Source organism: Candidatus Omnitrophota bacterium, assembly GCA_028717245.1.
GTDB lineage: Bacteria > Omnitrophota > Gorgyraeia > Gygaellales > Profunditerraquicolaceae > JAGUYA01.
This window is the reverse complement of record JAQUOD010000006.1, coordinates 51,846-96,260: the sequence shown is the minus strand read 5'-3', so window position 1 is coordinate 96,260 and position 44,415 is coordinate 51,846. Positions and strand designations below refer to the sequence as shown.

Below are 44,415 nucleotides of genomic sequence, written 5' to 3'. Positions count from 1 at the left end.
AGGCGTATCCTCCTTTGCTGGGCTTAACAGCCCGGTTAGGTTAATAATTTGCGTTATCAACCTAAGAGGATATGCCTTTTTTATTTGTATGGCAATATCAAAAGTGCGAAAGATATTTTACTTTATGGTAAAAATTCATATGCTCTCTAACGGCTGCCTTGGGTTATTATTTTAGCGTTTCGCTTCCGCGTGCTGAAAATCTTTGCTGACGCACTGCGGTTTACGTCTCGCTGTCGCTCGAGCCTTACCCGGGTAAGAGTAGGTTGCTCGGCTTTCGCTCGACGTAATCCCTTGTGCACTCCTGCCAAAGATTTTCTAATGCACGCTCCAGCAAAACACTAAAATTTATCAATTCTAGCTATCCGCTAAATGATGCATCTGGCAGTTTTCGAGCTAACGTAAGGGTTTAGTGGGTGGCAAGGCTGTTTTCGAACAGCATGTAGTTTGTGCGAACGGCCAGGGTTCACCTGCTAATACAAAGTCAGTGAGAGTGAGCACAAACTCCAAGCGACAAATTCCTCGATGGGGAATTTGGAGCGGTGCTGGAGAAAATAGCCTTGACAGGACCCACTACCTTGTTAAGCGAGAAAACTGACAGGTTCATTTGTCTATATTGCCAGGGATACTCTCTCCTCGCCAAGCAGGGATTCGATATCCCCGATTAATTGCTCTGAAGGCAAAACGTAGAGCCCTTCGCCGACCACTAAATGTATCCTGGATTTAGCGGGAGTATCTAAGTGCAGATAAATAGGGACCCTTCCGGAATGTTGGGCTAGTAATTCTTTTAAGGACTCAAAAAGATTTTCTCTTATACCTGAAAGATTAATATTTACGCTGCTGATTAATTTATAGACTTCATCCATAGGGAATAGGTCGTTAGCAATAATTTTCGGCGTATCTTCCTTCAGGTTAAGCCTGCCCCTGACCATCACCACGGTATTCGGCTGAATATATTTGGCTGACTTCATAAAGGCAGCCGGAAAAACCAGCACTTCTACCGCCCCATCCAAGTCTTCCAGTTTTAAAATCGCCATCTTCTCCTGCTTTGCCCGGGTAACTGTCTGTTTTATCTTGGCAATCAGGCCTACTATTTTTATCTCACGGCCGTCCTCATACTGAGAAAGATTATTGGTAGAAGAAGAGGTAAAACGTTTCAACTGCTGGGCATAGCGCGCCAGAGGATGCCCGGTGACATAAAAACCTAACATATCTTTTTCAAAAGCAAGCAACTGCGGTTCGGGCCACTCTTTTACCGAAGGCAGATTATTCAAGGTATTTTTAAAACCATTCTCAGAGAACCCGCCTTCAAAAAAAGACATCTGGCCCTTTGCCTTTTCCTTATGCATCCTGGAGGTAAACTCAAGCGTAGTATCCAGCGCCACAAACATCTGGGCGCGGGCCAGCCTGAATCCGTCCAGCGCCCCGCATTTGATTAAACTCTCCAGCACCTTACGGTTAACCAGCCTGGAATCAATACGCTGGCACATATCTTCTAATGACTCAAATTGCCCGTCTTTCTGCCTGGCCTGAACCAGAGACTCTACGGCCCCGCCACCTACATTCTTTACTGCCAAAAGCCCAAAACGGATAGTTTTATCGTCTACTACTTTAAATAAAGCCTCACTCTCATTGATATCAGGGGGCAAAACCTTAATCCCCATATGCGTGGCTTCGTTGACATACTCCACGATTTTATCGGTGTTATCCCTTTCTGAAGTCAGGAGCGCGCACATAAACTCAACCGGAAAATTCGCTTTAAGATAAGCGGTGCGGTAAGAGATCATGGCATAGGCAGCCGAATGTGATTTATTAAATCCATACCCGGAAAAATATTCTATCAAGTCGAATATCCGGTTAGACACGGATTCGCTAATCTCGTTCTTCGCGCAGCCTAAAACAAAATTTTTCCTCTGCTGCTCCATTACCTCCGGTATCTTTTTGGCTATTGCCCTGCGCAAAAGGTCAGCCTGCGCCAGGCTAAAACCCGCCAGCTCCGAGACAATCTGCATAATCTGTTCCTGATAAACGATAATACCGTGGGTTTCTTTTAAGATTTTCTCAAGTTTGGGGTGCTGGTATTTTATCGGGACGCGGTTGTGCCGGCGCTGCATGAAATCATCCAACATCCCAGACCCCATTGGCCCGGGCCGGTATAAGGCTAAAAGCGCGATTAAATCCTCAAAACGCTCCGGCTCTAATTTTTTCAATAGCTCCCGCATACCGGAACTCTCCACCTGGAATACTCCCATAGTATGGCCAGAGGCTAAAAGTTTATAGGTATTGGAGTCGTCCAAAGGCATATTTTCAATATCAATAGTTTTGCCTCTGGTTTTTTGAATGATCTTTACGGTCTCATCAATAACGGTCAATGTCCGAAGGCCCAGGAAATCTACTTTTAATAAGCCGATCTTTTCTAAGACCGACATACTATAACCGCTGGTTATCTGGTCATCCTGCGTTTTAAAGAGAGGCGTATATTCCTCAAGCGGCTTATCGGCAATCACTACCCCTGCGGCATGGGTAGAGGCGTGGCGGTTCAATCCCTCAAGCGATAAGGCAGTATCAATTAATTTGGTTATCTGGGGGTCATTCTTATATAGGTTCTTTAGCTCTGCCTCGCTTTCTAAGGCATCCTTTAAGGTAAGGCTGGGGTCAGGCGGGATTAATTTGGCAATGCGGTCAACATCAGCATAGGCAATACCCATTACCCTGCCCACATCCCTGACTACCGCGCGCGCCTGCATTGTCCCGAAGGTAATAATCTGGGCGACATTGTGCTGGCCGTATTTTTTGGTTACATAATCAATAACCTCATTCCTTCTTTCATAACAGAAATCTATGTCGATATCCGGCAGCCCCAGCCTTTCAGGGTTTAAGAAACGTTCAAAGAGTAAGCCGTATTTCAAAGGGTTGATATCAGTAATGCCTAAAAGATAACTCACCAGGCTCCCCGCAGCCGAACCCCGGCCAGGGCCTACGGGGATATGGCTGTCTTTGGCGTAACGTATGAAATCCCAAACAATCAGGAAGTAACTGATAAATCCCCTGCTCTTGATAATCTTTAGTTCGTGCTCCAGCCTCTCTTTTATAGCGGAATCTGCCTGCGGGAACCTCACCCTTAAACCCTCTTCGCAGAGTTCCTTTAAAAATTCCTCTTTAGTTTTTCCCTCGGGTGGTTCATAACGGGGCAGGTGTATTTTGGAAAAATCCAGCTCCAGGTTACAACGGCCGGCTACCTCCAGGGTATTGGCAATGGCCTGCGGCGTATCCTTAAACATCTCCTTCATCTCCTGGGGAGACTTAAAATAAAATTCATCGGTCTGAAAACGCATCCTGTTGGGGTCATCGAGCGTAGTCTGGGTCTGGATGCAAAGCAGGGCCTCGTGGCTCCTAGCGTGTTCCTTGCGCAGATAGTGCACGTCGTTGGTGGCGATAAGAGGGATATTTAACTCCTTGGATATCTTAATTAATCCCTCATTCACTATCTTTTGCTCCGGGATAAGATTCTCCTGTATCTCAAGATAGAAGTTATCTTTGCCTAATATATTGGAAAATTCATCCGCGGCTTTTAAGGCGTCATTAAAGCGGCGCTGCTGCAATAGGGTAGGTATTTCGCCTTTTAAGCAGGCACTCAGGCCAATAAGGCCTTTTTTATACTTAGAGAGTGTCTCTTTATCAATACGCGGGCGATAATAAAATCCTTCCAGATACCCGAGTGAGACTAATTTTATCAGGTTCTGGTATCCGGTTTCGTCTTTAACCAGAAGTATAAGGTGATACGACGCTTCATCCATCCCGCCGGCACCTTTGTCCAGGCGGCTTCCCGGAGCAATATAAACCTCGCAGCCGATAATAGGCTTAATCCCGGCTTTGCGGGCCTCTAAATAAAAATCAATTACCCCGAACATATTCCCGTGGTCGGTAATGGCAAGGGAATCCATTTTATAGAGTTTTGCCTGTTCTAAGAGTTCGCGTATACGGCAGGCGCCGTCAAGAAGGCTGTATTGGGTGTGTAAATGGAGGTGGATAAATTCACTTCGAGGCATTTGAGTTCGTTGAGTTATTGAGTTCGTTGAGTTATTGAGTTCTCAAACCCTATGAACTCAATGGACTCTATAAACTCAATAACTATTTTATTCCCACTCAATGGTCGCGGGAGGCTTGGATGAGATATCGTAAACTACGCGGTTTACGCCCTTAACTTCATTGATAATGCGGTTGGAAATCTTTTCTAAGACCTCGTAGGGGAGTTTGACCCAGTCCGCGGTCATACCGTCAAAACTGGACACGCAGCGCAGCGCTACCACATTCTCATAGGTCCGCTCATCGCCCATCACCCCGACACTTTTTATAGGCAGGAGTATGGCAAAAGACTGCCAGAGCTGCTCGTAGAGGTTGGCGTTTTTGACTTCTTCGACTACGCGCCGGTCTACTTCGCGTAAAAGATTAAGGCGCGCAGGAGTCACCTCGCCTATGATCCTTATGGCTAAACCCGGGCCGGGAAAAGGCTGACGGTAAATTATTGCATTAGGCATACCCAACTCCATGGCGATACGGCGCACCTCGTCTTTAAATAAATCCCGTAGCGGCTCGATGAGCTTGAGTTTCATCCGGCTGGGCAGGCCCCCTACATTATGATGTGTTTTGATTTTACTCGAAGGCGCTCCGGTAACTGAGATAGACTCAATCACGTCAGGATACAACGTCCCCTGGCCCAGAAACTTTGACCCCTTTACCTTGGCAGCTTCTTCTTCAAAGACCTTAACAAACTCATCGCCGATAATCTTTCTCTTTTCTTCAGGGTCAGTGATGCCTTCTAAGCGTTTTAAGAAACGCTTGCCCCTGTCCACATAACCCAGGTTCAAATGATAAATAGTGCGGAATATCTTTTTTACCTGCTGCGGCTCGTCTTTTCTTAATAGGCCGTTATCTATAAAGATACACCTTAACCTTCTGCCTATGGCTTTATGGATTAATAACGCCGCTACCGAAGAATCCACTCCGCCGCTTAAACCCAGGACTACCTTGTCCTTGCCTATTGTCTTTTTGATGTTATCTATGGACTCACGGACAAATGACTGCATTGTCCAACGGCCGAGGCAACCGCAAACCTTAAAGAGAAAATTCCCCAAAATCTGGCTGCCTCTGTCGGTATGAGTTACTTCGGGATGGAACTGCACTGCGAATACCTTCATCCTGCGGTTACCCATAGCGGCAATAGGGGCATTACCGGTATGCGCAACGGCATGGAATCCAGGGGGCAATTTCGAGACATAATCGCCGTGGCTGGCCCAACAGGTCAGATTTCCGGGAAGGCCGCTGAATAAATCGCGGTTATCATCAATGAATAATTCTGTCTTACCGTATTCGCGCTCTTTGGTATGTTTGACTTTGCCGCCTAAAACCTCTGTGATAACCTGCATACCGTAGCAGATGCCTAAAATCGGCACGCCTAATTTAAAAATACCTTTATCCGGATAGCGGCCCTTCTTCTCTACCACTGACAAGGGGCTGCCGGAAAGAATTAAACCCTTTGGTGCTATCGCGGCTATCTCTTTGGCGCTGGTATTATAAGGTATGATTTTAGAAAATACCTTATTCTCCCGCACGCGCCGCGCAATCAACTGGGTATATTGCGAACCAAAATCCAAAATTAAAATTACTTGTCTGCCCATTTTATTATTCCACCTCTAACATTCAAACATTTAAACATCACTTTCCCATCCCCACCCGCTGGCCGACCTGAAAGATTTTTCCTTCGGTCTGTATTGAAGGGGCGATAATAATCTCTACATCGTGCATCTCTTTTAAGTCAGAAGCACCCAATGAACCCATGGAGGTCTTCAGCGCCCCTATCAGGTTTTGCGAGCCATCGTCTACCTTAGCCGGCCCAAAGAGGATATCTTTTAACGAGCCGGTTGTGCCCACGTGGATACGCGTTCCGCGCGGCAGGTTTACGTGCGAGGTAGCCATGCCCCAGTGGTAACCTTTACCCGGGGCTTCTTTTGCCCGCGCGAAGCTGGAACCAATCATCACCGCATCCGCTCCGCAGGCGAATGCCTTGCATATATCGCCGCCGCGGTTCATCCCGCCGTCGGTAATTATAGGTATATATTTGCCCTTGCTTTTAAAATAAAAATCCCGCGCCGCGGCAGCATCTACCGTAGCAGTTACCTGCGGCACGCCGATCCCCAGGACCCCCCGGGTAGTACAGGCAGCGCCCGGCCCGATCCCGATTAACAAACCTGCCGCGCCCGTTTCCATAAGCGCTAGCGTCGTCTCGTAGGTCACGCAATTTCCGATAATCACCGGGATCTTTGTGGATTTACAGAATTTAAATAAGTCCAGGCTGCTATATTCTTTAGCGATATGTTTTGTGGTAGTAACAGTGGACTGTACGACAAACATATCCGCGCCGGCGCTAACGGCAATTTTCGCAAACTTTTCCGCATGGGCAGGTATACAACTCACTACTGCCGTGCCCTTATTGCTTTTAATCTCTCTTATCCTCTTAGAGATAAGCTTTTCTTTAGCAGGGATATTATAGAATGACTGGATTAATTCGGTAGCTTTATCAGGTGTAGCCCTGGCAATTTTTTTCAAGACCTCATCCGGATTTTCATAGCGCGTCTGCACGCCGTCGAGATTTAATACGGCGATGCCGCCTAATTTAGACATCTCAATGGCAAAACGCACATCCACAACCCCGTCCATGGCTGCGGCTAATATGGGCACCTTGAATTCTCTGCCTGCAATCTTAAAAGCAGTATCTACCTCCTGGGGGTTTACGGTCTGTGCCCCGGGCACAAGCGCGATTTCGTCAAAACCGTAGCACCTGCGGCTGCGCCTGCCTATGCCTATCCACTCTGCCATAGCTTTACTCCTTGATATAAGTTATTATTTTCCAAATAGTTATAATCTGACATGTCTTTTTTGCGGGTAATTTAAGAAACGATAGAAACAAATTTTATACCAACATTCACTCCTTGTCAATAATTATTTTCGCACCAGGTGCCCGATTAGCTTTGCACCTGGTGCGGAACTGAGATTGTACCTGTCCCTTCTGAAAATAAAAGGGGCGAAGTTTTACCTTCGCCCCTTACTTACAGCTTATAGCTGATTTAATACATCCCTCCGCCCATTCCGCCCATTCCGCCACCCGGTGGCATAGGCATAGGAGCTTCTTTCTCGGGTTTTTCAGTAACTACTGCTTCGGTCATCAATAATAATGCGGCCACGCTGGCAGCATTTTGTAAGGCAGAACGCGTAACCTTGGTAGGATCGATGACGCCTGCGTCTATCATATCCACATAAGCATCCTGGCTGACATCGTAACCGATATTGGTCTTTTCCTGTTTTATGCGCTGCACCACTACAGAACCCTCTAACCCGGCATTGTCTGCCAACTGCCTAATGGGCTCTTCCAATGACCGCTTGATAATATCCACGCCTATTTTCTCATCGCCTTCAAGTTTGAGTTTATCTAACGCCGGGAGGGTACGTAACAACGCTACCCCGCCGCCGGGGACTATACCTTCCTCGACTGCTGCGCGTGTGGCATGCAAGGCATCTTCTACGCGCGCCTTCTTTTCTTTCATTTCAGTCTCGGTAGCGGCACCTACATTAATCACCGCTACTCCGCCGGCAAGTTTTGCCAGGCGTTCTTGAAGCTTCTCTTTATCATAATCCGAATCCGTATCCTCGATCTGTTTCTTGATCTGGGCAATCCTACCGTTAATCGCCTGGGTCTTACCTGCACCTTCTACTAAAGTAGTATTTTCCTTATCTACCTTGACCCGCTTTGCCCGGCCTAAATCCTCAATATCTACGTTCTCCAGTTTTATTCCTAAATCTTCGGTGAGGGCTTTGCCGTTAGTAAGGACCGCTATGTCTTCAAGCATGGCCTTACGCCTGTCGCCATAACCCGGGGCCTTCACTGCACAAGCAACAAAGGTACCGCGGATCTTATTCACGACTAAGGTAGCCAATGCCTCGCCTTCAACTTCTTCGGCAATAATCAAAAGGGGTTTTCCTACGCGCGCTATTTTTTCTAAAAGCGGCAGTATGTCTTTTATCGAAGAAATCTTTTTCTCGTAGATGAGTATATACGGCTCCTCCAAAATAACTTCCATCCTCTCGGCATCAGTCACAAAATAAGGAGAAAGATACCCCTGGTCAAACTGCATCCCTTCGACAACCTCTAAAGTAGTAGCAGTTGACTTGGCCTCCTCAACAGTGATAACCCCGTCTTTACCTACCTTATCCATTGCTTCGGCAATCAAATCACCGATAGCAGTATCGCAGTTTGCGGCGATAGAAGCAACCTGCGCTACTTCTTTCTTATCCTTAATGGGGGTGGAGAGTTTCCTTAATTCATCGGTAACTTTTTCTACTGCCTTTTCAATCCCCCGTTTTAAGGCCATGGGGTTTGCTCCGGCAGTCACGTTCTTTAGGCCTTCGCGATAAATCGCCTCGGCTAAAATCGTAGCTGTAGTGGTGCCGTCACCGGCAACATCAGATGTTTTTTCCGCAACTTCCTTGACCATCTGCGCGCCCATATTTTCAAAAGGGTCTTCCAGGTCAATCTCTTTGGCTACGGTCACCCCATCTTTAGTAATAGTGGGTGAGCCGAATTTTTTGTCTATAACCACATTACGGCCTTTAGGCCCTAAGGTTACCTTGACTGCCCGGGCCAGCTGCTCTACGCCGCTTAGAATTTTCCTGCGGCCTTCGTCCTGAAATAATAATTGCTTTGCCATTTTATGAACCTCCTTTTAAATAAGTGTATCAAAGTGTCAATGTGTCAGAGTGTCAAAGAAAAAACTTTGATACTTTGACACCTGATACCCTGACACCCCCTTCATTTCATTATAGCTAAGATGTCTTCCTCGCGCATAATCAGCAATTCTTCGCCTTCTTTAGTGGTAATTTCGTTACCGGAATATTTTCCGTATAACACCTTATCCCCGACTTTTACTTCTAACGCGTGCATAGTGCCGTTTTCTAAAATTTTGCCTTTACCTACAGCTACTACCTTGCCCTCCTGGGGCTTTTCTTTGGCAGTATCAGGCAAAACTATGCCGCCCTTTGTCTTTGCCTCTGCCTCTAAAGGCTTTACCACTACGCGGTCTCCCAATGGTTGAATGTTCATCTCTTACACCTCCTTATTTTGAGTTAATTGAGTTTTTTGAGTTACTTGAGTTCTTTGAGTTATCAAACTCAATAAACCCTACAAACTCTATGAACTCAATGAACTCAATTAGCACTCTTTTCTACAGAGTGCTAATTATAAAAGAAAAAAATATTTTGTCAAGAATTTTTTTTATTATTTGTTGTAAGATTTATCATAGATACCACTTTAGCGGCTGTCTTGTCTTGCTTTCTCGCAGCACCGCTTTAATTTTACCCTCATACAAAGCAGCGGGTCCTCACCGCGTGGTGAGCCTCTCGTCAAATTTTCCTCGAGGCATCCCCCGCGTCACCCGCTGGACATTATAAATAACGCTCGCATAAACTATATGCTGTTCAAAAACAAACCAAGCCGCCCGCTAAAAAATAACTTAGCGATTTACAACAAATAAGTAACGGGTGGTAGTGAGGGAAAACGAACTATTTATTGAGCAGACGGTTGATTTTATCTACCAGCGTCTTGAGTTCATCCTTTGGCCGCAGCCTGATATGGCCCTGGCCTTTACCGGCAATCCTCTCCTCCAGTTCCCTCTCTATTCTAAAGAGGGGCCCGGCTATCCTATGGGATAATTCCATCGCCATCAGCCAAATTAAAAGAAAAATAACAGGCAGGGATATAAGGATAATAAAATTTATCTTTCTTAAAACCGGTATAAGGTTGTAAGCGATGATCTCCGGGATTCCGATATGCCAGGCCAGGAGATTGAATATCAGGTAATACAAGACTGCGGATACGATAGCCGTAGGTATTACGGCGGAGGCAAAAATTAAAACCAAGAGCCTCTTTTGAAAAGAAGTGCCCATATACTTCTTTTTCCTTCTAATTTTCTCCATCTTTATACCCCACTTTTATTTCGTCGTAATCCGCCTCTGCGGTACTGACGGTGTTATCCGTGTCTGTCATAATGGCTATCGCCCCTACGCTACCTGGTTCCCTGCCGAAGGCCTTCTTAAAATCTGCGTAAATATTTCTTTTTTCAAAAACCCATTTCCCTAAATTTTCTTCTCCGGATTCCGCCACAATGATTTTTATATTTCTATAATAGGGGCTGCTCATTAGTGTCCCCTTAGGGAGGCTTTTATCCCAGACGTATTCCAGGCTCTTGGTGTTGGTAAAGAAAAAACTGGGGAAGATTACATAGAATCTGGCAGCGTAATCATCTTTCTCTATCCATTGGCTGGTTGCGGGCTCGCCACTGGCCTTATCGGGAAATTTGATCACCTTCCATTTCCAGCTGGCTATAGGATATTTTTTAGGGTGGAAACTGATTTCATAAAAAATACCTGAGGCGGAATTATTACTGTAAGCGGTTAAATATCCCCCTCTCTTCTCTACTCTCACGGAATATAAGACCCTGCCCTTGAATATCTTCTCATCCCATTCGGCCAGGGCATCCTTTTTATCAAAAGAAAACCACTTATCTGTCCGCGCCGCAAAAGCAGGAGAAATTAAAAATGCGGATATCCCTAAAACAGCTATGACCGATAGCGTAAACCTTATCTTCCTTTTCATCATGGCTCTATTTTACTCCTAAATTATGCCTTGTGCAATAAAATTTAATCCCTTAAGCGTCAAATCCCTGTCTATTTTATCTATCCTTTTACAATACCCGCTGATTAAATTGATATCGCCGCCTGTGCCGATTACCTTGGCTTTGCGGCCGATTTTTTTTCTAATCCTGGCTACCAGCTCATCAGTGAGGCTAGCAAAGCCATAAACTAAGCCGCTACGTATGCTGTTTTTGGTGTCGCGGCCGATAAATTCCTTCGGGGCCCTTAAGCTGATTTTAGGCAATAGCGCGGTCCGCTCGGCGAGGGCGTCCAGAGATATCTTCAAACCGGGCAAAATCATCCCGCCTAAATATTCTTTTTTTCCGGAAATAATATCAAAGGTAACAGCTGTGCCGAAATCCACCACAACTAAAGGCGCGCCATAAAGTATAACGCCTGCATAGGCATTGACTAAACGGTCCTGGCCTACCTGCTTGGGATTGCGGTAAAGATTCTCTATAGGGACTTTTACATCCTTACCTATAATATATGGCCGTTTACCCATCAGCTTCTTCAGGCCCTGCGCTAAAATACCAGTCATACGCGGGACAACACTACAGATGATACTGGCCCGGATATCTATTCTACCCAGCAGTTTTCTTATTTTTTCCAAACCATAATCCTGCGTCGGGATAGTAAATCTTTTCAGGATTCTATCCCCTCTGAATATACCGCAGGTTATATTGGTATTACCTATATCAATGGCTAATAACATATATTTAAGAATTATTTTAGCTATAAGCCGTAAGCTCTAAGTCTTAAGCTTAAAGCTTACCGCTTAAAGCTTACAACTGCCTTTAGCTCCCTTATTTTATCTCTAATAACCGCTGCCTTCTCAAACTGCAGGTTCCTTGCTGCCAGTTCCATCTCATATTGTAACTGCGAAATATATTTATTCAACTCATATTCGTCTTTTGCTTCACCGGTTAAATTCGCCACGAATTCTTCAGCCTCTTCCAAGCCCTCAATCCCCTGCCTGATCGCCTTCTGGATGGAACGCGGGGTAATCTTGTTTTTAACATTAAACTCCAACTGTATTTTTCTCCTGCGGTTGCTCTCCGCAATTGCTTTTTTTATCGAACCGGTCATGGTATCCGCATACATGACTACCGTCCCGTTAATATTACGCGCGGCGCGGCCGGCCACCTGAATCAAAGAAGTAGCTGAGCGCAGAAATCCTTCTTTATCGGCATCCAGAATAGCAACCAGCGACACCTCAGGCAAATCCAGCCCTTCCCTAAGCAGGTTTATGCCCACCAAACAATCAAACTCCTGCCGCCTTAAATCCCGCAGTATCTTTGAACGCTCAATAGTCTCTATCTCAGAATGCATATATTTTACCCTTAACCCCTTTTCCTGTAAATAAGCAGTTAAATCCTCGGCCATCCTTTTAGTCAGGGTAGTCACCAATACCCGCTCATTCCTGCCGGAGCGTTTTTTGATTTCTACGATCAAGTCTTCGATTTGCCCGTCGCTGGGCCTGACTAAAATCTCAGGGTCAACCAGGCCCGTAGGTCGGATAATCTGCTCAATAACCTCATCCTGGCTCTTTTTTATTTCATATTCATTAGGCGTAGCGGAGACAAATATCTCCTGTTTTACCAGGCCCTCAAATTCATCAAATTTCATGGGACGATTATCCAGGCAGGAAGGCAGCCGAAAGCCATATTCTACCAGGACTTCTTTTCTTGCCCGGTCGCCCTCATACATACCCCTTATCTGCGGAATTGTTACATGGGATTCATCTATTATAACCAGGAAATCATCCGGGAAATAATCAATTAAACAATATGGCCGGCAGCCCGCAGGCCGGCCGGAGAAATGGCGCGAATAGTTTTCTATGCCGTGGCAATAGCCGATTTCCTTAAGCATCTCCATATCGTATTTGGTGCGCGATTCTAAGCGCTGTGCTTCCAATAATTTATTCTTTTTTCTTAAAAATTCAAGCTGAACCTGTAATTCGGACTCTATGGATTTAAGCGCAGTATCAATTTTATCTTCGGAAACGATAAAGTGCTTAGCCGGATATATTGCTATTTTATCCAACGTGCTTAATATTTCACCGGATATTGGATTGACCTCGGAAATCTTCTCTATCCGATCATTCAGGAATTCTATACGCAAGGCCTTCTCCTGGTAAGAAGGGAATACCTCTACCACATCGCCCCTGACCCGGATTCTCCCGCGGATGAATTCATAATCATTCCTCTCGTACTGTATCTGGATAAATTTTAAAATCAGCGCATCGCGTGCGATGGCCTCGCCTTTCTCCATAAAAACCATTGATCCTTGGTAATCATCAGGCGAACCCAGATTATAAATACAGGATACCGAAGCGACAATAAGCACATCGCGGCGCGACATTAAAGAACTGGTGGATGAAAGCCTTAAACGGTCAAGCCTGTCGTTAATAGAGGCGTCTTTTTCTATATAGGTATCCGTAGCCGGCACATACGCCTCCGGCTGGTAGTAATCGTAATAACTGACGAAATACTCTACGGCATTGTACGGAAAGAATTCCTTGAATTCCGAATAGAGCTGCGCGGCGAGGGTCTTATTGTGGGATATAACTAAGGCGGGTTTGTTGACTTTGGCGATAACATTGGCTAAGGTAAAGGTCTTGCCTGAGCCGGTAACCCCTAATAAGGTCTGGTAGCGATTTGCGGATAAAAGCGCATCCGCCAGTTCCTCGATTGCCCGGGGCTGGTCGCCGCAGGGCTGATAAGCAGAAACCAGCTTGAATTTCTCCATAAATTATAAAATCTCTAAACTTATATCGACTGATTTTATAGAGTGGGTCAGTTCTCCGATGGAAATAATATCCACGCCTGCGGCGGCAATATTCTTTACGCTTTTAAAATCCACCCCACCTGAGGCCTCTAATTTGGTAGGCGGGTGATGGCTGGTAAATTCAGTCTTATTCCTGATCTTCACGGCTTCTTTTATTTCTTTTAGGCCCATATTATCCAGCATAATCACATCCGGTTTAAACTTCAGGGCATGTTTAAATTCTTCCAGGTTCTGCGCCTCTATTTCAATCTTAAAACCTTTAGGGACGCTAGGCAGCTTAGTGTAACCTTCTGTCACCTTAATATGGTTATCCTTAATCAGGATCATTTCATCCAGCCCCATCCTGTGGTTGTGCCCTCCTCCGACCCTGACCGCATATTTTTGTAACTCTCGCAGGCCAGGAATAGTCTTACGGGTATCGCTGATTTTTGTCTTATAAGGCTCTATCTGCCTTACGTATTCCCTGGTCTTGGTGGCTATACCGGAAAGCATAGTCAGTAAATTAAGCGCTACCCTTTCCGCGGTAAGGATGCTGCCGGCGCGGCCGCTAAGCCCTGCTGCTGCCTTGCCTTTTTTCACAAACTGGCCTTCTTTAGCCAGAGGTTTAAAATTTATACTGCTGTCGCTCATTTTAAAAACTCTTTCTGCGACCTCTAGGCCGCAGATTATACAGTCTTCCTTTACCAGCAACTGCGCGTTAATTTCCTTATCCTGCGGGATGGTCAGCTGCGTGGTGATGTCACCCTTACCGATGTCTTCAATTAAAGCATGACGGATAATAGCGTCCAACTTGACCGGGTCTAACTTAGAATCCATCTTTCACCGCCTTTAGTTTTTTGAGCATCTCCCTGAAATCCTTTAATTTCATTTTCTCCTTCTCCACAATCTCTATGGGTGCCCTCTTAGTAAAATTACCATTAGCCAGGATATTCTCTTTTGCTTTTATTTCGGATTCTAACCTGCTGATTTTTTGCCCTATCTTCTTCTGATAATTTTCTCCTTCTGGCATTTCGCCCAAAGGTATGACTACGTGGATATCCTTCAGTACCGCGCTAAACTGGCCGGGGCTGTGGGAATAGTTTTCTTTAAAGGTAATATTTTTTAAACCCGCTAAATTCCGGATACATAACTCTAAAGATTCAAGCAGGGCCTTCTTTTCTTTATTGGTTATATAAAGCTGAACATCTATTTTATCCTGAAGAGGAATCTCCAGTTCTGCGCGCATATTCCTGATGGCGTTAATCACTTCAAAGAGCGTATTCGTCCATGATTCTGCTTTCCTATCAATGAGATTCTCCTGTATATGCGGCCAGGGCTCAACCATTATACTCCTGCTTACCGGCTCATGGCTTACAGCTCTATTTAAAATCTGCCAGATCTCTTCGGTAATAAAAGGCATAAAAGGGTGCATTATCCTTAAAGATTTTTCTAACACCTTATACATAATTACCTGATTATGTTTATTTTTTATATCGGTTTTAACTATCTCCAGATACCAATCACAGAATTCATGCCAGAAAAAAGCATACAAGAGGTTTGCCGCTTCGTTAAATTTATAATTATCCAGGTTTTTATTTACGCCTTTTAAAACCGAGTAGAACCTGCTTAATATCCAGCGGTTGATAATACCGAGGTCTTCTTTTCTGAAAAACTCGCACAGGTCTGTCTTAACAGGGACTGTCCCCGCAGGGGACTGTCCCTGTTCTAAATTCATCAGGATAAACCTGGAGGCATTCCAGATTTTATTAGCGAAATTCCTGCCCTGTTCAAATCTCTCCTGCGATAAAAATATGTCTTGCCCTTCGGCAGTAATGGAGATCAGGCTAAAACGCAAGGCATCCGCGCCATATTCATTGATAATATCCAAAGGGTCAATAATATTACCCAGGGACTTGGACATCTTTTTGCCTTCTATATCGCGCACTGTGCCGTGGATATAAACATCCTTAAAGGGCATCTCCCGCATAAATTCCAACCCCGCCATAATCATCCGGGCCACCCAGAAAAAGATTATTTCCGGGGCAGTTACTAAAACAGAGGTGGGATAAAAATATTTTAAATCCTTGACAGGGTCTGTCCCCGAAGGGGACTGACCCTTCCGTACTGGCCAATAGAACGTAGCAAACGGCCAGAGCCACGACGAAAACCAGGTATCTAGAACGTCTTCGTCCTGATAAATATCCGTTGAGTTACAATCCGGGCATTTTCCGGGTTTAGTCTTGGACACAATGACGCCATCGTTTTTAGGGACAGTCCCCTTGGTCTTTAATTGGCCTAACATCTGCGGGGACAGTCCCTGTTTTTCACAATTTTTACAATAATATACTGGCAAACGGTGCCCCCACCAGATCTGCCGCGATATGCACCAGTCCTGGATATTCTCCATCCAGTTTAAATAAACCTTCATCCAGCGCTTAGGATGGAATTTAATTTTTCCTTTCTTGACTGCCTCAATAGCCGGCTTAGCCAGCGGCTTCATCTTTACAAACCATTGCTTAGATAAATACGGCTCAATGATAGTATGGCAGCGGTAACAATGCCCGGAGGATAATTGATGGGGCTGGATTTTTTCCAGTAAACCTTTTTCTTTCAGGTCTTCCAGGATAACTTCTCTCGCCTCAAACCTATCCATATCCTTATAGTCGCCGGCATTATCATTGAGGCGACCGTCCGGATACATAATATTGATGAATTCTAAGTTGTATTTTTTGCCTAAGGCATAATCATTGGGGTCGTGCGCAGGCGTTACTTTCACCGCACCCGTGCCGAATTTCATATCCACCATACTATCGGCAATGATTTTTATTTCCCTGTTCACTAAAGGCAGAATTAAGGTTTTGCCGATAAGGCTCTTATAGCGTTTATCTTTGGGATTAACCGCCACTGCCGTATCGCCTAACATCGTTTCCGGGCGGGTAGTGGCAACTACTATATAAGGGACTGTCCCCGAAATAGCTATATCGAAGTTATGCTTAGGGGACTGTCCCTTAAAAGGATATCTTAAATAATAAAGATTCCCCTGTAATTCGCGGTGCGGTGCCTCTTCATCAGATAGCGCAGTCTGGCAGCGCGGGCACCAGTTAATAATATAACTTCCGCGGTAAATCAGGCCTTTTTCATAAAGCCTGACAAATACCTCAATTACTGCCTCGGAATACTCTTTATCCATCGTAAAGCGGATGCGCTGCCAATCGCAGGAAGCGCCTAATTTTTTCAGCTGATGGATGATAGTTGAACCATATTGCTCTCTCCACTCCCAGACTTTCTCAATGAATTTTTCCCTGCCTAAGTCCTGGCGTTTTAGATTCTCTTTAGCAATTGCCTTTTCTACTACATTCTGGGTGGCAATACCGGCATGGTCAGTCCCCGGCATCCAGAGCGATTCTTCGCCCTTCATTCTGTGATAACGAATAAGTATGTCTTGAATGCTATTGTTCAGGGCATGGCCCATATGCAGGATACCCGTAACATTAGGCGGAGGGATAACTATAGAGAAGGGTTTCTTGGCGGGATTTGCTTTCGCAGAAAATAAATTATTCTCCTCCCAAAACTTATACCACTTATCTTCGGTTTCCTTGGGGTTATAACGACTGGGTAATTCATTCATCCTTTTAAAAAACTCTCTCATAACTTTCTAAATTACAAATAGTTATAGTAACTAAGGGTGGTACTTCGGAGGACATCCCCATAATCCATAATCTTAACTTAATCAATAAAAGAATTATTGTCTAACTCATTGTTAATAATAGGATTATCAACAGCGTCTTGTTTGTTTTGTTTTGTTTGTTTTGTTTTGTTTGTTTGTTTGTTTCTATTTACAACAAGCCGCACAACTAGAGGACAATGACGTAATTTGTGGTTGTGACATGTAGCCAGGAAAGTATTTAGTTTCACACTTCTCGCTATCTAACACTCGGTTTGAAGGCCACTCTACTACAGTGCAGTACTTCTCAAAACACAGGTTACCTGTAGTGACCGAGTCAACCCTTGCGTATATACGATAACCTAACCCTAACTCCGTGCCAGTATCGAATGATCCACAGCCGCTCGTTGAAGCTATCATGGTATATCCTTGACCGCTCGGACAGGAGGCGATATCACTATTCGTACAATAACCAATACAGCTCTCATAATTAGATTGTGCGCTCAACTTACCCCAACCCTTGTTAGTATATATCCAAAGCGCATTATCGCTATATATGACTTCGCCTAGCTGCGGATTGGAAAGGGTATCTTTATCCACAGGTTTGTAGATGACGCTTCTAGCCACAGCTATTTGCCCGTTTTCCGGCGGCTGGTCACCGGCATCTAAGGTGCCATTGCTATCGTTTGTATCGCCCACGGCAAACCTGTTGGTCTGCAGTTGGTTGTATACGCCATACGGCGAAGGATAATAGGTGGTGATGGTGAAGGATTCCTCGGTTGAACTCTGCGGCTCTGCGGCAAAAACAGGCAGATAGAGCAAGAACAATAAGACTAAACTTAGGCCTAATCCTTTTTTAAGCATGCGCCGCCTCCCTATCTTGTTTTATCTTTTAAGAGTTTATACTCAATGGAATCCACCAACGCCTGTCCCTCGTTTCAAAAATTTATCTAATTGAGCCTCGCAGCCTGCGCATTTTGATCTTTCAATAATTTATATTCTATGCTGTCTACCAAAGCTTGCCAGGTTGCCTCAATGATGTTTTCGGAAACGCCGATAGTGCTCCAGGTATCTTTTTCATCCTGTGACTGGATAAGTACACGCACAGGCGCAGCCGTGCCTGCTTTTTCATCCAACACGCGTACCTTAAAGTCAGAAAGATGCATTTTAGATAATGTGGGATAAAAATCCTTGAGCGCCTTGCGCAAAGCATTATCCAGCGCGTTTACTGGGCCGTCGCCTTCGGCGGCAGTATGCTCTCTTATGCCTTTTACCTTCAGTTTAATAATAGCTTCGGAGACAATCTTTTTGTCAGAGCGCTTCTCTATTACGATGCGAAAACCCTCTAAATCAAAGAATTTCCGGCATTTCTTCAGCGCCCTCTTTATCAGCAATTCTAACGAAGCCTCTGCTGCCTCAAAATGATAACCCTGATGTTCTAATTTCTGCAGCAGCTGCAAAATTTTCTTGGTGCCAGGGTCATCTTTATTTAAATCCAGTTCCAACTCTTTAGCGCGGATTAACACCCCAGTCTTACCCGCTAACTCCGAAACCAGGATCCTGCGCCGGTTTCCTACCAATACGGGATCAATATGTTCGTAAGTTTCGGGATTCTTCATTACCGCATTGATATGCACCCCTCCCTTATGGGCGAAACTGGAGACACCCACGTAAGGCTGGTCGCTTTTTTGTTTCATATTGCTTATCTCGCTGACAAAATGCGAAACATGGGTAATTTCTTTTAGTTTATCGTTACTGATACAATCAACGCCCATTTTTAATTTCAGGTTGGCAATAATCGGGATTAAATCCGCATTGCCGCAGCGCTCTCCGTAACCATTAATTGTGCCTTGCACCATATCGCATCCTTCTTCTACCGCAGCCAGAGAATTAGCCACTGCCAAATCCGCATCATTATGACAGTGGATGCCTAACCAAACACGGATCTTTGGCCGCACTTCCTTAATGACTTTTGCTACTTCCGAAGTCAGGGCCCCGCCGTTGGTATCGCACAAGACTATTGCCTTAGCGCCTGCCTCCTGTGCAGTGAGTAAACACTTCAGGCTGTAAACTTTATTGGCTTTATAGGCATCGAAAAAATGCTCGGCATCATAAAATACAGTCAAACCGCGCCCGGCGAGAAAACTCACTGTATCCTTAATCATCTTTAAATTCTCATCGAGCGTAGTCTTCAGGACGTCTTTAATATGCAAGTCCCATGTTTTTCCAAAAACAGCCGCTACTTTGGCCTGAGATTTCACAAGCGCCCTGAGGTTATTATCATCGCCGGCTTTGGTGTGCGCCCTACGGGTTGAACCAAAGGCAACGAGCTCACTCTTCTTCAGGGGTTTTTTGGCCATCTTCAGATAAAATTCCATATCTTTGGGGTTAGAACCGGGCCAGCCGCCTTCAATATAATCTACGCCTAGCCTGTCGAGCTCTCGCGCGATATTAACCTTATCCATAACAGAATAGGATATGCCCTCACCCTGCGCGCCGTCGCGCAGAGTTGTATCGTATAATTTTACTTTGGACATTTTACCCTCTCTTATAGGGACGGTTCTCAACCTAACCGAAAAGTGTCCCTATGGGGGACAGTTCTTACCGTAATTGAGAACCGTCCCTATTTTGCTAATCCAAACTTCTCGTGTAACGCCTTCACCGCAGTTTCAGCAAATTTCTTCTGTATAATACAGGATATACTTATGTCGGAAGTAGAAATCATCTCAATATTAATTTTATTTTCCGCCAGGGCCCCGAACATGGTAGCGGCAACACCGTGATGAGACTTCATACCTACACCTACTATGGATATACGGGCTATATTCTGATCTTCCAGGACATCCCCGGTGTTAATGCCTCCGGCTATTTTTTTAGTAATCCTTAGCGCCTTGCGCAACTCTGCCTTACTTACCGTAAAAGAGATATCAGTCTGACGCGTATGGCTGACATTCTGCACAATCATATCCACACTTATCCCCTTGCCGGATAATTCCTTGAATATCCTCGCTGCCACACCCGGCCGGTCAGGGACATCGCAGACCGTAATCTTTGCTTCGTTTTTATTTGCGGTTATGCCGCTGACCACTACCTCTTCCATCCTCTTGACCTCCTTAATAATCATTGTCCCGCCCTTATCTAAGAAAGATGAACGCACATGTATAGGCACGTCAAATTTTTTAGCTACTTCAATGGAGCGCGCCTGCATCACCTGAGCGCCCAATGACGCCATCTCCAGCATTTCGTCATAAGTTATGGCCTTAATTTTTTTTGCCTTAGACTCTATGCGCGGGTCCGTCGTATAAATCCCCTCTACGTCGGTGTATATCTCGCATTCGCGCGCCCTCAGTTCCTTTGCCAGGGCCACGGCAGTTAAATCCGAACCGCCCCTGCCTAAAGTAGTAATATCCTGATTCAGGGCGACACCCTGAAAACCAGCAACAATCACAATCCTGCCCCGTTTCAATTCTTCTTTTATTTTATCGGTATTTATTTTTATAATCCTGGCGCGGGTGTGGCTGGTATCGGTGATTATCCCCACCTGCGCTCCGGTAAAAGATATGGCTTCAAACCCTAATTTATGGATGGCCATAGCCAGAAGCGCCACAGAAATCTGCTCTCCGGTGGATAAAAGCATATCCATCTCCCGCTCCGAGGGTTCGGTATTAATCCGGGCTGCCAGTCCTATTAATTCATCTGTAGTGTCTCCCAAGGCAGAAACCACGACCACTAAATCGTATCCTTTCTTCCTGTAATTTACAACTCTTTTGGCCACATTCCGTATGCGCTCAATATTAGCCACGGATGATCCGCCGAACTTTTGCACAATTAAACCTTTATGCATATTTTTTTCTCCTGATAAACATAACCTTTATAATCTCCCCGACCATAAAACCTGCCAGGGCAAGCAAACAAAGGGTCACCGTCAAAAGTACTACGTCTTTATGGGTAAAATATTTTATTGTCTGAAGCACTAATGCCGCGACAGTGGTAATCAGTATAAAGAATGCCGGCAATAAGGTAAACTTCACGCTTTTATTCTTAGATAAGAGCCAGCAGCTTAAAACAAATAAAGCCAATGCCGCCACCAACTGATTGGATGCGCCGAAGGCCGGCCAGATCTTATTCCATTTTCCGCTCAAGGCCAAGGCTGCGCTTAAAATTATAATCACGGCAGTAGAAAAATAGCGATTTTTTATATGGAATAATTCTTTAGTCAAATAACGCGATATCCTGGTGGCTGTATCCAGCGTAGTCAGTATAAAGGCATTTAAAATAGTGATAGCGATAAAATGCCCGTTGCCGCCTAAAATATTATTGGTAATCAAACCATACCCTTTCCCGAATATGGCAATGGGCCCTAGGTTTTTTAAAATCATGCCGAAATCTTCTTTAGCGCCGAATAAAATAGCCGTAGCGATGATAGCCAATACCGCGACTATCCCTTCGGCGACCATGCCGCCGTATCCGACTCTCCTGACATGGCGCTCGTTAGCGATCTGTTTAGAGGAAGTACCGCTGGCGATTAAGGCATGGAACCCCGAAACCGCTCCGCAGGCAACGGTAATGAATAAAGCCGGCCAGAGGTAACCTTCGCTTGAACTCCATTGGTGGTAATAAGGCATAATCATTTTAGGCCGCGATAACAATAAACCCAGGTAACCTGCGCCTACCCCGAAAAATAACAAAAAACTACAAAGATAGTCGCGCGGCTGTAAAAGTATATTTACGGGCAGGACTGAGGCGAAATAACAATAAATGAACAACACCAAAAGCCAGGCTGCTATATTGCTGTTTACGGGCAGGATATTGCCTAAGAAGATTAATCCCGCCAGTAATAAAAGGCCTAATATGGTAGTGAATACGCTGTTTAATCTCAAGTTATACAAAAGATAGCCTGTAAGCATAGCTACCGGTATAAGCCCTAATGACGGCAGGACAATTTTCGGCTCTTTCACAAAGGTATCGGCGCAAAGATAGGCAAAAACAGCAATGACTAAAATCAAAGCCAGCCAGACGAATAAACAAAATAATATTTTAGCGCGTCTGGATACCACATGCTCTGCGATATCGGCTACGGATGAACCACCCTCCCTTATGGAAGTAATTAACGAGCCAAAATCGTGCACCCCGCCGATAAAAACCGTACCTATCAATACCCATAGTAATGCCGGCAACCACCCCCAGAGCATCACCGCAATCACCGGCCCGATGACCGGGCCTGCTCCGGCAATAGAAGCAAAATGGTGCCCAAATAAGACCAGCCAGTTCTTCGCGGGGATATAATCTACGCTGTCATATTTGGCATATGCCGGCGTCGGCCGCTTAGGGTCAACCTGCCATAATAATATAAACTTGGCAGCATAAAACCTATAAGCCCAGAAGAACAATATCAGCGTAACAAAAACAATGATGAGAGAATTCATATATTTAAGCTTCGCTCGCCTTGATAAAATAATCCATTAATTCATGGCCCTGCTCAAAATACAGGTCTGACTTCTCTGCTTCTTTTTCGCTGTAATTCAAAAAACCCCTACCGACGATCCCTTTACCGAATATCCCGAAAGGCACTACGTCAGCGGTATGGGTCCTGACCGAAACCGGCGTGGCATGGTCAGGTAAAACTAGGATACGGAAATTATCTTTATGTTTTAAGGCATTCAATATTGTGCCGGCTACCAACTGGTCAAACCTTTCAATAGCAGTAATCTTCTCTCTTAAATCCCCGTTGTGCCCGGCCTCATCAGGCGCTTCCACATGCACAAAAGTAAAATCGTCTTTTTCTAAGGACTTTAATGCTGCCCTGGCCTTGCCTTCATAATCAGTATCATAATAACCGGTAGCACCCGCAACTTTAATCACCTCTAACCCTATTATCCTGCCTAAGCCCCTGATTAAATCTACCGCGGAGATTACGCTGCCTGTCAGGCCGTATTTTTCACGAAACGTAGGCATATTTGGTTTTTTGCCCTGGCCCCACAGCCAAATCATATTCGCAGGGTTCTCTTTTAGGTCAATCCTCACCAGATTTATTTCATGCCCTTCCAAAACTTTACGCGAGTCCTGCATCAACTTTATGATGGTATCCCTGCCTTTTCCCCGGGGGAAATTCTGAGTAATACCTTGGCCAGTAATATCATGGGGAGGCCTGCATTGTAGATCCCCTAAAGGCATTCCCTGGATATCTTTGATGACCATCAAGTGCCTGTAACTGACCCCCGGATAAAATTTAATCTCTTGCGAACCTAAGCTGCGGTCAATAAATTTAATTAATACTGCCGCTTCTTTGGAGTTGATATGGCCTGCACTGTAATCAACGAGCCTATCGCCGGAAACTGTGATCAGGTTGCAACGGAAAGCTACCTCGTCCTCTTTTAAATCTATGCCTAGGTTTGCCGCTTCCAGAGGCCCCCTGCCCGTATAATATTCTGCGGGGTTATAGCCAAAGATAGAAATATTAGCTACGTCTGAAGCAGGCGCCATATCTTTGGGTATGGTTTTAATCCGGCCGAGCCTGCCGTGCTTGGCAATAAAATCCATATTTGGCGTGCGCGCCACCTCTAAGGGCGTACGTTCCCCCAGCTCTTTTAAGGGATAATCCGCCATACCGTCGCCGACTAAAACTATGTATTTCATATTTCAGCTGTAAGCTATAAGCATAAAAATTGTATCCTCTTGATTAATTTCCTTACTAAATCATTCTTGCTATTCGCCGATAAAATATTACCTCTTCTATCAATAACAAAGGCGCGGTAAGGCCTGAGGGTATTTGCTACTATGAATTCAGCGCCTGCTTTATGCTGTGCTGCTTTTGCCCGTTGAATTAAAGTGTTATCAGAAACCCCGGCTTCCAGTTTAAACATCACCAGCCTGCTTTTAGGAGAAACCCGCTGTATATCCCTAAAGACCTTAGGCAGTGGTTTTAATTTTAAGCTGATTGCCTTTTGCGAATCAAGTTTTCCGTTAAATATGCGCGTTGGTTTAAAGTCCGAAATAGCCGCAGAGTGTATTATATAATCATACTTTTTTGCGCTTAATTCTTTATTAAGCCTATTTCTTAATTCGCCAAAGAACTTAAAACGGATTAACTTTATCCCGCCCTTTCTACGACACTGTCTATTGTCGTCATAAGAAAGAGCGGGATTTATCTTCTTATCCAGGCAACAGGATTCTACCGCACCCAATAAAAGAGTAACCTTAGCACCTAAACTTATAAGTTTACGCGCCAGGAGCCTTCCGGTTTCGCCTGTGGCAATGTTACTGATAACCCTTACGCTATCTATAGGGACCCACGTCGGCCCTGCGGTAATCAAAATTCTTTTATTTTTTAGGCTCACCGGGTTAAGCTACTAATTAATTTTGGGCATTCAAACATTTAAACATTTAAACATTTAAACAATACTAATACCCAATCTCTCTCAATACCGCTTTTAAGTTGGGCTTTACTACTTTCGGTTCTTTTATACTCTTTATCGCCCGGTCAGGGTCTTTTAATCCATGACCGGTAAGGATACAAACTATTTTTGTCGTTGGTCGTTGGTCGTTGGTCGTTGGTTTAAAATATCCCCTTTTCACTAATTTTAATAAACCCGCGACAGAAGCTGCAGAGGCTGGCTCTACAAATACGCCCTCTTTCTGCGCTAATAATTTATAGGCAGCCAGGATTTGGCTATCGGAAACCATATCAATCAGGCCGCCGGATTCATCGCGCGCGCGCTCTGCCTGTTTCCAACTGGCAGGATTACCAATACGTATAGCTGTGGCAATGGTCCTGGGATTTTTTACAGGATAGCCTTTAACAATGGGGGCGGCACCCGCAGCCTGAAAACCCAGCATCTTCGGTAATTTTTTAATTTTACCTGATTCTTTGTATTCTTTATATCCCTTCCAATAAGCAGTAATATTCCCGGCATTACCCACTGGTATAACCTGAAAATCCGGCGCAGAACCTAAACAGTCGCAGATTTCAAAACTACCTGTCTTTTGGCCTTCTATACGGTAGGGATTTAGGGAATTGACTAAAGTTATGGGATAATCTTCAGTAATTTCCCTGACTAAATTCAAGGCGTCGTCAAAGTTCCCATCCACGGCTAAAACCTTTGCCCCGTGGATGAGTGCCTGGCTAAGCTTGCCTAAGGCAATCGCGCCGCGAGGTATAAGTACGATACACTTAAGGCCTGCAACCGCAGCATAGGCCGCAGCTGATGCCGAGGTATTGCCCGTAGAAGCGCACATCACTGCCTTTGCGCCTTCTTCAGAGGCTTTGGAAATAGCCAGGGTCATGCCCCTGTCCTTAAAAGAACCCGTGGGATTAAGGCCTTCGTATTTCAGGTAGACTTCATAACCTTTGCCCATCAGCTTGCTTAAATAACGGGCATGTATTAAAGGAGTATTGCCCTCTTTTAAAGTAATAACGGGCGTCTTTCTTGTCACCGGTAGATATTTTTTATATCTTTCAATCACGCCACTATATTGCATTTGGCTCCCCTTTAACTTTTAAACATTTAAACATTCAAACAATATTTATACTTCCTCTATTCTTATCGCTACTGACTTTTGCTTTATGATATCCATCCGGTCAATTATTGCAAGGGCAGAGCGCAGGTCTTTTTCCTTGGCCTCGTGGATGATCATCATAATAGGCACAACCTGCGTCTTTCTCCTCTCCTTCTGGGTAACCGAAGCTATGCTGATGCCGAATTTAGCCAGCACCCCGGAAACCTTTGCCAATACGCCGGGCTTATCCAGGGCCATAAAACGTATGTAATATTTACTTTCAATTTCGTTTATGCGCCGTAATTTCTTTACGGATTTATCCACTCCTATATTTAAAGTGGGCCTAAACATCCCTGCCTTAATACCCTGGGTCAAATCCACCAGGTCTGATACTACAGCAGAGGCAGCGGATAATTGCCCGGCGCCCGGGCCATAAAAAAGCAGGTTGCCGGCTAAATCGCTGGATACGTATATCGCGTTGAATATGCCGCCAACCGAAGAGAGCAGGTGCGCCTTAGGTATAAGGGTAGGATGGACCCTTATCTCCAATTCATCGGATTCCTTTTTGGCAATAGCCAATAATTTTATTTCAAACCCCATTTCTTTGGCGTAATTAATATCCGCCGGGGATACCCGCGAAATACCCTCGATAAATACTTCATCCATGCTCACCAATCTCCCGAAAGCCAGATAAGTCAACAGGATTAATTTATGCGCCGAGTCTATGCCTTCTATATCCAAACTGGGGTCTTTTTCGGCGAAGCCCCTGGCCTTGGCCTCAGAAAGGGCATCATTAAAACTACAGTTATTATGTGACATCTGTGATAATATAAAATTAGAAGTTCCGTTTACTATGCCAAAAATACTGTAAAACTTATTCGCCACCAATCCTTCGCGCAATGATTTTATAATCGGAATACCTGCCCCTACCGAGGCCTCAAAATAAATACTCTTGCCGCGGTCCTGCGCCAGGGCAAATAATTCCCTGCCCTCCTGAGCGAGGAGCGCTTTATTCGCGGTAACCACATTCTTACCCTTCTTCAGTGCCTCAGTAATATAGTCCTTGGCCGGGTGGATACCGCCCATTAACTCTACGACAATGTCTATCTGGGGATCGTCAATAATCTCCCGGGCATCCCTGGTCAAAAGGCCTTTATCCACGGTAACATTACGTTTAGAGGCAATGTCCTTGTCACAGATTTTTTTGACATTTATCTCTAAACCTATCTTTGCGCTTAATAGGGCCTTTTTTTCAGAGAGAATTTTTACTACGCCTGAGCCAACATTGCCAAAACCAATCAGGCCTACATTTATCTTTCTCATTACTTATCCTTTCTTGAGATAATAATCTACGGTATCCTTAATTACGCTCCTATGCCTTTCGTCTATCGCCAGGAATTGAAGCCTGGTATCGTAAATCAGGTCTTTGCTGATTTCGCGCGATTCCATAACTTTAGCCACAATCATAATCGGGTTAGCGTCAAAAGGTAAACGTATCTCTAAAGCCAGGTTAGTGCCTATGCTGAATGCCCTGTTTGTGGTTAAGAGCATGCCGCCTAAACTTACGTTTTTAGTCTGGGAAATATCTATGTTGTTGGCTTCCTCAAGTATGCGATACGAAACAATAAAACGGGCAGTTATGCGCGGGTGTTGCCTTCTTTCCGGTCCTTCGTAGTTCATTTCGCCTACCTCCTTTTTGCCTTTAATCCTATTCTATAAATTGGTCGGGGCGGACAGACTTGAACTGTCGACCTCTTGAACCCCATTCAAGCGCTCTAGCCAAACTGAGCCACGCCCCGTTAATCTTTTTGTCTTCGTGGCGAAATCCTCCGAAGCCCGCCACAGCTATTACTGTAAATCCAAAGGGCGTAGGAGGATGACCACGCCCCGTTATTCTTCTTTTCTCTCCCGAGTCATCAAATCCCTGACTGCTTCTTTAGCAGATTTATCCTTATAAAGAACAGCGTAAACTTCCCTGATAATAGGCATATCTACCTTATATTTTAGGCTCAAGGCATACGCGGATTTTGCCGTAGGGATACCCTCTGCCACCATCTGCATATGCGCGGTTACCTGTTTTAAGGACTTACCTCTGCCTATCCGCTCGCCCACAAACCTATTCCTGCTATAAGGGCTAATACAGGTAGTCACTAAATCTCCGAGGCCGCTTATACCGCTAAAGGTCTTTGCCTTTGCGCCCATACTGGAACCGAGCCGGGAAATTTCCACCAACCCCCGCGATAAAAGGGCTGCCTTTGTATTTGTGCCAAAACCCAGGCCATCAGAGATACCGCAGGCAATAGCAATAACGTTCTTCAGGCTCCCCCCTAATTCTACACCGATAACGTCGTCATTGGTATAAACCCTGAACCTCTCGGCCATAAAAATACCCTGCAGGTATTTTCTTAAATCCTTATCGCCGGAAGCAACCACACAGGCAGTGGGTATTCCTTTAGCAACTTCATGGGCAACCGTCGGCCCGGAGAGCACTGCTAATTTTATCTTGCCCATCTCATCGCGTATAACTTCGGACATCCTTTTCAGCGTACCTATCTCTATACCCTTGGTAACGCTTAAATATACGGCATGCCGGGGATAATCCAGCCGCTTGATTCTCTTAAGAATACCACGTAAATATTGCGAAGGGATAGCCAAAACCAGTAAATCTTTATCAGACACTGCTTCATTTAAACAGGATGTAATCTCTATGCCGGAAGGTATTCTTATACCGGGTAGGAATCTGGTATTAACTCTCTTTTTATTTAAATAAGAAATATAATCCGGGAATACGCCCCAAAGAGTAACTTTGAAACCTTTACGGTAGAGTAACATTGCTAACGTCGCCCCCCATCCCCCATCGCCTAAAACTGTAATATTAAATTTCTTCATTCTCTCTATTATCTTGCATATCCTCTTGCACTTCTTCTTTAACCTCTCCTTCCGATAACCCTGCTTCCTGCCCTTCTTCTGTCTCTTCGTCTTCTTCACCTTTAGTAAAGTATATTTTTGGATATATGCGGGTAGAATCTTTTTCTTCGCGGGTAATAAACTGGATGCCTGCTTCGTAAGTATCATCGCCTTTCTGCTCTACCCTGACCACTTTCCCAATTACGCCATTTTGATAAATAAAACTCCTGCTTTCTAAATCATGGCAGATATCCAAAGTATCCCGGTCAAAAGAAAGCCATAAGATATCGTTCTCTTTTACTTTATCCTTTATAGTACAAAGCACGCCTGAAGGGCTTACGTTTGAGGTATAGCCTTCCAGCAATTTATGGATCGTCTCCTCCTTGCATACTTTATAGGCAAGGGGAGTGACATAATCCAGCCTGATGAAGCTGCGGCGTTCATGGCCGCTATAACCGGCCTCTTTAACCATCTTCCTTAGCCCCTTCTACGTCATGAGCCATATCCTTGAACGCGAGAGGATTAGTTTTGTTGGTGCGCATCTTGGCTAAATCCCAACTGTAATCGTAAAGATGCAGCCCTTTGCTGACAGCGATAATTTCACCGTCTTCTACGCCAATCTCTTCTGCCATATATTGTTTGACTAATTGTAACCCCCCCAGGTTAGAAGGAAATCCGCCCCAAAGGTCCCAGGAGCGAAAATATAAAATAAAATGCAGCCTGCCGTAACGTATCCTGGTATCTATGAGCCGTAGGCATGGCGGGTCAGCTAATTTTATATCCGAAGGCATCCCGATCTCCATTACCGCCTGATTCGTCCCAAATCCCTGCTTTTTATAAATCTTAATGACTTCCTCTATCTGGTTTACGCGTAGCGGCATCTCTTTAGCCATTTCTTTGCCCTGGACGTCCGGTTTGAGTTTGGCTTCCGGCCCGACCAGCCTTTCGCCGTAAGTATAATCTTCTGTTGCGGTTTTGACCCCGGTCATCAGGTAATTTAAATACCCATGGATGTATTCCATATCTGTAGGCGCAGGTATGCTCATCCCTTCGGGAATAATCGGTATAATCTGATGGCCTGGCTTACGCACCCTGACCACGGCAAAATCAAATTCTAAGCGCTTCTGGCCTTCATAACTGCCGCGGGTAATGGTATAGACATGGCCCTTTTCCAGGATTTCAGATAAACACTGAAACCAGGCATCATCCAGGTCAAAGGCGTCAATAAAAACCTGCTCTAAGAATTCGCGTTCTATCATAACCGTATGGAGCGGGCAACGGGACTCGAACCCGTGTAGGTAGCTTGGAAGGCTACTGCACTTCCTCTGTGCTATGCCCGCATTACTATTCGTAAGGTCCTTCGCTGCTACCGCAGCTCAGGATCATTTTTTATATAAGTTAGCCACAAAAAATGACTATTGTTCTACCACTGTCCCGTCCAAATAATAAATCTTCAGACGGGATTCCGCCCGTTATGAAATTGCTTGGCGGAAAACTACTCCCGCACTTTCGTTATTGGTTAATGGTTAATTGTTAAAGGTCTATCTACCAATCCAATAACGATTAACGAATAACGATTAACTAAAATGGGCAGGGTAGGATTCGAACCTACGAAGCACAAGTGCAACAGATTTACAGTCTGCCCCCTTTGGCCACTTGGGTACCTGCCCATCTTACTAAAATTCTATTTAAATGCTCTCTGCCACTGCCAGATTTTAAATATAATTCTTTTTTTCTGGCATGTGAATAATCATCGAAATGCTCACTATATAAAAGAGAAAGTGGTCGTCTATATTTAGTAGACTGAACTTGTCCATTATTATGGCGATTTATCCGCTCTTTTATATTCTGGCGAGTTGAGCCTACGTATAGTTTATTATCCTTTGAACTCTTTAAGACATATACGAAAGCCATTTATATACCCCCTCCCGCCTATGCACTTCGTGCTTCGGCGGGTCCGCCGTAGCGAACGCAGTGAGCGTAGGCGGTCCCGCCTATGCACTTCGTGCTTCGGCGGGTCCGCCGTAGCGAACGCAGTGAGCGTAGGCGGTCCCGCCTATGCACTTCGTGCTTCGGCGGGTCCGCCGTAGCGAACGCAGTGAGCGTAGGCGGATTGGCCACTTGGGTACCTGCCCATAAATTTCGATAAAAGCTGGCGACCCGAATTGAACGGGCGACCTCCTCATTACAAGTGAGGAGCTCTACCAACTGAGCTACGCCAGCGGACCTATTTTTCAAGTAAATCAAATCTCGATTCATATTTGGAAGCCATAACCACAAATTTCTTTTGTTTATTTTTAGTTTGTAATAGCCATTTTAACTACACTTCCTGATTGCCTGCGGTATCTTATCTATTATATCAGAAGCGAGCATACTTATCTGCGTTTTTTCTTTAGCCGCCAGATCTCCGGCTAAACCGTGCAGATAAACCGCATATTTTGCCGCATTAAAAGCGTTCAGTCCCTGGCCTAAAAAAGCGGCAATCATCCCGGTTAAAACATCGCCGCTTCCTGCCGTAGCCATGCCGGGATTACCGGTCTTATTTAGATATAAATTCCCGCCATAATCCGCAACTATGGTATCGTGCCCTTTTAAAACCACGGTTACCTTATATTTTTTCGCAAAGCCTTGGGCAATTTTTTTACGGTTGCGCTCTATCTTTTTTACGCTTATGCCTAAAAGCCTAGCCATTTCGCCAGGGTGCGGAGTTAATATAGTCGCTGGTCGCTGGTCGCTAGTCGCTAGTAAGATGTTCAAATAACCGGCTAACGCATTCAGACCGTCTGCGTCGATAACCATAGGCTTATTTACCTGCGTAATAACCTTACGTACCAACCCTTGAGTTGACTTATCCTGAGTCAACCCCGGGCCAACCACTAATACATCGGCCTTTGTAGAAAAATCTTTTATCTTTTTATAAGCGGCAATGCTTAGCGTGCCTTCTTTAGTTTTCGGCAAAGGCAGTATCATTACTTCCCTGGCCTTTATTTTTATCATTGCCCGGGTTAAGCTTTCAGGTATGCCTAAAGTAACTGACCCCGCTCCGCTACGCATCGCTGCTTCGCTAGCCAATGCTGCTGCCCCGGAAAATTTCAACGAACCGGCTAAAATAAAAATATGCCCAAAGTCGCCTTTATGGGTGTTAACTTTTCTGCGTAATAATTGCGTTGGCAACCGCATAATTTTTTACATGCGAAATGGATATGTGCGCTTCTATTTTTTTGCCTTTGCCATTTAAAATCATGCAAGAAGGCTTACCCTGTTTATCATTTAAAATCTCTACATCCTGCCAATTCAGCTTTGCGTTACCTAATGCCTTAAATACCGCTTCTTTAGCCGCAAACCTCCCCGCAAGGTGCTGATAGAGGCTGCCGCGCGTCTTGGCGTTCTTCAATTCTTCTTTAGTAAATACGCGGCTTAAGAATTCCTCGCCCCACTTTTCTACTGCCTGGCGCAGCCGGCTGACCTCCGTTATATCCACGCCGGTCCCGATAATCATATGAGCGCCTTCATTTCTTTGACTGCCCTGCCTAAACCCACCGATACCGCGCGGCAGACAATAGAATATCCGATATTTAATTCTTCTATCGTTTTTATTTTAGCGATCCTGGCGACATTATAATAATTTAAGCCATGCCCCGCAAAAACCTGCATCCCTTTATTCCTGGCATAATGCGCTGCCGCCTCTAATTCCCTGAAATATTTATCTTCTTCTTTTTTATCCTTGGCTCCGGCATAACGGCCGGTATGCAGCTCTATCATACCTATGCCTAATTTTTTAGTGGCATCGATTTGCTTCTTATCCGGATCAATAAACAAACTTACGGCAATCCCCTTTTTGTCCAAACGGCTAAAAACCTGCCCGATTTTTTTAAAATGAACTGCTACATCCAGGCCGCCTTCGGTAGTAATTTCCTGCCTCTTCTCCGGCACTAAAGTTGCCTGGCCGGGTTTTGTTTTACAGGCAATCTCAACGATGTCTTCTGCCACAGACATTTCTAAATTTAGCTTTACCTTCACCAACTCTTTTAAAAGATACAGGTCCCGCTCTTTAATATGCCTGCGGTCTTCCCTTAAATGCGCTACTATACTATCCGCTCCTGCTGCCTGACAAACTAAAGCCGCGAATACAGGTTCCGGCTCAATGCCATGGCGGACTTCCCTTAAAGTAGCTACGTGGTCAATATTTACGCCTAATAAGGCCGGCATCTCAATAATTAAATTGTTTTATCTCGCCCCTGACATAAAACCAGGCCATCACTGCCAATATTAACGCAATAAGCTTAAGCCAGGGATGACAAGTAAACCAGTGGGTTATACGGTAACCAAGGCTGATTTTTTCTTTAGGCATCTTCTTTTTTGAGTTTTAGGATCTCTTTAACCTTATAGGCCATCTCTTCATGGCTCAAATCCTTGTACAACTTAGCGCGATAAACTAAAGAGATGTCCTGTCTTTCTTCGGAGATTACAATAATGGCCGCGTCTGCCTCTTCGCTTAAACCTAAGGCAGCGCGGTGGCGCGTCCCGTATATCCGGCTTAAATCCTGATTTTCCGTAAGCGGGAATAAGCAACCCGCGGCGATAATGCGGCCGTGCTGTATAACCAGCCCCCCGTCATGCAGGAGGCTGTTGGGCGTAAATATGTTCTGGATTAAATCCGCAGATACGACTGCATCTATTAAGACTCCGCTTCCTACGTAAGTGCTTAAAGAATCATTTTTCTCTATGGCGATAAGCGCGCCGACCTTATTTTTACAAAGTTCTTCGGCGGCTTTGGCTATCTGTTGCAATATATAATCCAGCTCCTCTTCCTTTAAGACCGGGCTAAAAATATAGCGCTGGCCTAACCGCGCAAGGCCCTGCCTTATCTCAGGATGGAAGATAATCATAACGGCGATAACCGATATGGCGAATAATTTCCTGAGTATCCAGTCTAATATCTCGAAGTCCAGTTTCTGGAATAGAAAAAAACAGAGCAGAAGGATAATTATGCCGCGTAGAACCTGGATGGCGCGCGTGCCTTCAAAAAATAGTATCACATGATAAATTACAAACCAGAGTATGGATACCTCAATCAAGGTCTTTATGATTAGAATATAACTAATACTATTTGATATATTTAATATATTCATATACTATTTATAGTATTTAAAACGGTTAAGGCCTGCTTTAATGCCTTCACGTCGTGGACCCTGACCATATTGGCCCCATTTTTAGCTGCGAGGATACAGGCAGATACGCTGCCGAAAATCCTCATCCCGGGCTCTGCGTTCAGTATTTTACCCAGGAACGATTTTCTGGAAACACCGGCTAACAAAGGCCTGCCTAAAATCTTAAGCTCCCTCAGGTTCTTCAGTATCTCTAAATTATGCGTAAACGCCTTACCAAATCCGATACCGGGGTCAAGAATAATTTTCTCCCTATTTATCCCTCCTGCGACAGCCCTATGCATCGCCTTATCTAAATATTCTATTACTTCATCCAATAGCGACTTATATACGGGATTCTTCTGCATAGTGCGGGGGTTTCCCTTCATATGCATAATCACTACCCCTGCCTTATATTTAGCCGCCACGCCTATCATTTTATCGTTCCTTAAACCTGTGATGTCATTGACTATCGCCGCGCCGCAATCCAATGCCTGCCTGGCGACCTCGGGTTTGTACGTATCAATGGAGACCGGGACTTTGATTTTGCGGGCAATCTTTTTAATTACTGGTATCGTCCGGCTTAATTCTTCTTTGACGGAAATCGGCTTTGCTCCGGGCCGGCTGGATTCGCCTCCTATATCAATGATATCCGCACCGTCCTCAACCATCTTCTCTGCGAAATCAAAAGCTCGTTCAGGGACAGTCCCCTTAGGAATAATTTCTCTTGGCCCTGTCGGGGACAGTCCCTGAAAGAATCCGTCCCCGCTGAATGAATCCGGGGTAATATTTATGATACCGATAATACAGGTTTTGTTTGGCGTAAGGCGTAATTTATGCCTGCCCAGGTCCAGCCTGAACTCATCCTTTCCGTAATTAGCGAGATTACCGGATAAATCATCGGCTAATCTATTCAGGCCAAAGGGCTGCTGTTTTAGTTTTTCCGCGAGCCGCTTGAATTGAGAAAGCGTGGCCATTAAAAGACAGTCTGTCTTCTTTGTTTTACCGGTCAAGGCGCCCCGGGCTAGCGCTGCTTCTGCGCCCAAAGAAAGCATCTCTTGTTTAAGTATATTTGCTGCGATACAGGAGAGGGAATTAATTCTGACTAAATGATGAACCGCCTTGGGCAGCATAATTTCAATGCCGTAATTATCTACCCCAATATCCTGCATTATCTGCCTTAATGTTTTTTGGTCCGATATCCGAAGGATGCGCATTTAGTCTTTATACGGTGAGGTCTTTCTTTTCTATGCCAAGCATACGTTTGACTTCTTCGCCGTCTAAAACTTCTTTTTCCAAAAGCGCGTTGCTTAAAAACTTTAATTTTTCTGAATTCTGCTGCAGTAACTCCTTGGCTTTTACATAAGCATCACTTACTATTTTCTTTACTTCTTCATCGATCTGGTGAGCGGTCTCCTCACTATAATTTCTTTCTTCTACGATATCCCGGCCCAGGAATACCAGCCCTTCCCTTCTCCCCAGCGTAACATTACCTAATTTATCGGACATCCCGAACTGACAGACCATGCGCCGGGCCATTAACGTCGCCATCTCCAGATCATTCTGGGCGCCAGTAGTGACCTCGTTTAAATTTATCTCTTCGGAAGCCCTGCCGCCTAACATCATGGCAATCTCCGAAATCAATTCTGTCTTTGTCCAATAGTGCCTGTCTTCCAGCGGCGGGGTAAAGGTATAGCCTCCGGCTAAACCCCGCGGGATAATGGAGACCTTCTTTAAGGGGTTCACTTCAGGCAATAGTAGAGATAGCAATGCATGCCCGGATTCATGCAACGCGGTAATCTCTTTTTCCTTTTTGGATATAATATGGCTCTTCTTTTCCGGGCCCATCAGCACTCTTTCCACGGACTTCTCAAAATCAACCATCTCCACCGCATCTTTATTAAAACGGGCAGCCATGAGCGCTGCCTCATTACAAAGGTTTGCCAGATCCGCTCCGGAAAACCCCGGGGTCTGGCTGGCAATGGAATTTAAGTTTACTGTAGGGCTAAGCTTTATTTTGCGCGTATGTACCTTGAGTATCTCTTCTCTTCCTTTGATGTCAGGTAAATGCACGATGATATTGCGGTCAAATCTTCCAGGGCGCAGAATTGCCGGGTCTAATGTATCCGGCCGGTTGGTAGCAGCGATAAGAATCAGGCCCTGCTGCGTATCAAAACCGTCCATCTCCACCAAAAGCGCATTCAGGGTCTGCTCCCTCTCGTCATGCCCTCCGCCGATACCCGAAAAACGTAACCTGCCGACAGCATCTATTTCATCAATAAAAATAATCGCGCCCTTGCCGGATGCCTTTGCCGCCTTACGGCCTTGCTCAAATAAATCCCGCACGCGGCTGGCTCCCACGCCCACAAACATCTCCACAAAATCCGAACCGGAAATGCTAAAGAACGGCACCCCGGCTTCTCCGGCTACGGCGCGGGCAATCAAAGTTTTCCCGCAGCCCGGCGGCCCGACGAGTAAAACTCCTTTAGGAATTTTTCCTCCCAGTTTTTGAAATTTCTTCGGGTCCTTTAAAAACTCTATGACCTCCTGCAATTCTTCTTTGGCTTCATCAACTCCTGCCACATCATCAAAAGTGGCTTTCTCGCCCTCTTTTTCGCTGTGCATCTTTGGCCGCATCTTGCCAAAACCCATGATCCGGTTGCCTAATTGTTCGCCCCTTGCCGCCATCATCCACCAGAAGAATATCAACAGGACCACCGGCCCCAGCGAATACAACAGGTTTGCTAAAAGGGTGCGAGGCGGCTTAACCTCAAAATGCTTTAAGTTCTGGCGCATCAGGTCAAGCAGCTGCGTATCATTATCGGGAATATTTAAAAAGAACCTGGAATTATCGCTGAATTCACCCTGGAGCACAGTTTCAATCTTGGTCACAGACCTGATCTTTTCCGGGTTATCTCTTAAGGCGGCGTAGAAATCGCTATAGGATATCTCTTTGGGTATGCCGCTAACAGGTATGTTTATAGAATTAATAAGAAGGTAGAAAAGTCCGATTATTACCAACCAGGACCAGGGGAAACGCCTAAGTATATTGTTTTTCTTGGATTTAGGGATTCTATTGTTTAGCATTTTTCACCTTTCTTTTAGAAGTTTTATTATATATTTAAATACTAATAAAATCAAGTATTTATTGAAGATTTCGCCTTGCGGAAAAAGGAGAGATAACTCTTGCTTTTTACTACAGATACCCCCTTAGGCAGGTCGACTATAGAATGAACCGGGCGGTTGTAAATCAAATCCTCGATTTCTTTTATATGCTGGAAGGTAATCCTGCGCGTATCGCCTTTTACTTTAGCGATACTCATACGCAGCATTAATCTCTGCAGCGCAGGGTGTAGCTTCTTCAACCTTCTAAGGTTGAGCCCGGAACGTGAGCCCTTAATCCTGCGTTCGGCACAGCGCAGCAGATAATCGTAATCGCAGCCTAAGCTCTGGGCCATATTACTCAACACCTCCCGGATATTTCTATTGTATTCTTTTTCCAGTAACGGCAAGAGCCGGTTACGGATCTTATTCCTGAAATAAATATCTTCCAAGTTAGATTTATCAATGCGCGGCTTAATCTTTTTTTTCTTCAGGTATGCCTCTATTTCGCTGCGCCTTGTTTCTATCAAAGGCCGGATAATTTCATAACCGCGAATCTTTCTCTTCGGAGAAATCCCGGATAATCCGTATAACCCCGCGCCTCTTAAGATACGCATGAGCACGGTTTCCGCCTGGTCATCAAGATTGTGGCCCAGGGCGATCTTTGCGGATTTTGTATCTTTGGCTGCTTTAAACAAAAAACCCAAGCGCGCATTTCTGGCTATCTCCTCCAGCGACCCGCCCCGTTTGGCCAGCTGCCTGACATTAATTCCTGCGGTAGTAACGGGCAATTTCAGTTTCCGCGCCAGGCCCTCCACAAAAATCCTGTCTCCGCGAGAATCTTCTCTGAGGCAGTGGTCTAAATGCGCTATATGCAGTTTCAGATCCAGGGCTCTTTTTAAATCATTAAGCAGATAAAGCAAAGCCAGAGAATCCGGGCCGCCGGATACGCCCACTAAGACCCTATCTCCCTTAGCTATAAGGTTGTATCTTTTAATAGTATCTTTTACTTTCTCTAAAAACATACACTACCCCTTTAATTGATGCCGCCTTAAAGCTTAGGACATATTATATTACTCCTCACCCCCGAATGAAACCTTTTTTTGATATTGACTTCTCTCCTTTTAAAGTGTAAATTAAACAAGGATAGAACCGAAAGGAGTAATATGCTGTCGTTAATAAAAACGATTTACCGCATGGCCTCCAGAGAAGAGCGTAAGACAGTCTTAAGCAACGCCTTCTCCCTCTCTACGCTGCAGGGCATAAACTATATCCTGCCGATAATTATCCTGCCCTACCTGGTGCGGGTAATCGGCCCGGCAAAATTCGGCCTGATTGCCTTTGCGCAGGCGTTTACGCAATATTTCCTTATCCTGGTGGACTATGGCTTCAGCGTCTCCGCAACCCGGGAAATCTCATTATACAGAAAAGAAAAAAACAGGGTCTCCGCCGTTTTCTCCTCAGTAATGACGGTAAAAATTACCTTAGCCATCATAAGCTTTTTCATCCTCTTTTTAATCCTGAATTTCATCCCTAAATTTAAAGAAGACTGGATGGTTTATCTGCTGAGCTTCGGGGCTATTATAGGCAATGTCCTCTTTCCGGCCTGGTTCTTTATGGGGATAGAAAAAATGAAATATATAGCCGTATTGAATATAATCGCTGGAACGATATACGCCTCGGGTATCTTTATATTCGTGAAGGGCCCGGCGGATTACCTGTATATCCCTTTTATAAATTCCCTGGCCTTTCTGGTCAGCGGGGCCCTTGGGCTATATATTGTATTTACAGAATTCAAAGTCGCCCTTGTTTTTCAGGGCTGGGGGAAAATCCGGCAGGAAGTAAAAAAGGGCTGGCATGTCTTCTCTTCCATCATCGCCATAAATGCCTATACGGTTACCCGTGTTTTTGCCGTAGGCCTTTTGACCAATAATACCCTTACGGGATACTATTCTATCGCCGAGCGGATAGCTAATGTCATTCAGACCTTTCCTATGGATTCTTTTTCGCAGGCGATATATCCGAGGTTAAACAAAATCTTTCAGAAAAATAAGAAAAAGGCCGCGGATTTTATGTATAAAATTCAGGGCGTCGCTGCCAGGGGCTTCATCATATCCCTGCCGATTATCTTCCTGCTTGCGCCCTGGCTGATAAAAGCCGTCTGCGGCATAGAATACAAAGAAGCTGTCCTGGCCTTACGATTACTGTTAGTGTCAGTATTCTTTGTGGGCGCCAATGCCTTTAAGGTGCAGTTCTTGTTGGTCTGCGGCAGGCAGGATATTTATTCTAAACTCCATGTCATCGCAGCGCTGGCAGGGGTGCCGATGATATTCGCCTTGATATATTTCTTCTCTTATCTGGGGGCTGCCTGGGCAACGGTAATACTTGAGGCGGGGATTTTTATTGCGACGGTTAAAATTTTAAAAAATTACTGCCTTCCTGAGCATTCCCTGTAACTTCTTTTTTTTAACTAACCAAAACAGAATGGCGGCTGGATATTCGTAGCAACGGCATTACCGATACAGAGGATTTCTTTGATGCTCCCGTCTTCGCCGATAATGGCTTTATTGGCCCATAGAACCCGCACGCGCTCTCCGTTACTGCGTATATTTTCGTTTTCATTCACCGAATGCCGCTCGGGGTTTTGCACGATATCCTGGATCATCTCTACCAAATCCTTGCCGGATAAATCCTTTTCCGAAACAATCGTTCCGACGACGTTCTTACCCAGTATCTCTTTCTCGTAAAAACCGAAGAACCTCTGCGCGAACTGGTTAAAGAATGTAATATTGCCTTTGGTATCCATCACCATGATAATACTGTTTGCGTTTTCTATTATCTGCCTGTATTTTGCTTCGCTAGTCATTAATATCTTCTGTGAAGCCTCTAATTCCGAAATCCGCTTACGCAGCGAAGCTAATTCAGCGAGGAGTTCTTCCTGGGGCTTATTTGCATTCTCCATCTTATCCTGCTCCTTTAAGTTTTATCAGCGGCGCTTGGCATTAACGGTTTATATTATAAAGGTCCAAAAGCTGTATCCTTGTTGCTTCCAGGCGTTCGGTAAAAATATTCATCAACCTCTTGAGCAGTTCATACCCTAAATCAGAATTCTTTTCGCATTTTTCCCTAAGGCATTTGCCGTCTAAGGCCAACACCCGCGTGTTTTCTACGGCCCTGGCGCTAAAACGATAACGGTATGGCGAAATAAGCCACGACCAGCCTAAAATATCGCCTTCGCCTATAGTCTGTATGGTAATCTCCTGAGGCTGGGCTATATAAATAGCTACCTTCCCGCTACGGATGAGATAAAATTTATCCGCAGAGTCCCCTTCCTTCAAAATAACTTCTCCCGCCTTAAAAACTTGGTGTATCGTGCATCCGACGATAAAATCAATATATTTTGCCGGCAGGCCCTTAAAAAAAGGATGCTGCTTTAAAATGGGTTCCAAGGTTTCCATTTTTCCTCCTGAAAATAAAATTAAGTGGCGGCGACTGGATTTAAACCAGTGACAAATCGGGTATGAGCCGACTACTCTATCAGGCTGAGTTACGCCGCCGTCGTTCGCTATAGCTTAAGACTTACAGCTTACAGCTTTTATTATTATATTTTATTGGCTGCCTTTACGCAACTGATATTCTACATACATCGCCAGCAGTTCATGGATCTTCTCGGGAGGCTGCACTACAAAATAACGGCTCATCAACGAATGGGACATCTCATGGCCAAGGACCTCGCGCTTAAAACTATCCGGCATGATATAAATAGTATTCATATCGGTAACAAAAAACGATACGGTATTGAGTTCCCTGCCAACTATATCTTTGTAGATACGCCCCAACTGCGCCTTGTTTTCGCAGACTTTGACGGTGCCGTGAAAGCTATAGATATGCATATCCAGTATATCGGAGACCCGGATAAAAAGGGTATCCAGCATATCCGCCAGGCCTACTTCGTAAGGCGCTGATTTGCCCGCCATCAAGTTATCCGAGGCGCCCATATTTAATTTTTGAATGAGGACGGAGGATTCCAGTTGGGAGGGGTAATAAATGGTAAAATATTTGCCTTCTATCTTTTTGGCCGAACCAAAGCCGTCGTCGTAGGCAAAAGCAATACCGCTGCTTAGTAAAACTAAAGCGGCAAGAAAAACTATAGCCCTTGCTGTCTTTTTAAGAGGCATCAAGTCCTGAAATATTTGATTATAGTATTTAGATCTCCTAAAATATCTTTTAATTCATGGAATGCCGAGCGCCTGTCCTGCGGCATATCATGTTCTGAGATATTATTCAGCTTATCCTCTAATTTTTTAAAGCTCCCCTTCAGGGTAATAGCTTCTTCCCTTATCTTCTTGATCATATTGTTAAAGCTCTCTGCCAAATCCTGCAGCTGGTCAAGGTGACGTATCCTGAAATCCTCGGCAAAATTCCCCGCTTCTAATTCTTTCATCGTCTTCTTAAAACGGTACAATGGGCCGGCAATCTTATGGGAAACAAATAACGTCACGAAGATAGTGGCGATGCTGACAATAACCATCACTACGATTACTGTCTGCACCATTATAGGCAGGATAAAATCAGCGGTCGTCTTTACCACCACGCGGGAATTGACGATAGAAACCGTAGTAGACTGCATGGCCAAAAGATACAGTATCCCGATAGTAAGCAGGCCGCTAACAGCCACCAAGGCGCAAAATTTCAGAATAAAATTAGCCTGGAATTTCTTATCGATAAAATAGACCCTGCGTTTATATGTCGCCGGCATCTTATCCTCCCCCTTTTTCTATTTACCTTATTTTAATAAATCATAATCTACTTTTACCTGCGCCTTATTGTGCAATTCCGTTATCCATTTATTTATCTCTTCGGACTCCTTAGCTTTGGTGAGCTCCCATTTAAGCTGGTTGTACATCTGATCGTAAGTTTTATCGGCCTCACCGGCCTGGGACATCTTTTGGTATGCTTCCTGGATATCTTTATCGCCGATACGCATATTGGAAGAAATCTCTTTAGTCTTCTTATCCAGCGCTATTTTTAACAATGACTGCTCCCAGAACCTTTCAATCGTCTTTAAGAAGTTTGTTTCCTTATCCAGACCCTTCTTCTGGGCCTCCTGCAGGATGAGTTTCTGATTAATCAGGTTATCCAGGAATTCCTGCCTTGATTCCGGGGTATCGGCCATGCCATACATGGAATCCTTAAGGGCCGCATAGAATTCCTCCCGGGTAATTTCATAATCGTTAATCTTAGCCAGTATTATTTTATCCTTAGGCTTGGCCGTGCAGCCAAAAAATAAAAACGAAACGCATAATATAACCAGGTATTTTTTCATAGTGGATTCGCTCCTTCCTAAAATGAACAGATAATTTTTTCTTTTATAACTTGTGTCTTTACTTTACGCTACCGCTTCAGATCAGGGAATAGTGGCAGTTCACCACACCTTTGCCTATCGCACCTAGTTCTTTAGAGGTAGAAATAACCAATCCGCGGGCATATTCGTTACGCGCGACCTCTAACCACTTTATCAATGGCCTTATACGCCCATAGTCAACGGTCGAGGATAATTTGATTTCAATAGGATAAGTTGCCTTGCCGGTTTCGACTAAAAGGTCTACTTCCAAACCATCAGTACTGCGGTAATAATAAAGCGAACAAGAATCGGCAAAAGCGGAAAAACGCTTATAAAACTGGGACACGCACGCCGTCTCAAAAAGGGCGCCTGCCATCGGCCCTTGAAGGGCATGCATTTCGCCCTGAAGGCCTACCAGGTATGAAACAAGCCCCGTATCCATAAAATAACACTTGGACGACTTAACAATTCTTTTGCCAAAATTTTTATAGTATGGTTGGAGAAAAAAAATAAGCCCGCTTGCCTCCAAAAGGGTAAGCCATGATTTTATCGTAGGGACAGAAACTCCTATATCCCGCGAAAGCGTCGAGCAATTGAGCTCGCAAGCCGTGCGCGCCGCCAGAAGCTTGACAAATCTTTCAAAATCATGAAGGTTTGATTGTTTAATGTAGCTGCGGACATCGCGGTCCACATAGGTCTGCAGATAACTGGAAAACCATAGCCTGCGGGATATTTTTTTGTTAAGCGCAACCTCAGGATACCCTCCCCCTAAAATCCATTTCCCAAGCGGAATAATCTTCTCCGGAAACTCCTTGGCATGCGAAAGGGCATTGAGAAAACCACCCGCCTCGCTTAAATTTAGCCGCGGGTTTTTCTGTAGTTCTTCCAGAGAAAAAGGAAATAAGTGCAGGATCGCAATACGACCTGCCAAGGTTTCACTGATACCTTTCATCAGGGCCCACTGTTGGGAGCCGGTCAGAACCCACTGGCCCGGTTTCTTATTATGCTCAATGCGCGCTTTAATATGTGATAGGAGCCCGGGGGCGCTTTGTATTTCATCAATAATAACCGGAGGCGGATATTTCTCCAAAAACCCCCGAGGGTCCTCGATAGCCAGCGAACGCACATCTATCTCATCAAGCAGGACATAATTATAACCCTTGAGGCGTTTGCGCGCTAAAGTCGTCTTGCCGGACCTTCTCGGCCCGCCGATAAAAACAGCGGGAAAAGACTTAACGGCTTGCCTTAATGTCTTTTCAACCAAGCGGGTGATATACATACTTGTTATTTTAAAGTATAACTTTAAATTGTCAAGGACTTTTAAATAAAAAACCCCGCATTATTTTAAAAATGCGGGGCGTGAGTAAAATGCATATTTATTCTTTTAATTAATGCTGGCCTTTCTTATCTAATTCTTGGAAGAATGGCGTCAATTCCTGATTCCCAGTATAGTTTAATACACCGTCAAAGAAACTGTAATCGCTGGCTTGCAGCATAAACTGCTCAAAAGCAGAGGCATCCGTCGGTGTTATAGGATGGTATAAATACCCCGCGCCGCCGCCCGGGGTAAAAGGCGTGAATTGATAAAGGCCTACTTCTATTAATGCCCTGATAACTTCGGCGTTGGATAATTGGGAATCCGAGGGATTAGCGGCAATATTAAACGACGCTGAAATAGCAGGATTCAGAGTACCGGAGGCAGCTTTTAAGGCATATCCTGACCCTGCTTTATTTATGGAAAGGCCGCTAAAGGTAGCTACGCCGTTTGAAGTAGTCTGCGTAAGCGTCCCCGAGAGCCCGCCGCTACCGGGGTTATTTTGTAAACTTATGGTGATTGTAGAGGTGCTGTCAGCAGTAAGTAAGTTGTCGTAAGCATCTCTTATCTCTACTTTTATTGCAGGTGTAATGTTTGAACCGGCAGTGGTATCAGTGGGCTGCTGAATAAAGACGAGTTTGCTAGCGGCTGCTGGAGTAATAACACCAGTAGTGTTATTCACAAAAGTTACATTATAGTTAAGCCCGCCGTTGCCATCGTTTACTGTTCCGGCCGGTGTCAGCGTCTTGCCGGTACCGACATTCTTGTTATCAAAGGTCTGGGTCCAAGTAGCAGTATCGCCAGATGCCAGGCTGCCGGAAGTAATCGTAGGAACACCGGTAGAACTTGTGGTGTCATCATAAGCCTTAGTGTCCGTAACGGCGGTAACGGTTAAGGATTTCTGGGTGATTTCTCCGGTAGTGTCAGCAAC

General features: G+C 44.9%; 40 protein-coding genes and 5 tRNA genes. 1 reads left to right on the top strand and 44 read right to left on the bottom strand.

The annotated features are described in order from the left end of the window. Positions 1-608 precede the first annotated feature (608 nt). From PHV44_05025 to tilS, 36 genes are all read right to left on the bottom strand, one after another. Positions 609-4,046 carry a DNA polymerase III subunit alpha gene (locus PHV44_05025; protein MDD5592637.1) on the bottom strand — a complete coding sequence of 1,146 codons (3,438 nt, stop codon included), beginning with the start codon at positions 4,044-4,046 and terminating at the stop codon, positions 609-611. Positions 4,047-4,133: 87 nt separating this feature from the next. Continuing rightward, positions 4,134-5,675 carry a glutamine-hydrolyzing GMP synthase gene (gene guaA / locus PHV44_05020; protein MDD5592636.1) on the bottom strand — a complete coding sequence of 514 codons (1,542 nt, stop codon included), beginning with the start codon at positions 5,673-5,675 and terminating at the stop codon, positions 4,134-4,136. Between the two features lie 37 nt (positions 5,676-5,712). After that, positions 5,713-6,873, bottom strand: coding sequence for a GuaB3 family IMP dehydrogenase-related protein (locus PHV44_05015; protein MDD5592635.1), 1,161 nt, complete (start codon positions 6,871-6,873; stop codon positions 5,713-5,715). Positions 6,874-7,121: 248 nt separating this feature from the next. Beyond that, a complete protein-coding gene (gene groL / locus PHV44_05010; protein MDD5592634.1) occupies positions 7,122-8,759 on the bottom strand; it encodes a chaperonin GroEL in 1,638 nt (545 codons plus the stop codon). Positions 8,760-8,860: 101 nt separating this feature from the next. Next, entirely contained in the window at positions 8,861-9,151 is a 291-nt protein-coding gene (gene groES / locus PHV44_05005) for a co-chaperone GroES (GenBank protein MDD5592633.1), read from the bottom strand. A gap of 458 nt (positions 9,152-9,609) precedes the next feature. Continuing rightward, positions 9,610-10,023 carry a hypothetical protein gene (locus tag PHV44_05000; protein MDD5592632.1) on the bottom strand — a complete coding sequence of 138 codons (414 nt, stop codon included), beginning with the start codon at positions 10,021-10,023 and terminating at the stop codon, positions 9,610-9,612. Beyond that, complete coding sequence (locus PHV44_04995) at positions 10,010-10,702, bottom strand: DUF3047 domain-containing protein (protein ID MDD5592631.1); 693 nt, start codon at positions 10,700-10,702, stop codon at positions 10,010-10,012. Before PHV44_04995 ends, PHV44_05000 begins: the two co-directional genes overlap by 14 nt. Positions 10,703-10,720: 18 nt before the next feature. Beyond that, on the bottom strand, positions 10,721-11,455 hold the full coding sequence (locus tag PHV44_04990) for a type III pantothenate kinase (GenBank protein MDD5592630.1): 735 nt from the start codon (positions 11,453-11,455) through the stop codon (positions 10,721-10,723). Positions 11,456-11,511: 56 nt separating this feature from the next. Then, the gene (gene uvrB / locus PHV44_04985; GenBank protein MDD5592629.1) at positions 11,512-13,491 is read right to left on the bottom strand and encodes an excinuclease ABC subunit UvrB; all 1,980 of its coding nucleotides are present in this window, start codon (positions 13,489-13,491) and stop codon (positions 11,512-11,514) included. 3 nt (positions 13,492-13,494) lie between these two features. Beyond that, positions 13,495-14,346, bottom strand: coding sequence for a carboxylating nicotinate-nucleotide diphosphorylase (gene nadC / locus PHV44_04980; protein ID MDD5592628.1), 852 nt, complete (start codon positions 14,344-14,346; stop codon positions 13,495-13,497). Next, positions 14,336-17,137, bottom strand: coding sequence for a valine--tRNA ligase (locus PHV44_04975; protein MDD5592627.1), 2,802 nt, complete (start codon positions 17,135-17,137; stop codon positions 14,336-14,338). The genes nadC and PHV44_04975 overlap by 11 nt, the downstream gene beginning before the upstream one ends. 204 nt (positions 17,138-17,341) lie before the next feature. Continuing rightward, positions 17,342-18,037 (bottom strand): hypothetical protein, encoded by a 696-nt coding sequence (locus tag PHV44_04970; protein MDD5592626.1) that lies wholly within the window; start codon positions 18,035-18,037, stop codon positions 17,342-17,344. Positions 18,038-18,123: 86 nt separating this feature from the next. Next, positions 18,124-19,710 carry a citramalate synthase gene (cimA, locus tag PHV44_04965; GenBank protein ID MDD5592625.1) on the bottom strand — a complete coding sequence of 529 codons (1,587 nt, stop codon included), beginning with the start codon at positions 19,708-19,710 and terminating at the stop codon, positions 18,124-18,126. 86 nt (positions 19,711-19,796) lie between these two features. Then, on the bottom strand, positions 19,797-21,017 hold the full coding sequence (locus tag PHV44_04960; GenBank protein ID MDD5592624.1) for an aspartate kinase: 1,221 nt from the start codon (positions 21,015-21,017) through the stop codon (positions 19,797-19,799). Next, positions 21,010-22,599 (bottom strand): carbon starvation protein A, encoded by a 1,590-nt coding sequence (locus tag PHV44_04955; protein ID MDD5592623.1) that lies wholly within the window; start codon positions 22,597-22,599, stop codon positions 21,010-21,012. Before PHV44_04955 ends, PHV44_04960 begins: the two co-directional genes overlap by 8 nt. Positions 22,600-22,603: 4 nt before the next feature. Beyond that, positions 22,604-23,809, bottom strand: coding sequence for a cofactor-independent phosphoglycerate mutase (locus PHV44_04950; protein ID MDD5592622.1), 1,206 nt, complete (start codon positions 23,807-23,809; stop codon positions 22,604-22,606). 14 nt (positions 23,810-23,823) lie between these two features. Then, the gene (locus PHV44_04945) at positions 23,824-24,510 is read right to left on the bottom strand and encodes a phosphopantothenoylcysteine decarboxylase (protein MDD5592621.1); all 687 of its coding nucleotides are present in this window, start codon (positions 24,508-24,510) and stop codon (positions 23,824-23,826) included. Positions 24,511-24,574: 64 nt separating this feature from the next. Continuing rightward, positions 24,575-25,651, bottom strand: a complete 1,077-nt coding sequence (gene thrC / locus PHV44_04940) for a threonine synthase (protein ID MDD5592620.1) — start codon at positions 25,649-25,651, stop codon at positions 24,575-24,577. Between the two features lie 45 nt (positions 25,652-25,696). Further along, the gene (locus PHV44_04935) at positions 25,697-26,992 is read right to left on the bottom strand and encodes a homoserine dehydrogenase (GenBank protein ID MDD5592619.1); all 1,296 of its coding nucleotides are present in this window, start codon (positions 26,990-26,992) and stop codon (positions 25,697-25,699) included. 3 nt (positions 26,993-26,995) lie between these two features. Further along, entirely contained in the window at positions 26,996-27,349 is a 354-nt protein-coding gene (locus PHV44_04930) for a PilZ domain-containing protein (protein ID MDD5592618.1), read from the bottom strand. A 41-nt stretch (positions 27,350-27,390) separates the two neighbouring features. Then, a tRNA-Pro gene (locus tag PHV44_04925) sits at positions 27,391-27,468 on the bottom strand. Positions 27,469-27,559: 91 nt separating this feature from the next. Beyond that, positions 27,560-28,558 carry an NAD(P)-dependent glycerol-3-phosphate dehydrogenase gene (locus PHV44_04920; GenBank protein MDD5592617.1) on the bottom strand — a complete coding sequence of 333 codons (999 nt, stop codon included), beginning with the start codon at positions 28,556-28,558 and terminating at the stop codon, positions 27,560-27,562. Then, positions 28,545-29,048: a PilZ domain-containing protein gene (locus PHV44_04915; protein MDD5592616.1), complete on the bottom strand. Its 504-nt coding sequence runs from the start codon at positions 29,046-29,048 to the stop codon at positions 28,545-28,547. Before PHV44_04915 ends, PHV44_04920 begins: the two co-directional genes overlap by 14 nt. Next, positions 29,041-29,835, bottom strand: coding sequence for a thymidylate synthase (locus tag PHV44_04910; protein ID MDD5592615.1), 795 nt, complete (start codon positions 29,833-29,835; stop codon positions 29,041-29,043). The genes PHV44_04915 and PHV44_04910 overlap by 8 nt, the downstream gene beginning before the upstream one ends. Positions 29,836-29,842: 7 nt before the next feature. After that, positions 29,843-29,916, bottom strand: a tRNA-Gly gene (locus PHV44_04905). A 247-nt stretch (positions 29,917-30,163) separates the two neighbouring features. Then, positions 30,164-30,246 (bottom strand) — tRNA-Tyr (locus PHV44_04900). Then, the gene (locus PHV44_04895; GenBank protein ID MDD5592614.1) at positions 30,209-30,490 is read right to left on the bottom strand and encodes a GIY-YIG nuclease family protein; all 282 of its coding nucleotides are present in this window, start codon (positions 30,488-30,490) and stop codon (positions 30,209-30,211) included. Before PHV44_04895 ends, PHV44_04900 begins: the two co-directional genes overlap by 38 nt. A 236-nt stretch (positions 30,491-30,726) precedes the next feature. Continuing rightward, positions 30,727-30,799: transfer RNA gene (locus PHV44_04890), tRNA-Thr, on the bottom strand. A gap of 93 nt (positions 30,800-30,892) precedes the next feature. Next, on the bottom strand, positions 30,893-31,756 hold the full coding sequence (locus PHV44_04885) for an NAD(P)H-hydrate dehydratase (GenBank protein MDD5592613.1): 864 nt from the start codon (positions 31,754-31,756) through the stop codon (positions 30,893-30,895). Further along, positions 31,719-32,075 carry a holo-ACP synthase gene (acpS, locus tag PHV44_04880; protein ID MDD5592612.1) on the bottom strand — a complete coding sequence of 119 codons (357 nt, stop codon included), beginning with the start codon at positions 32,073-32,075 and terminating at the stop codon, positions 31,719-31,721. Before acpS ends, PHV44_04885 begins: the two co-directional genes overlap by 38 nt. Beyond that, the gene (locus PHV44_04875) at positions 32,072-32,785 is read right to left on the bottom strand and encodes a pyridoxine 5'-phosphate synthase (GenBank protein ID MDD5592611.1); all 714 of its coding nucleotides are present in this window, start codon (positions 32,783-32,785) and stop codon (positions 32,072-32,074) included. The genes acpS and PHV44_04875 overlap by 4 nt, the downstream gene beginning before the upstream one ends. Before the next feature lies 1 nt (position 32,786). Next, complete coding sequence (locus PHV44_04870; GenBank protein ID MDD5592610.1) at positions 32,787-32,927, bottom strand: hypothetical protein; 141 nt, start codon at positions 32,925-32,927, stop codon at positions 32,787-32,789. Continuing rightward, complete coding sequence (gene cdaA / locus PHV44_04865; GenBank protein MDD5592609.1) at positions 32,920-33,708, bottom strand: diadenylate cyclase CdaA; 789 nt, start codon at positions 33,706-33,708, stop codon at positions 32,920-32,922. The genes PHV44_04870 and cdaA overlap by 8 nt, the downstream gene beginning before the upstream one ends. Continuing rightward, entirely contained in the window at positions 33,705-34,895 is a 1,191-nt protein-coding gene (gene folP, locus PHV44_04860) for a dihydropteroate synthase (GenBank protein MDD5592608.1), read from the bottom strand. Before folP ends, cdaA begins: the two co-directional genes overlap by 4 nt. A 52-nt stretch (positions 34,896-34,947) precedes the next feature. Beyond that, entirely contained in the window at positions 34,948-36,810 is a 1,863-nt protein-coding gene (gene ftsH, locus PHV44_04855; protein ID MDD5592607.1) for an ATP-dependent zinc metalloprotease FtsH, read from the bottom strand. A gap of 50 nt (positions 36,811-36,860) precedes the next feature. After that, positions 36,861-37,850: a tRNA lysidine(34) synthetase TilS gene (tilS, locus tag PHV44_04850; protein ID MDD5592606.1), complete on the bottom strand. Its 990-nt coding sequence runs from the start codon at positions 37,848-37,850 to the stop codon at positions 36,861-36,863. A gap of 141 nt (positions 37,851-37,991) precedes the next feature. Here tilS and PHV44_04845 point away from each other — a divergent pair, with 141 nt between their 5' ends. After that, a complete protein-coding gene (locus PHV44_04845) occupies positions 37,992-39,281 on the top strand; it encodes a flippase (protein MDD5592605.1) in 1,290 nt (429 codons plus the stop codon). 14 nt (positions 39,282-39,295) lie between these two features. Here PHV44_04845 and PHV44_04840 read toward each other — a convergent pair whose 3' ends face one another. From PHV44_04840 to PHV44_04805, 8 genes are all read right to left on the bottom strand, one after another. Continuing rightward, complete coding sequence (locus tag PHV44_04840; GenBank protein MDD5592604.1) at positions 39,296-39,787, bottom strand: PAS domain-containing protein; 492 nt, start codon at positions 39,785-39,787, stop codon at positions 39,296-39,298. Between the two features lie 40 nt (positions 39,788-39,827). Further along, a complete protein-coding gene (locus PHV44_04835) occupies positions 39,828-40,283 on the bottom strand; it encodes a cyclic nucleotide-binding domain-containing protein (GenBank protein MDD5592603.1) in 456 nt (151 codons plus the stop codon). Positions 40,284-40,308: 25 nt separating this feature from the next. Beyond that, positions 40,309-40,382: transfer RNA gene (locus PHV44_04830), tRNA-Met, on the bottom strand. A 51-nt stretch (positions 40,383-40,433) separates the two neighbouring features. Continuing rightward, positions 40,434-41,003, bottom strand: coding sequence for a hypothetical protein (locus PHV44_04825; GenBank protein MDD5592602.1), 570 nt, complete (start codon positions 41,001-41,003; stop codon positions 40,434-40,436). Beyond that, positions 41,003-41,584 carry a hypothetical protein gene (locus tag PHV44_04820; GenBank protein MDD5592601.1) on the bottom strand — a complete coding sequence of 194 codons (582 nt, stop codon included), beginning with the start codon at positions 41,582-41,584 and terminating at the stop codon, positions 41,003-41,005. The genes PHV44_04825 and PHV44_04820 overlap by 1 nt, the downstream gene beginning before the upstream one ends. A gap of 27 nt (positions 41,585-41,611) precedes the next feature. Further along, positions 41,612-42,151 (bottom strand): SurA N-terminal domain-containing protein, encoded by a 540-nt coding sequence (locus PHV44_04815; protein ID MDD5592600.1) that lies wholly within the window; start codon positions 42,149-42,151, stop codon positions 41,612-41,614. Positions 42,152-42,227: 76 nt separating this feature from the next. Continuing rightward, positions 42,228-43,448, bottom strand: a complete 1,221-nt coding sequence (locus PHV44_04810) for an ATP-binding protein (GenBank protein MDD5592599.1) — start codon at positions 43,446-43,448, stop codon at positions 42,228-42,230. Positions 43,449-43,557: 109 nt separating this feature from the next. Then, the coding region (locus PHV44_04805) for a YDG domain-containing protein (protein MDD5592598.1) at positions 43,558-44,415 on the bottom strand (858 nt) is incomplete at its 5' end.

What these genes read in the sequence shown, in the direction of transcription:
- PHV44_05025 (MDD5592637.1), bottom strand. Translation starts at nt 4,046, where the DNA reads ATGCCTCGAAGTGAATTTATCCACCTCCATTTACACACCCAATACAGC.
- guaA (MDD5592636.1), bottom strand. Translation starts at nt 5,675, where the DNA reads ATGGGCAGACAAGTAATTTTAATTTTGGATTTTGGTTCGCAATATACC.
- PHV44_05015 (MDD5592635.1), bottom strand. Translation starts at nt 6,873, where the DNA reads ATGGCAGAGTGGATAGGCATAGGCAGGCGCAGCCGCAGGTGCTACGGT.
- groL (MDD5592634.1), bottom strand. Translation starts at nt 8,759, where the DNA reads ATGGCAAAGCAATTATTATTTCAGGACGAAGGCCGCAGGAAAATTCTA.
- groES (MDD5592633.1), bottom strand. Translation starts at nt 9,151, where the DNA reads ATGAACATTCAACCATTGGGAGACCGCGTAGTGGTAAAGCCTTTAGAG.
- PHV44_05000 (MDD5592632.1), bottom strand. Translation starts at nt 10,023, where the DNA reads ATGGAGAAAATTAGAAGGAAAAAGAAGTATATGGGCACTTCTTTTCAA.
- PHV44_04995 (MDD5592631.1), bottom strand. Translation starts at nt 10,702, where the DNA reads ATGAAAAGGAAGATAAGGTTTACGCTATCGGTCATAGCTGTTTTAGGG.
- PHV44_04990 (MDD5592630.1), bottom strand. Translation starts at nt 11,455, where the DNA reads ATGTTATTAGCCATTGATATAGGTAATACCAATATAACCTGCGGTATA.
- uvrB (MDD5592629.1), bottom strand. Translation starts at nt 13,491, where the DNA reads ATGGAGAAATTCAAGCTGGTTTCTGCTTATCAGCCCTGCGGCGACCAG.
- nadC (MDD5592628.1), bottom strand. Translation starts at nt 14,346, where the DNA reads ATGGATTCTAAGTTAGACCCGGTCAAGTTGGACGCTATTATCCGTCAT.
- PHV44_04975 (MDD5592627.1), bottom strand. Translation starts at nt 17,137, where the DNA reads ATGAATGAATTACCCAGTCGTTATAACCCCAAGGAAACCGAAGATAAG.
- PHV44_04970 (MDD5592626.1), bottom strand. Translation starts at nt 18,037, where the DNA reads ATGCTTAAAAAAGGATTAGGCCTAAGTTTAGTCTTATTGTTCTTGCTC.
- cimA (MDD5592625.1), bottom strand. Translation starts at nt 19,710, where the DNA reads ATGTCCAAAGTAAAATTATACGATACAACTCTGCGCGACGGCGCGCAG.
- PHV44_04960 (MDD5592624.1), bottom strand. Translation starts at nt 21,017, where the DNA reads ATGCATAAAGGTTTAATTGTGCAAAAGTTCGGCGGATCATCCGTGGCT.
- PHV44_04955 (MDD5592623.1), bottom strand. Translation starts at nt 22,599, where the DNA reads ATGAATTCTCTCATCATTGTTTTTGTTACGCTGATATTGTTCTTCTGG.
- PHV44_04950 (MDD5592622.1), bottom strand. Translation starts at nt 23,809, where the DNA reads ATGAAATACATAGTTTTAGTCGGCGACGGTATGGCGGATTATCCCTTA.
- thrC (MDD5592620.1), bottom strand. Translation starts at nt 25,651, where the DNA reads ATGCAATATAGTGGCGTGATTGAAAGATATAAAAAATATCTACCGGTG.
- PHV44_04935 (MDD5592619.1), bottom strand. Translation starts at nt 26,992, where the DNA reads ATGAGAAAGATAAATGTAGGCCTGATTGGTTTTGGCAATGTTGGCTCA.
- PHV44_04930 (MDD5592618.1), bottom strand. Translation starts at nt 27,349, where the DNA reads ATGAACTACGAAGGACCGGAAAGAAGGCAACACCCGCGCATAACTGCC.
- PHV44_04920 (MDD5592617.1), bottom strand. Translation starts at nt 28,558, where the DNA reads ATGAAGAAATTTAATATTACAGTTTTAGGCGATGGGGGATGGGGGGCG.
- PHV44_04915 (MDD5592616.1), bottom strand. Translation starts at nt 29,048, where the DNA reads ATGGTTAAAGAGGCCGGTTATAGCGGCCATGAACGCCGCAGCTTCATC.
- PHV44_04910 (MDD5592615.1), bottom strand. Translation starts at nt 29,835, where the DNA reads ATGATAGAACGCGAATTCTTAGAGCAGGTTTTTATTGACGCCTTTGAC.
- PHV44_04895 (MDD5592614.1), bottom strand. Translation starts at nt 30,490, where the DNA reads ATGGCTTTCGTATATGTCTTAAAGAGTTCAAAGGATAATAAACTATAC.
- PHV44_04885 (MDD5592613.1), bottom strand. Translation starts at nt 31,756, where the DNA reads ATGCGGTTGCCAACGCAATTATTACGCAGAAAAGTTAACACCCATAAA.
- acpS (MDD5592612.1), bottom strand. Translation starts at nt 32,075, where the DNA reads ATGATTATCGGGACCGGCGTGGATATAACGGAGGTCAGCCGGCTGCGC.
- PHV44_04875 (MDD5592611.1), bottom strand. Translation starts at nt 32,785, where the DNA reads ATGCCGGCCTTATTAGGCGTAAATATTGACCACGTAGCTACTTTAAGG.
- PHV44_04870 (MDD5592610.1), bottom strand. Translation starts at nt 32,927, where the DNA reads ATGCCTAAAGAAAAAATCAGCCTTGGTTACCGTATAACCCACTGGTTT.
- cdaA (MDD5592609.1), bottom strand. Translation starts at nt 33,708, where the DNA reads ATGAATATATTAAATATATCAAATAGTATTAGTTATATTCTAATCATA.
- folP (MDD5592608.1), bottom strand. Translation starts at nt 34,895, where the DNA reads ATGCAGGATATTGGGGTAGATAATTACGGCATTGAAATTATGCTGCCC.
- ftsH (MDD5592607.1), bottom strand. Translation starts at nt 36,810, where the DNA reads ATGCTAAACAATAGAATCCCTAAATCCAAGAAAAACAATATACTTAGG.
- tilS (MDD5592606.1), bottom strand. Translation starts at nt 37,850, where the DNA reads ATGTTTTTAGAGAAAGTAAAAGATACTATTAAAAGATACAACCTTATA.
- PHV44_04845 (MDD5592605.1), top strand. Translation starts at nt 37,992, where the DNA reads ATGCTGTCGTTAATAAAAACGATTTACCGCATGGCCTCCAGAGAAGAG.
- PHV44_04840 (MDD5592604.1), bottom strand. Translation starts at nt 39,787, where the DNA reads ATGGAGAATGCAAATAAGCCCCAGGAAGAACTCCTCGCTGAATTAGCT.
- PHV44_04835 (MDD5592603.1), bottom strand. Translation starts at nt 40,283, where the DNA reads ATGGAAACCTTGGAACCCATTTTAAAGCAGCATCCTTTTTTTAAGGGC.
- PHV44_04825 (MDD5592602.1), bottom strand. Translation starts at nt 41,003, where the DNA reads ATGCCTCTTAAAAAGACAGCAAGGGCTATAGTTTTTCTTGCCGCTTTA.
- PHV44_04820 (MDD5592601.1), bottom strand. Translation starts at nt 41,584, where the DNA reads ATGCCGGCGACATATAAACGCAGGGTCTATTTTATCGATAAGAAATTC.
- PHV44_04815 (MDD5592600.1), bottom strand. Translation starts at nt 42,151, where the DNA reads ATGAAAAAATACCTGGTTATATTATGCGTTTCGTTTTTATTTTTTGGC.
- PHV44_04810 (MDD5592599.1), bottom strand. Translation starts at nt 43,448, where the DNA reads ATGTATATCACCCGCTTGGTTGAAAAGACATTAAGGCAAGCCGTTAAG.